Below are 57,671 nucleotides of genomic sequence, written 5' to 3'. Positions count from 1 at the left end.
CCTCGAAACGGATATTTCGCTTGCGAGTAATCCCGTGATCGGCTTTGGCCTGAAGCCGCAGGGAGAGATCAAGGTCGCTGTCACGGATAGTGAAAAAGATCATTGGGAAAAGAGTTTTGCGGCGTCCCATCTCAGCAACTGAATCGGCGGCGCGCTGCGTTGCGACGGTCGCGCTCGCACTGTTGCTGACCGGAGCCGCCGACAGCCCCGGTCATGTGCCGGAGCCTGACGGTCTTTGGCAGGGCGTTATGCGCGGCTATACGCCAAACAGCGTCAAGGGCGCGCGCGTTCTCGACACCGCTGAGGCCGTCAGGCTGATCGAGGAGAAAACCCCGGTGTTGCTGGATGTCGGCCCCGCCGATAAAAGGCCGGCCTCGATGTCGCAGACGACGCCCTGGATGCCGGCGCATCGATCGATTCCGGGAGCGGTGTGGATGCCGGGCGGCGGCAGCGGCACGCCGGACGCGCAATTTTCCGAATCGTTCCGCAGCCGCGTCGCGGCCCTGACGGGCGGCGACGTCGAGCGGCCGATCATCACCTTTTGTCACCCGGAATGCTGGGGCAGCTGGAACGCCGCCAAGCGTCTTGTCGGGTTCGGCTACAAAGAGGTCTATTGGTACCCCGACGGGCTGGAGGGGTGGCAGACAGAACGCGAACCCGTGACCGTTACGCCGGATCCGGTGTGGGCGTTGGCGGCCCCGGCCGACCAGCCGAAATGACCCAGGTTCGGGCCGGCGCCGATGTCGTCGAAGGAATGATATGATGATCGCCCGACGATCCCTGCTGGGAGGCGCCCTCGCCTTGGCCGGCGCGTTCTATGCCGGGGTCGCGCTCACGGGCTCAGCGCGCGCTGGAGGACCGCCGGCGCCGTTCGACGCGCAGAGCTTCGAAGCCGCGCAGAAAGCCGACAAGCCGATTCTCGTTGAGATCACGGCGCCCTGGTGTCCCGCCTGCGCCGCGCAAAGGCCGATCATCGAACGGCTGCGCGCCCTGCCGCGCTTCGACGAACTGCAAATTTTCACCATCGATTTCGATACGCAAAAAGAGCTTATGCGCCGTTTTGGCGCCACCTTGCAGAGCACGCTCATCGGCTTCAAGGGTCCGCAGGAGATCGGGCGCTCGATCGGAGAAACACAGAGCGAATGGATCGAATCCTTGCTCGACAAGACGCTCTGATTTTCTTGGCGCCTCGATCAGCTGATCTTGACGCCTTTCCAGAAGGCGATCCTGTCCTTGATCTCGGCCGCGGCCGGCTTCGGATCCGGATAATACCAGGCGGCGTCGGCATTTTCGGCGCCGCCGGCGACGATCGTGTAGTAATGCGCGACGCCTTTCCAGGGGCACATGGTCGTGGTCGCGCTCGGCTTCAAAAATTGCGCCGGGACATCCTCTTTGGGGAAATAATGATTGCCTTCGACGATGACGACATCATCGGATTTGGCGATCGTCACGCCGTTCCAGATCGCTTGCGGCATTTCAAACCTCCCCCGTCTCAACGTGTGACGCCCTAAGTGGCGCCCGCAGGGCGGCCGCGCAAGCGTCACAGCGTCTTGAGATATTCCAGCAACGCCTTTTTGTCGTTCTCGTCCAGATTGACGCCATAGACATGACCGCAGCGGCTTTCGCCCGAGTGGAGATCGCTGCAATCCGTCGTCTGCAATGTCGAGGCGCCCGCCGGCTGCTCGGCGGCAAGGCCGACCGCCTCAACATCATAGGCCGGGCCGACCTTGAAGCTCGCCTTGCGCTTGTCCGGCGTTTCGAGCAAATCCTTCAGCGTCGCGACCGAGCCATTGTGCAGATAGGGCGCGGCGGCCCAGATTCCCTGTAGCACGCGCGCCTCATATCCTGGCGTCGCATCGGCCAGATTCTTGCTTAGATTGCGAATATTCTGAAGCGACTGGAACAAGCCGTCGAGCCCCGCGAGCGAGGGCCGGAGCTTCAGAAGCTCCACCCATTGGCCGAAGCCCGCCACAGGATTGGCGGGGAATTTGACGTAATTTTGCGCGATCGAGCCAAGCACTGCGACGGCGAGAACGTCCACCGCATAGGCGTCCAATTTGAGCGGCTTCACGAGCCCGGGAATCTCAGCTCCCGTCAACACGCCGGGGTCGACCGTGCGGCGCAAAATGTCCCATTCGCGCCGATCGGAGCCAGCATCTTGCAGTGTCGTGCGCCAGGTGGGCTCGTTCGGGAATTGCACCTGCCCGTCGCGTTTGCCGTGGCACTTCGCGCAGTTCGCTTCGAACAGGACTGCGCCCTGGCTGACAAGAGCCTGATCAACTTTCCAGGGCCAGCGCGGCGGCTCGATCGTCTTCATATAAGTTTCGAGCGCGGTCAGGCCGTCAAAATTCGCGGAGTTATTCGCGACATAATCATATTTGAGGAATCGCGGCGCATTCGGCTGCGGATGAAAGATGGCGAACACGCCGAACACTTCGCCAAGATTGCGCGGCAGGCCAAGAAGATCGCTGCCATTGTCGGAAAATCCCGGCCATTGCGTCTTGTCCTGTTTCGCCGCGTTCCACAGGAAGGGATAGCGCACCGGCGCATCGGCCTTCTTGATGTTGTCTTCGATCACATAGTGTGGCGAAGCCCCGAGATCGAGGCCGGTCAGGCGGTTGAAGATCATCGAGACAGCGTCGAGCCGCCCGAAGCCCCAGTTCACATCCTTCAACGCGATCGATATCAGTGTATGATATGGATAATACCAATCGGCAACTTGCGCGCGCAAGGCGGTGATCGCCTCCGGCCTTGCGCCTGAGCCGAGCGTCGCGGCGGCAAACTCGGCGAAGGCCGGTTCGCTCGCAAGGACGGCGCCGACCGCCGCGTCAAGGTCGCTCAGAAAACTCTGAAAATCGACGATCGCCGGTCCGCCGTCGATGCGGTAATCCTTCTCCGCGACGGAGATCTGCCGCGTGTGGCACGCGGCGCAGGTCATCCCGACATATTCGACGCGATCGAAAGAAGCGGTGTGGAATCCAACCGGCAGACCATTGCTGTTTTCAGGATTGGGCAAATAACCATAGCGCGTCAGGCCATCCCCCAGAAAAAGGCTGCCGTCGCCGCGCTTCAGCGCCTTGAGCCAGGCGAGCGCGATGATCCGCGAGCCCTGATCCTGGCTGTAGAAAGCGGTTCTGGCCTGCTCCCAATCCTTGCCCTGGTCGAGCCAGACGAGGGGGCGGTCCTTCGCCTGCGCCGCACAGGGGCCGCCAAGACAGGCTGAAATCGCCGCAGCGAAGCGAAGGATGCGGATTGGCGCCGAAATGCGCGTTGACAGGCTCATGGCGATCCCTTGAAAATTTGCGCGCCTGCCCGGTCGCTCCCGTTTAATCGCCCCGCTCGCTCAGGTGGCAGATTTCCCGGAAGACGCGACAGTGAAAGCGCCGGTTGATTCAAAATGGATTCGATGGTGAAATACATGCAGCGTTTTTACGCTTTTGCGTTGCTATGACCTAACCATTGTCGATCTCTTTTTTTCAACTGGCAAGCCCATGCCGAACCATCCCTATGTTCCTTACAGCGACAGCGTCGAGGTTGTCGCCGGTGACGAAGACGCCGTGATCCGGCAGATTCTCGAGAAGGCGGCCGCTGCCGGCAAAGCGACCTTCGAGAGCTATCGCCACGCAGTCCGGCAGGCGCACGCCAAAAGCCATGGCGTGCTGAAGGGCGAGCTGAAAATCTATGACGGCCTGCCGCAACATCTGCGGCAGGGACTCTTCGCGGAACCGAAAACCTATCCGGTCATCGTGCGCTTTTCGACCGCCCCCGGCAAAATTCACAGCGATCGCGCGCCATCCAATTGCGGCATGGCGATCAAGATTTTGGGAGTCGAGGGGCCGAAGCTCGACGCGGCGGATGTGTCACGCAATCAGGATATTCTGCTCGTCAACAGCACGACCTATTTCGGCACGCCAGCGAAATATCGCAGCGTGCAAGGCTTGATCGAGAAGGCGGACAATTCCCCGGATGAGCTTTTGCGGGTCTCCAATGAGATCGGACGCATGCTGAAAGCCGCATGGACGACGATTGCCGGGCCGCCGCCAACTCTTTTGAAGGCGATGGCGGCGCCGCCGAACCACATTCTGGGCGAAACCTTCCACTCTATGGCGGCGCTCCGTTTCGGCGGCTATATCGCCAAGCTGAGAGCCGCCCCTTTGTCGGAGTCTGTACGCGCGCTGACCGGCGTTCGCGCCGATGAAGCCGACACAACCCTTCGCGACCGCGTCGTCGAGTTCTTCAAGACGCAAACCGCCGAATATGAGCTGCAAGCGCAGCTTTGCGTCGACCTTGCGCAGATGCCGGTCGAGGACGCCTCGGTCGAATGGTCCGATGCGCTTTCGCCGCCCGTGGGGGTCGCAAAGATCACGCTTGGACCCCAGGACGCCTATAGCGCCGACCGCCAGGTTTACGCCGACGATACGCTCTCCTTCACGCCCTGGCGCGGACTTGCGGCGCACCGGCCGCTCGGCGCCATCATGCGGCTTCGCCTCAAGGTTTATGAGGACTCGAGCCGTTTCCGACACGAGAAGAATGCGCGTCCGCGTGTCGAACCGGCAGATTTGGCGGAATTGCCGGATTAGGCGGCCCGCGCCGCGTTTCCGCCTCGTAGTTTTCAAGCAGGCTGGCGCGCAGCGGATGGCGTTCGTCGAACATGCCGGCAAGGCGATTGACGATCGTCTCGCCCCTCGCCTTCAGCGCCGCCGCCGCGCTGGCGTTCCCGGTCGTCTGATGAAAGGCGGCGAACGCCAGAAAGAGACGCCAGGCGGCGAGCGGCGCCTCCCCGGCTTCGACGATCTCGACGCCCTTGGCGAAATGCGCGGCCGCCTCCTCCGGCGCGTTTTCGAGCGCGGCGATTTCGCCGAGAATGCTGTGCGACAGCGCCAGATAGGTCTGCTCCCGCTGCGGCGTGGCATAGGCGTTGAGCCTTAGCGCCTCTTCCCTTGCGCGCGGAAGATCGCCAATTTCCAGCCAGTATCGGCAGACGCAGAAATAATGATGTGGATAGAACGAGGTATCCATCGAGACGCCCTCGATGTCGATCTTGCGCCGGATCGCATCGAGCTGGGCCTTCGCCTCGTCATAATCGCGCAGGCCAATGGCAGCCTTGAACAACAGATTGCGGCCGAGAAAGAAATTGAAGGGGTTCTTTTCAATATCGGCGTCGATGATCGCCTCGCCACGCCGCCTTGCGCCAGCAAAGTCAAGCGCCTCCGCGTGCAGCCAGGCGATCGAAAATTCGCCCAGCGCCGCCGCCTGTCTATTGGCGTTCCTCTGGCTCATCGCCACCGCCGCGCTGGCGCTCTGCAGCAGCTGGCGCCATTCGCCAAGGTGCAAATAGGCGAAAGCCTCGAGCATATTGTAAATGGCGAAGAGATAGACGTCGCCGATCGCCTGGGCCATCGCCTGCGCGACTCCGGTCCTCTCGCAGCAGGCCCGGTATTGCGAGGTAAGGTATTGAAGCACCATATCAATCGAGCAGCGCCGCAGGACGATGCGCGGATCCCTTGAGTCTGCCGTGATCCGCATCGCCTCAAAGCAGATCTCGGCCTGCTCGGCGCTCCAGCCCTCCAGCAGGAGATTGAGGTTGGAGCTGTTGCCGCGGATCAGCGCCTTCAGGACCTCGTCGTCCAGCAACTCGCTCTTGACGACCGCCTGTCGCGCCAGTTCGAGGCAGCGGCTGCGTTCGACATAAAGGCCAAACCGGCTGAGATCCATCAGTCCGGCGACCTCGATGGCGGGCTGGCCCGCTTCCGCGGCGCAGACGACCATGACCGAAATATCGGCGAGCGAGCCCGGCAGATCTCCCGCCGAACGACGCGCCCAGCCGCGCTTGTTAAGAAGCTCGAGGCGGGCCGAAAGCCGGTTCTCGCCGGCGGGCAGACGCTCGACAAGACCCAGCGCGCGCGTCAAATAGGTCGCCGCCTCCTGATTGCTGAAGCGCCGGGTCGAGCCGTCGGCGGCTTCGGCGAGATAGCGCACCGTACGCGCGAAATCGCGGCCTTCCTCGAAATGCAGGGCGAGCACGGCGGCGATTTCCGATGTCCGCGCGCCATATCCGCGTTCGAGAGTCGCCCCCAATTGCCGGTGCAGCATGACGCGGCGCGCCGGCGAAAGCCGGTCGTAAAGAACCTCCTGGTAAAGGGCGTGCAAAAAGGCGTAGCGGCCGGCGACCGTGCCATCAGGCCATTCGGAGATCCCGTCCGCGCTCAGCACCTGCCCCTTGCGCGCGAGCTCCTCGAAGGCGAGTTCGACCTCTTCGGGCGCCTTGCCCATGCCGCCGGCGACTGCGGCGGCGGAAAACTCCGCGCCGATCGCGCTCGCCGCCTCGAGCAGTCGCTGCTCGTCGGCGGGCAGACGGTCGATCTGTCGCGCGATCATTTCATGCAGGTCGCGCGGCATGCCCTCCTGCGAGACGGTCTTGCCCGGCGCAAGCCGCCAGCCCCCCTCCGCCGTGATGAGTTCGCCCTGATCGATGAAATAATCGACAAGCGACACGACGAACAGCGGATGGCCGCCGGTGCGCCGCAGGACCATCGGCGCCAGCGAAAGCGCGAGCTCGGCGTCGCCAAGCCGCAGGGCAAGATAACGCTCGACCTCGGCGTGCGACAATTTGTTGAGGGCGATCTCCGAGCAGCGGCCGTGGATCTGCAATTCCTGATGGACGGCGCGCATCGGATGACCGCCGACGGCGACGTCGATCGGCCTATAGGTGGCGACGACCATGACCGCCGCCTCCTGATCGCGCTGGGCAAAGCGCGACAGCACGTCGAGCGTCGCGTAGTCGCTCCAGTGCAGATCCTCAAGAATGATGAGCCAGGGCCGATCCTTGCTCAGCTCTTCCATCAGTTCGCAGAATTCGCGCAGCATGCGCTCGCGCGAGGCGCCGAAGGTCTCGCTTTTCAAGGCGGCGGGATCGCGGCCTTCGATCTGCCCGGGCAATTGGGCGAGCCAGGTCGGCGCATGATCGCGCAGCGTTTGCAGCAATAAACCGCCGTCCGGTCCGGCGCAGCCGTCGGAAAGCGCCTCGTTTAGCGGCAGAAACGCTTCATCCGTGCCGAAATGCTCGATGCAGCGGCCAATGAGAACGCCGACATCCCGATTGGCGAGCCGGTCGACCAGCATTTCGGCGAAAGTCGTCTTGCCGATTCCGGCTTCGCCGGTAATAAAAACGGTCTGGCGCCGGCTCCAGACGGCCTGTTCGAACCATTGCTCCATGGTTGCGAGCGCGCTTTCGCGGCCCACCCACCAATGCGGGCGCGGCGGCCTTATCGGGGCGGCGGCTCTTACGCGCGGCGCCTCCTGCGGCTCGGCCGAGGTCTCGATGGAAACTGGCGCGATGAAGCGATAGCCCCGCCGCGTCACCGTCTCGACATAGCGCGGCGCCTTGCTGTCGTCGCCAAGAGCGAGGCGCAAGGCGTTGATAGATACGCTCAAACTTGATTCAGTGACGTGAAGATTGTTCCAGACGGCGTCCAGAAGCTCGTCCTTGGTGACGAGTTCGCCCGCGTGTTCAACCAGATAGCAAAGCACGCCGAAAGGCTTCGGAGCCAGGGCGACACGCTCCTGCCCGCGCCATAAAAGTGCGTTGGCGGCGTCGAGAACAAACCCATCGAAGGACAGCCGCGCCACCTTCTCCCCTTTCTGACGCCTTTCGATGCGCACCTACGTCCCGCCTCCAACTTAAGAATAACGTAAGGACGTCCTAAGGACGCAATGGCGGCCGTCGGATAATGATCTGATTTGTCGCCGCCAAGCGAGGCTTGCGGGGCGGCGAATGGCCTGCTGGTCCCCGATTAACAGAAACAATGACACGCCTCTCTGCATACGCAAGCGAGGCGTGAACAGCAAGGGTTGCGCTCGCTGGGGTTCTGTTGATCTCCGATAGCCTTGTCCCGCGAGAGCGCCCGGTCTCGCGAGGTGAGATTTAGCACAAAGGCTTCGACGTCGAGGGGTCATAAGAGTGAGAGAAGATCGCCAGGCTGCTTCAAGGTCGTGACGCCGCCCAAGTCGTCTGTCGGTTCTCTTGATCTTAAATGCTGATTGGCGTCGGCGCAGGCTATTACTGGCCTTTTTGATCGCGAGTGCTGGAACAAAAATGCTCGCAAATCTCTTTTAATACGTCCTTATGTTCTCGTTCCTGCGCATTTCCCAGCAGATGCGCAGGAATTTTTTATCGTTTTATTGAATAAGCCCATGCTTGTTTTGAATTTATTCGGGTGACCTAAAAATAGCCGACTCCTATGGTTGGTTAAGACGGCTTGTGGAGTGCAAAGCATGAACCAGCGCGCACAAATGATCGGAGGGCCTTCATTTGCCAGCATTCTGTGCTGGCGCGAAGCATGCGGCTGGCTGGCCGCCTTCGGGGCCGTCGTCGTCATCATGAGCGGCCTTCTTTACGCCGGCGCAGGCATTCAACACAGGAAATTTGGGGAAAGCGCCAGGGCAGACATTTCTCTGCCACGCTAACCGGGAACGATACCGGAGCAAATTCCGATGAAAGCGTCCATTCGTTTCCAACGACAGCGCCAACCGCTGGACAAGACAAGGAACCGCGCGCAGGCGCAGTTCGCTTCGAGCGCCCGCTCGCTGAGCGCAAGCTCCTTGAACCCCGGATCCTCAAATTTTCGCTTTGATCCATCGGCGATCGCCAATCGCCGCAGCTTTTCGATGGATTTAGCGACCAGCGCCGTCCTGACGGGCGCAAAGCCTCCGGCTGCTTTCGTCGAGCGCCCGCCGCTTCTCCCGATTCCAACAGATCGAGGCGGGGTGTCCCCCGGCGCGCTCACCCTCCGCTGGCTGGTCAAGGCCCCGGCGCGTTCCGCGTCCGATGCGCGGAAGTAGCTCCGGTCCGGCGCGGTTCGTCAAAATGCATTCTGGCTGCGGATTTCCCGCAGGACGGTCATGACGACGATTTTGAGATCGAACAACACCGACCAATTGTCGATATAGAAAAGATCGCATCGCACGCGATTTTCGACCTGCTCCACGGTCGTCGTCTCGCCACGCCAGCCATTGACCTGCGCCCAGCCCGTAATGCCCGGCTTGACCCGATGCCGCAGGGCGTATTTCTGCACCACTTCTGCGAAGAGCCGGTCGGCCGCCTTGGTGTTCGGCGCATGGGGCCGAGGTCCGACAAGGGACATGGTGCCATTCAACACATTGAGCAGCTGCGGCAACTCATCGAAACTGAGCTTGCGCATCCATCGCCCGACGCGGGTGATGCGCGGATCGTCGCGGGTCGTCTGCTTGTCCGCCATGACATCCGTCATATCCGCATACATTGTTCTGAATTTGTAGCAGACGAACATGCGGTTGTTGAAGCCAAGACGCGGCTGCCGAAACAGGATCGGCCCGCGGCTGTCCAGCTTGACGGCAAGAGCAAGAACGGCAAGCAGCGGCGATAAAATGACGAGCGCAATAATCCCGGCCGCATAGTCGAAGCACATCTTCTTGGCGGCGCTCCAATCCTTCATCGGATTTTCTCCGATGGCGATCACCGGATTGGCGCCGACCGCGCCGAATTGATGTCCGTGGTAGGCAAGGCCGGCGAGATCAGCCGTCAGACAGACATCCGCGACCGTGCTGCTCAACTGCTCCAGGACATCGGCGATCCGCCCCGCGGCGCCAAGGGGCAAAGCTACGGCGATCACATCGATTCGCTCGGCCCGGCTGTCGCGGACGAGATCAGCGACCGAACCGCGCACGACCACATTGGCGTGAACGCCCGGCACGCGGCCGGAGCGCAGACGATCGTCATAGACGCCGACAATTTCAAAATCATCGGGCTCCGCCCGCAGACGCTCGATGAACTCGCGGCTGAACTCGCTGACCGCGACGACGGCGATCCGCCGCCGGAAACGGCCGGCGCGGGTCCAACGCGTCATCAGCATGTCGAGACCGACGCGACTCCCGGCGAGCAACAGCAGCGCGGCGAAGGCGAAAACAAAAGGGAAGGCGCGCGGCGCCTGCGTCCCGGCGCCGACGAAAAAGAGGCCGATGATCGCCGCCGCACCCGCCAGGGTTGCCGCCTTTACAATCGGCCAGAGCTGCGATCTGAGAGAGCGCAGGCGCTCGATCGCGTAGCCGCCCCCGGACGCGAGCACCATGCAGCCTGCGCCGGCGCCGATGATGGCCGCCTGCGCCAGAGGCCCCTGCAATTGCGTCTCGAAGACGCCGCCAAGCCAGGCGCCGGCGATCGCCGCGGCGGCAAGGAAAAGCAACACGTCAAACGCCCGCACAAGCCCGGTGAAGACCGGCGTGGAAATTGTCGGGGCGTCCTGTGTCTGCGGGATATGCGAGGCGAGACTGGCCATGAATTGATCGGTTCCAGACGTGAGGCTGACGCTTGACGCGTGGTTTAAATTGAGAGGCTGCTTCCGCCAAAGGGCCGGGCGGCGCGCAGGGATCACGCCAAAATCATATCCTCCTCGATGGTGATTTCCGGATGACGCCCGGGATCAACCAGAAAGGGCTTGCCGCGTTCCAAATGAAGCTCCCCGATCTCGACAGAGAAACGGCGGAGTTCCGCGCGCTGCGCACCCATCGCCGCCCCGTAAGGCGGATCGCCGCCGCGTTTGGCGCGCACATGCTGGCGCGAATGCCTGGCGTCGACGGCGGGGCCGTCTGAGGCCCCGAAGGCGGCCAGCGCGATCCAGCGGTCGGCGTGCAGGCGGTGAAACTGCATGACGGGCAAGGACCAGATCTCATCCATATCGAGACTGGTTTCGAACCAGCGCTCATAGGCTTCCGGCCTCCAGTTCTTGAGGGTTTCCTTGCCCAGCTCATAGAGAGAACGACCGCCGGCCTCGGCGCCGGCGGGCAACTGGTCAAAGACGTTTGCGAAGACGACAGCGACAGCGGCCCATTCGGTGATGTCTTCGTACCAGCCGTCTACCGTCCGCATCGACCGTGGCAGCGCCTTCTGGCGACGTGGCGACAGCCTGTAGCCGCTCCGCGCGGCGGTGCGAAACCACAGGACGCCCGGCGCGATCTCATAAGTCTCGATGACCGCCCCCCGTGGGGAAGAGAGCGGAGCCGGCGCCGGCCGCCGCAGCAATCTGTCCCACAGCGAGGGTTGCGGCTCCGCCTTCGCGCCGCGCATATCCGGAAGGCTTCGCGCCGGAGCGGCAAACAGATCGGCCGGAATCAAAGTGATATGAGTCATCCCAAATCTCCGCGGCGCCGTTCAGGCGGCGCCCAACGCGCCCGCGCCCAATTTGCGCGCTCAGAAATGGCGGCCTCGCCTGGTCGGTCGAAACGCGCTCATGCTTAATTTCAGCCGAAGCATAGATCGACCCCGGCTAAGCGCGGCTTTCCCACTTCCCTCGATTTTGATGCGATTGCGCGGCGCGGACGCGTTCAGGTAGGCAGGGGCGACGCGCCCCGGAGCGCTTTTCGACCGAATGCTCGTTCGATCGACAAAAATTTATTCAAATTCAAAAACTTAACGACAGGCCGCGGCAAGCGTGAGATCGATCGGCGGGCCGCCGTCTTTTGGCGTGACGTGGCTCAAGGCGATTTTAAGCGATCTCGCGCCGGCCCCGGCCTTGAGCGGGACAATCATAACATTCGACCAAACTTGCGGCGGCCCATCCGCTTTGGCGAAGCCTTCGATGCTGGCCTCGCCCGAGACAATAGCGCGGTCAAAAGCGATCAGCGCCGCCCCGGCCTCCGTCGGCGCCAGCTCGCACAGCAACGGCGCGAGCGCGCCCGTCCCTCGCGCAGGCTCCGCAAAGGGCGGAAGGCGCATGTCGCGCTTGCCATCCTTGACGTCATCGGCGGGGCGAAGAAAGGCGTCGGTCGCCATCATAGGCCGGTCTGGCTCGCGCGGCGGCAAAACGCCCTCAACCGCATAGGTTCGCCAGATTTTTGCAGCGCGCTCGCTAGGCAGCCAGATAAAGGGGCGATCGCCCGAGTAATCCGCGCGCGGCGCTATCACAACATTGACCATGCGCTCATCGTCGCCCCATGGCAAGCTCGCCGTGTTGGTTGCGACGTCATAGGCGCCGAGCCAGCCCGAATGGCCACGCCAGTTCGGCGCAAACGCGGGCGCGGCGAGCGGCGGCTCCAACGGCAGGCGCGCTTTCAAAACCTCCTCGAGCCAGACCCTCATGAAGCCGTAGTCGACCCTGTTGCGATAGCGATAGCGCGCGCCGCCATGAAAATGGCCGGGCTCATTGACGACGGTGATCGGCGCCCCGCCGGCCGCGCGTTTGCGCACATAGGCGTCGTGCGAAATCGGCGGATTTGACGATTCGACCGGGGTCAGGAGTCCGCCGAATTGATCGCCTGCATCGGACAAAAGCAATTGCGGCGTCGACATCGGCGCCTCATAGGCCCCCCCGTCGATCTCGTTGAGATTGATCACCGCCAGAACGCGCTGCGGTGGTTTGTCCGGATCCGGATTGGACAAAAGCGGACTTGAGGCCGCGCGCGCGGCGCCGGCCGAACCCGCCGAAAAGCCAAACAGCACGACGCCGAGATTCTTAATCTCGGGATGGTCGACGAAGAGACGCGATCCGGCCGCGAGCGTATCGAGGATTCTTTGCGCGCCGGCGTCGGGCTTCGTGTAATCGATCGGAAGCGACAGGACGAGGGCATTGAATTGCGCCGCGAGGGCGAGCCAGTCGGAGTCCTCGTTCGTCATCGCCGCCGGCGTCGTATTGATGATGAAAGCCGCGCGCAAGGGCTTGTCGAGGTCGGGAATATAGGCTGGCGCGCCATAGAGCGCGCCCCGCCACGGTCTCGGCGCGGAAGCTGCGGCGGCCGCGAAAGCCGCCGCCGCGATGAAAAAAAACAAGATGAGGGAGCGAAGCAGCGTCATGAGGTGCGGCGGCTCCCCTAACGGCAAGCGTGATTGTCGCATTGGACCACACATGCGCGCGCGCCGAAAGCGCATGACGCAGCGCGACAACCATTTCTGTCCAGCGCGGCCCGGGCGCCGTAACGGCGTCCTCAATGGCCCCGCCGCCGCTTGGTTTGCGCCAAAGGCGCGTGCGGCGTAAAACGTCCTCACGCAAGGCGAAGACGGGCCGCTCTCCTCGGCCGCGCCCATGGAGGATTTCGCATGAAAGACGCGCGGGCATGGATGTGGTCCGACGCGGTCGATGTTCTCACCCGGGCCGACCGCCTGCATCGCCAGCTGTTTCAGCTGGCTTCCAGCCAAAGCCGCCGGCCGAATTGGGAGCCGCCGGTCGATCTCGTCGAGACAGATCGCGAAGTGTTTGCGCTCGCGGCCCTCCCCGGCGTCGATCCGAAGGACATAAGGGTGACGATCGAGAATGGCGCGTTGGTGATCGCCGGCGAGCGTCTGCTGCCGCCGGAATTTCGCACGGCCGAAATTCACCGGCTGGAACTGCCGCAAGGGCGTTTCGAACGAACGGTGCCGCTGCCGCCCGGGCGCTATGAAGTCAGGCAGCCCTCGATGCAGAACGGCTGCCTCGCCATCGTGTTGCGCAAAATCATTTGATAGAGGATTGGATGGAAAGCTTCGCGCCGACGCGCATTGGGCGCGCCGTTTTTGCCGCCGACGCCGCCGCCACGGCCGCCCCCGACTCAGCCGACGTGGGAGAGACTCTCGATCCGGCCAAGGACGCGCTGATCCTTGTGCCAGTTCGCGGCTTCGTGCTGTTTCCCGGCATCGTCATGCCCGTCGTCTTGAACGGCCCGACCGCGATCGCCGCGGCGCAAGAGGCCGTGCGGCAGCAGCGGTCGGTCGGAATTCTGATGCAGCGCGAGCCCGGCGCAGACGAAGCAAGTCCGCTCAACATGCATCGTTTCGGCGTTGTCGCCAATGTCCTGCGCTATATCACGGCGCAGGATGGCGGCCATCATCTGATCTGCCAGGGCGAGCAGCGCTTCCATGTCGAAGAGTTTTTACGCGAGCGCCCCTTCCTCGCCGCGCGCGTAAAACTCATCGAGGAGCCGGACGAGCGTTCGCCCGACATCGAAGCGCGCTTCGTTCATCTACAGGGGCAGGCGTCGGAGGCGCTGCAGCTGTTGCCGCAGACGCCGCCGGAATTGATCGCCGCCGTCAACAGCGCGCCGTCGCCCGGCGCTTTGACCGACCTCATCGCCGCCTATATGGACGCGAGCCCGGCGCAAAAGCAGGACATTCTCGAGACCGTCGACCTCCGGGCCCGCATGGATATGGTGGCCAAGCTGCTCGCCCAGCGCATCGAGGTGCTGCGCCTGTCGCAGGAGATCGGCCGCCAGACCAAGGTGAGCCTCGATGAACGCCAGCGCGAGATGCTGCTGCGCGAACAGATGGCCTCGATCCAGCGCCAGCTCGGCGAAGGCGACGGCAAGGCGCAGGAAATCGCTGAACTCACCGAAGCAATCGCGCGGGCGAAGATGCCGGCGGAGGTTGACGAAGCCGCGCGCAAAGAATTGCGCCGGCTGGAGCGCATGCCGGACGCCTCGGCCGAATATGGCATGATCCGCACCTATATCGACTGGCTGATCGAACTTCCCTGGAGCCTGCCGGAGGAAGCCCCAATCGACATCGGCGAGGCGCGCCGCATTCTTGACGCCGATCATTTCGGGCTCGACAGGATCAAGCAGCGCATCGTCGAATATCTTGCCGTGCGTAAGCTCGCACCGCAGGGCAAGGCGCCGATCCTCTGCTTCGTCGGGCCGCCCGGCGTCGGCAAGACCTCGCTCGGCCAGTCGATCGCGCGCGCGATGGGCCGCAAATTCGTGCGGGTCAGCCTCGGCGGCGTCCATGACGAGGCCGAGATCCGCGGCCATCGCCGCACCTATGTCGGCGCGCTTCCCGGCAATATCATTCAGGCGATCCGCAAGGCCGGCGCGCGCAATTGCGTCATGATGCTCGACGAGATCGACAAGATGGGCGCGAGCGCCCATGGCGATCCCGGCTCGGCGATGCTTGAAGTCCTCGATCCCGAGCAGAATTCGACCTTTCGCGACAATTATCTCGCCGTCCCCTTCGACCTCTCCCGCGTAGTGTTCATCGCCACCGCCAACATGCTCGACACGGTGCCGGGGCCGCTGCGCGACCGCATGGAGATCATTTCCCTCACCGGCTATACGGACCGCGAAAAGCTCGAGATCGCGCGCCGCTATCTCGTGCGCCGCCAGCTTGAGGCCAATGGCCTTCAGCCCGACCAGGCCGAAATCGACGACGACGCGCTGATCGAAATCATCCGCGGCTATACGCGGGAGGCCGGCGTGCGCAATCTCGAGCGCGAGATCGGCCGCGTGCTGCGCCATGTCGCCGTTCGCATCGCCGACGGCTCGGCGACCCATGTGCATATCTCCCGCGCGGAGCTGACAGAGCTGTTGGGGCAGCAGCGCTTCGAGGACGAGGTCGCGATGCGACTCAGCGTGCCAGGCGTTGCGACCGGCCTTGCCTGGACTCCCGTCGGCGGCGACATTCTGTTCATCGAGGCGACGAGGGCGCCGGGACATGGCAAGCTGATCCTCACCGGCCAGCTCGGCGAGGTGATGCGCGAGAGCGTGCAGGCGGCCTTGAGCCTTATCAAGAGCCGCGCCGGGGAGCTCGGCGTCGATCCCGATTCCTTCGACAAGACCGACATTCATGTGCATGTGCCGGCCGGCGCGACGCCAAAGGACGGGCCGAGCGCGGGCGTCGCCATGTTCGTGGCGCTGGTTTCGATTTTGACCGGAAAACTCGTGCGCAACGATACGGCGATGACGGGCGAGATCAGCCTGCGCGGCCTCGTGCTGCCGGTCGGAGGCATCAAGGAGAAGGTTGTCGCCGCCGCCCGCGCGGGCTTGACGCGCGTGCTGCTGCCGGCGCGCAACCGGCGCGACTACGACGAAATCCCGCAGGACACGCGCGAAAAACTCGAATTCGTCTGGCTGGAAAAAGTCGACGACGCGATGGCGGCGGCGTTCGAGCGGACGGCGGCTGCCGAAGAGCCGAACTGACCGCCGACTTCCATTACAGCAGCGGATCGAGCGTGCGGGCGAATCCCTCGATCGCGTCTCGAAAGGCCGAGACCGGCGGGACGCCTTTTTGCGTCTCGTCGCGCAAGCTTTCGATCCAGATCGCGACCGCCGCCACTTCCGCCTGGCTGTAGACGACGGCGTTCGCCTCGAAATTCAAAAACAGGCTGCGCGGATCGATATTGACCGAGCCGACCATGGCGAGCCCGTCGTCGACGACCAGAATCTTGGCGTGCACCATGCCGCCGACAAAGCGGATGACGTTGACGCCGGCCGCCGCCGCGTCGCGCAGCGGCTGGCCGCGCGCGAGATCCGCGATGAAATGGTTTGACGGGTCCGGCACATAGATCCGCACGTCGACGCCCCGATGGGCGGCGAGCGCGAGGGCCCCGGCAAGGCCGTCCGGCGGGATGAAATAGGGCGTGACGATCCACAGCCTCCATCGCGCGGAGAAAGCGGCGGAGACGATCGCCGCATAGACGGGATCGCCCGGCACGTCGGGACCCGAGGCCGCGATCTGCACCACCGCCTCGCCCGCGGCGGCGGCGGGATGGGGCGGCGGATCGACGGCGCAGCCGGTGACGAAGCGCCAGTCGGCGGCGAAAATCGACGCATAGTCGCGCACGGCCGGCCCCTCGATCAGAAAGGAGAGATCGCGCCAGCGCTTCGGGTCCGGCTCCGGCCCCATATAGTCCGTCGCCACATTGGCGCCTCCCGCGATGGCCCGCGAATCGTCGGCGATGAGCATCTTGCGATGATTGCGCAGATTGGTGCGGGTGAAGGTCTTCAGCCCGACGGGAAGAAAAAACGCCGCCTCGCCACCAGCGCGCAGCAGCGGATCCAGCGCCCGCTTCGAGGTCGAGAAGGAGCCGAACCCGTCGAGCAGCAGCTTCACCTCGACGCCGCAGCGCGCGCGCTGCGCCAGCGCCTCGATGATGGGTGTCCCGACCTTATCGGTGTGGAGGATGAAACTCGCCATATGGATGCGCCGGTTGGCGCTCTCGATCACGGCGATGAAATCACGATAAATTTCGACGCCGTCGGCGCAGAGCGCGAATTTGTTGCCGCCCCGCGCCGGCGGCAGTCCGTAGCTCTGCAACAGAAGGTCCGCCCCGGCGTCGCCCGGCGGAAGCTTGACCGTCGGCGCGGCGTTCGCGAGCGGCGGCTTCAGCATCAGATCGGCGCCGAGTTTGCGGCCCCCGAACAGCAGATAGGCCGGAATGCCGACCCAGGGAATCAGCAGGACGGCCATCAGCCAGGCGGTGGTGCTCGCCGCCGAGCGCCGCTGACGCGCCAGCTTCGGCACGATGACGATGGTCATGACGACCCCGACGATCATCGCCAGATGCGACGCGATTACTGAACCAAGCATGCGACCCGCCAAACCCGAACTTTGCGCCTTTGACCACGGACGCCCGCTGGCCCGCAAGGGCGCCGATCGCGGCCTCTTCGCGATGCGTGCGGATTGTCGATGGTTTCAGGTCCGCGCGGAAGGGCGCGGGGCGCGAATTCGCTGTTTTTTCGCGGTCGCCGGTCGGCGCTGCGAGATCGTCTCAGGTCAGCCCGTTATAGAACGATTAACCACGGAGCGATTAGGTTTCGTGGGTTTGCAGCCCCTGATTGTCCGCATTGCCGCCGCAAAGATGAACCAAGTTTTCGGTTGGCAGCGCAGCGGCGCGGATGGAAAAGCGGCGGGTTATCGGATGCAATCGCGCCTCGGAGTAAAGATCCTTGCGGCTTTGAGCGCGCCGGCGCTCGGCGCCCTGCCCACCCCTATTTGGGTCTTGCTCCTATTGGTGGCGTCGCTTTTGGCCGCCCCGCCCGCCGGCGCGTCCCCAAAGAGCGAACAGCCCATTCCGGCCGCGACCCTGACGCTGATGCAGTCCCGCGACACGGCGCCGGACGCGCCAATCCTGATGCGGGCCTTCAAGAAAGAATCGGAGATCGAGGTCTGGAAGCGCAATCACAGCGGGCGCTATGTGCTTTTGAAGAGCTTTCCGATCTGCCGCTGGTCCGGCAAGCTTGGCCCGAAGGTCGCCCAGGGCGACCGCCAGTCGCCCGAAGGGTTTTATTCGGTCGGGCCACGGCAAATGAATCCCAATTCCGCCTATTATCTGTCCTTCGACACGGGCTTTCCCAACGCCTATGACAAGGCGCATGGCGCCTCGGGATCGGCGCTGATGGTGCATGGCACCTGCTCTTCGGCCGGCTGCTACGCCATGACCGACAAGGGCGTCGCCGAAATCTTCGCCCTCGCGCGCGAGGCGCTCCGCGGCGGCCAGAACGCCTTCCAGTTCCAAGCCTATCCCTTCAAGATGACGGCGCAGAATATGGCGCGCTACCGCGCCGATTCCAACATCGGCTTCTGGCGGCAGTTGAAGGAAGGTTTTGACCGTTTCGAGGCGACGGGCGAAGAGCTCGGCGTCGGCGTCGTCAACGGGCGCTATGTCTTCGCGCCCTCGAGCGATCCGGCGAATGAGGCGCTCGCCGTCGCCCGCCGCACGCGCGAACAGGAGCGGGTCGCCTCCTTCATCGGCCTCGGCAGCGCGGCGGTGCGCACCGTCTATTCGGACGGCGGCCAGAATCCCTATTTCACGGCCCTGCTGCGCAAGGGCGCCGATCTTGGCATGGTCAGCCGTCCGGAAACGCTGGCCTATGCTGGAATCGACGAGGTTTTGACGCCCGCGCGCGGCGTTTGCGCCCGCAAGGGCGGCTGCCCGGATATCGTGCTGCGCGGCCCCGACGCGTCAAAAGCGGCGGACGCGCAAAAGCCGGCAAATCCGCCGGCGCCTCGCGTCGTTTTCTCGGCAGGACGCGTCATCGCCATCCGCACGACGGAGCCCGTCACGTTGATGCCCATTCTTCTTTGCTACAAGCTGTCGCTGCCGACGCCGCCGCAAACCATCATCGCTGGAGCAATGCCAATTTTGCCTGATGCATGGTTTTAGAGTGGGAACAGAATAAGCGGCGCTCCGTTTCCCTCGCCTTAATCAACGCGGCGCAAGAAAAGCAGTCTTTCCGTGCTAAATTCCGGCATCTATTTTATTGACTTGCCGCTATGTTGGTCGTTGCTTGAATGTTTCTCGCTCCCGGAAAGAAGACTTTAAGCTGCTTCTCCGTAAAAGCGAGTTCATATCGATGCGCCTCGTCCTCGACAACGAGGCTGAATGAGCCCCAGCCAGTGATGAAGTCGTCCGGCGACAGCCCCAGGGGCCAATTAAACTTGGCAATCAACATGATCCGGGCGCCGGGAGGTACGGACAGGCCCGCCGCGCCTGGCGGAACAGAAATCAGCCGCGACGCGGCTGACGCCGCACGGCCGCCGCCGGCCCGTCGCGCCTCAATGTCGACGGAGAGAGAGGTTTCGGTGATCGCCGATGTGATGATCGCGCTTCTGATCTGCGCATTTTTTGCCGATGCGTTGACGCCATAGAATGTCAAGGTCCGCACACGCCCCCCGCCGTCCGCATTCATGGTCAGCTTGTGGGGGAAAAGCGTGAGCGATTTGTCATCGCTTACGCGGATCATACCGCTTCGCCAGTAGTATAAGCACACGCCGAAGCCGATCGCTCCGGCCGCAATCACAAGATAAGTCAAGCCGCGCCAATCTTCCGAGAATAATAAAAACAAGATTTGCACGGCAATGGACCCCCTGTAAAGATTGGCGCGCCGCTTAGAGTAACGCGCGCAAGGGTGAATGCATTGCTTTGGGTCGTACCGGCGTTCTTTCCTTCGAGCGAAACGCCGCCGCGTGTCGCGGCTCAGCGATAGGAACGGACTTAAGTTGCAAATCAAATCGCAAGCGACGCTCCCAGCTCCATCCAGCTTCACGCACAGACTAGTCGATATAACGACCGATCGGTAGTTTTTTGCGCAATTAATATATAACGCTTAGCTGGTATCGGCAATAATTTCCTGCCATAGGCGAAAATATCAACCTCCTGTAGCATAGACATTCAGGACGCACTCTTTGCGCGGCGCTCTGATTTGGCAGGGAAGCTTCGCCCGCGCCAATTCGCGCACAAGCCCTTTCCGCCATGCATTTTCCGATCCAGATCGAATCGAACGAAAGCCCGCGCGGCGAAGCTCAGCCGTCTGCGCGCGGCAGGGACCTGCCCCTCACCGATCGAGACGCGCGAAGCATCTGTGAGTCCCTACTCCAGCTGCATCAACCGAGTAGGTGAAGATTTCTTCTAACTATTGAATGTCCATATTCATCAATATCGTAGCAGACGAATGTGTATATATTTTCCTGTTGCTTATTTTAGAAGTTTGAGTAACTATAGAAAAGTCAAGACACGAACATATATTAATGCGGGAGATTTTCAACCTCCTCGCGGAGGATGATTATTGAAGAGGCTTGCGACGATGACTGTTCCGTCATTTATCTTGAAGAAGCTTCTCACAAAGATGGATCGACTACAGTTTCTTTATGATGCAGGGCTGATCGCGCCAGGATCAGCCGAGTGTCTCGACTTGTTTGCTCTCAAGGAATTGCAAACGCAGCTTCTGGAGACTGCGGACTTCGTCAAGTCATGGAACTCCGGGACGTTTCTTCAGGCAAATGGAACGCAGCATTAGAGCATGTCCGTTCAGATGGGATCATCGGACGGGACATGCTCCAACTTATTGATGTCGAGCGATTTTTTATCGCCCACATGTCTCCATGTGATCGAAAGCGTTCTAGCCGGATCGCGTCGCCGGAGGCGGCTTGAACCCGTGCGCCCCGACAAGCAGCCGAACCGCGTCGGAGCGGCAAATTGCGCGCCGCCGCCACGTCCGCGTTGACCTAGGTTTTAGCGGTTGGAGTCTCAGCCCGCCCCGGCATGGGGCGCGTCCTCTTCGGTTCGGATGGCGTCTGTCGTTCGCGGGCCGGTTTCCATCACTCCGTCGGTCCTCTCGATCCAGATTTTGATTGGGCCGGGCTCAATCAGCCCGAACGGTGTCGTGAAGGCGACTTCGGCTGCGTCGCGGCCGACGCCGATCCGCACGAGGCCGTCTAGCGCCGCCTGCCTTGTCCCGTCGAACAGCCACCAGTGGCCGTCGAGATAGGCCTCGAACACGGCATGAAAATCAGACGGGGAGAGACCGTAAGCGTAACAGGTCACGTAGCGCGCGGGAATCCCGAGCGCGCGGCAAAACGAGATGCCAAGATGGGCAAAATCCCGGCAGACGCCAGCGCGCTGGATAAGCACTTCGGTCGCCGTCGTCTTGGCGTCGCTGCTGCCGCGCCGATATTCGATGTTGTTGTAAATCCAGCCGCAGATCATCTCGACGCGGAGGTGGCCATGGGGAAAGGCGCCAAACTCGCGCATCGCAAAAGTCGCGAGTTCATCGGACGGCACAAAGCGGCTTGGCAGCAGATAGGGCAGAATATCGAGAGGCAGATTCTTGACCGGCATTTCATGCACGCTCGCGGGATCGACGCGGCAGATATCGAGCTCAACCTCGGCGGTATAGGACAAGTGAAGATCGCCGACGGGGGCGACGATCTGCGTGTAGCGGTTCCTCAGATCTGGAACTTGATAGGTCCGGTATGGCAGAGGCGGGTTGAACAGCAGCTGATCTTTGAGGTTCAGATGCCGCTGCAGGAAAGCGACCTCGACGTTGAAGATAAACACCGTTTCCGCGAGGACCTTGTAGGCCAGCTCGCATCCGAGCCTCAGCTTCATTCCACTCTCCCCTTCCCGGCTCGCAATCGCAGGGCCGCGGGCGCGAACGCCAAACCGAAATGGCAACGCCTACGGTCGTATTTCGATGCAAAAATTTTTGGAAAGGATGAAGCCTGAGACCGCCGATGCGCGCGAGGCGGGCCTCACGGCCGGCGCTGGCTCAGCAGATAGGCGACGATGTCGGCGATTTCGTCCGTCGTCAGGCTCATATTCGGCATCCTTGGATGCGGATCGGTCAGGAAGGCCTTGAGCGAGGCCGCCGAAGTCGTTCGCGCCGCGATCGAGGCGAAGCTTGGCGCCTCTGTATTTGCCGTCGTCTGGTCAGGCGCGGTCACATGGCAGGCCGCGCACCAGCGCTTGGCGATGATCTCGCCCTTCGCCGCATCGGCGGCCGCAAAGGCCGGGTGAAGCGGCGCGCCGCAAATCGCCATCAGAATGGCAAAGCCGGCGACGGCGCCGCGCCCAGAGCGCCCGGGCGGCAGAGTATCGAACATTGAGATTTCCTCCACAAAAGGCTTTGAGATTCACGGCAAAGGACAATAGGCGGCCCGGATCGGCGTAAGCTTGAGCGCGATCAAGGCAATCGCGGTTCAAGCTGTGGCCAGCCTTGCGCCGGGTGAAAACGCGCCTCCGGCCGCGCGACGCCAAAGGACGCCGCGACGCCCCCGCTTATATCCTAACTTTTCGAGGAGGCCATTGCGCGGCCCGGCGTCGCGTCAGCGTTCGCTCACTCCGGATCACGCGGCATGGCGAGCCCCGGGCTGACGATTCCGCGCACAATGCGCTTGTCCTTGCCACATCGGAACGAACGGGCGTGTTCGTCGGCGATTTCGCGCGCCAGCTGATTCGCGTCCGGATTGGCGCGCGCGTCGACATAGCCAATGTGACAAACCCCTCCTGGTCCCAGACGGGTGACGACGAGGACGCGGCCCGTCGCCTTGGCCGGTCCCGTCGCGCCCTCGACGTCGCTCGCAGTCATGACATTCCATCGCAAAATGGTTGCGAGCGGGCGGCGCTTGCCTGCTGCGATCTTCTCCAGTCTCCATTCAACAGCGCCTTTATAGACATCGTTGAAACCTGGAAATGTTTGCGACGCGGCGAAATCGCCGCCCGACCCTTGGCCGTAGCTGACATACATGCGCTGATCGCCCGCGCTCAACAGCACTGGCGACCCCTTGTAACCGGGGCAGCGCCAGACGCCGTAACCCTCCGGTTCGACGCCTGCCTTGTGACGGCACTTGTCGGCGTCGAAATTGGTATAGACGCTTGTGATCGCATCGGCCGCCGACGACGATCGCCCGGAGGTCAGGGCGCCGGCCAGCAATACCGCGCCGAAAACCCTGGCGCTCGCCTGAACCATGGCCTGACGCTCCGATCTCATGACGATCGACCCGCTCCGGAAACGACGCAGCAGCCGAGTCACGGGCCGGAGGATTCTTGACGGAAAATTTTGGCGTTGCATCTGAAAATTCAAATCCGTCTCTATCGATAAATTTGCGACCGATGTTATGCGAAAACCGCCGAGCGAAGGCGCCGCCTCATGCTCCGGAGGATCCAGCGTATCTATTGACGCATAATGGGGCGTTCGATAGGTTTTTTCGGTGAAGATCCTGTCAGCGCGCCCGTCGCAACGATCTCCCGCTTCGCTTTTAGCGGATCGCCGCAGCTTTTTGGGAGGGCTGGCCTGCGTCAGCGCGTGCGCCTCGGCGGCCCTGGCCGCCAGCTCCGTCGGCCTCGTTGAAACCTCGATCGGCGAAGCCCATGCCCAGATTCGCGGCGCGACCCGTCCGCTCGCCGCCGGCGCCGATATTTTCGTCGGGGACCTTGTCAGCACCAGCGCGACGGCGCGCCTCGTCATGCTTCTTGGCGGCGCGACGCGCGTGCGGCTTGGCGCGAATACGCGGCTGCGCGTCGATAAATTTCTTTCCAGCGCAGGCGGCGAACTGACCTTTGATTCCGGGGCGGTGGTCGTCGATCACGAGGAAAAAGCGGGGCCTATCGACTTGCGCCTGCGCTCGCCGTTCGGCCTCATCGCCGTGCGCGGCACCCGGTTTTTCGCGGGGCCGAGCAACGGAACGTTCGGCGTCTTCGTCGAACGCGGGATCGTCGATTTTACCGCGGGCGGCGTGACGCTGCGGCTGACCGCCGGCGAAGGAACCGAGGTCAAACGGCCGGGCGACAAGCCGACAGCGGTGCGGCGCTGGCCTTTCGAACGCGCCAACGACGCCATGCTCAGCACTTATTAGGCTCAGGCTCAAACACCTCGATCTCCTCGCTGCGGCCGCGAATCTTCAGACGCCCGACCGAGCGCGCGGTTCCGGGCGCAAGCCGCGCGGCGGCGATCGGACCGATGCAGATCGTCGTCCCGAGCTCCTTATTCGCCGCTTCGAGCCGGGCCGCCGTGTTGATCGCCATTCCATGCGCCGTATAGTCGAGTTTGCGCTTGCCGCCGACGTCGCCGATGATCACCGGGCCGGTCTCAAGTCCGATCCGCGTGCGGCCAAGACCGAGCGCTCGCGCCTCCGGGCGGCTCCGAAACGCCGCGCAGGCTTTGCTGAGCGCGACCGCGCATGCGACGGCCCGCTGCGGATGATCGGGCAGATCGAGCGGGGCGTTGAAAAGCGCGTGAATCGCATCGCCGACGATTTTGTCGACCATGCCGCCATGTTCGACGATGATGTCGGCGAGCATCTGGAAATAGGCGTCGAGAAGGGCGATCAGATCGCGCGGCGCCGCCCGCTCCGACATGGCGGTAAAGCCCTCGATGTCGGTGAATATCGCCGTCACTTCGCGCGTTTCGCCCTCAAGGCGCAAGGCGTCGGGGCTGGCGAGGATGCGCGCGACGATGGCGGGAGCGAGATGCTGCTCGAAGCGGCCGCGCAGGCGACGCTCGCGGCGCTCCGTTCGGATGGCCCCAGCCAGTGCGGAGACTGTAAAGAGGAGCGCCGCCAGGGCCGGCGGACCCGCCGGATCCAGCGACAGATTGCCCCAGCGCAGGAACGCTGCCGCGAGGCCGATCCAGCATGCGAGCAAGCCGGCGACGACGAGGAGGCCGCGCATCGGCCGAAGCCAGGATCCGGCGGCGATGGCAAACAGGCCGAGCAGCGCCGCGCCTGCTGTCTCGATCGGCGCGAGAATGGCGGGTCGCGTCGCAATTGCTCCCGACATCAGGGTTGTGATTGCGTCGGCCTCGATCTGCACGGCGGGCGCGGCTTCGGCCGCGGCGGTGCGCCGAAGAATGCCGACTTCCGGGGCGCTGCTGCCGACAAGAACGATCGCATTTCTGATCCGGCCCGCATCAAAGCCCCCGTCCAGAATGTCCGCGGCCGACAGCGTGCGTCGGTTCCAGGCGTCCGGCGGCGACGCGCGAAAACGCAAGCTGGCGTTCGGCCCCAGCGCGACGGCGCGATCGCCGATCTGCAGGCGCATCGGCGCATCTTCGATGATCAATGTCGAAGCCTCGCGCGCGACGCGCAGCGCCTCGACGGCGAAGCCGGGCGCAAGGACGCCGCCGGCGAACGCGAGCAATGGCGTGCGGCGCGCGACGCCGTCCGGATCATTTTCGAAGACGATGAGCCCGATGCCGGCGGCGGCGCCCGCCAGCGCCGGGAACGGGCCGATCACCGCCGCGGCGCGCCAGATATCAGGCAGGCGCAGCGCGCCGCGCGCAAGAATGGGCGCAGCGTTTCGGTAGGGCGACGTCGGCTCCTGCGATAAGACGGCGCCCAGCACGGAGGGCGTAAGCGCAAGCGCCCGCTCGAGTTCGGCGTCGCCGTCGGCAAGCTCGCGCGCGATGGCGGCAAGATCGGCGCGGCCGGTCTCGGCAGCGAGGCGCCGGGCGACAGACGCCGGCGACAGCCTGTCGTCTCCATCGAGCAGCATGTCGAGGCCGATGACGATCGGGCCGGCGCCGGACAGTGCGTCGACAAGGCGAGCCAGCAGCGCGCGGCTCCATGGCCAGGGGCCGTGGCGGCGCAGCGCGTCGCTGTCAATGTCGACGACCACAAGAGGCTGAGCCGCCGCCGCATCCGAATAGGGCAGCTCCAGGTCGAGCGCGTTTTCGCGCAGGACGCCGCGGACGCCGCCGGCGTCAATCGACCACAGCGTCCCAACGGCGAGAAGGAAGATGGCGCCGACAATCTGCGCGGCAGAGGCGAACGAGATGCGCGTCATGTCAGCTAAATAGCATTGCCGATCGGCGTCGGCGGGAAATTTATGAGGCGCGGCCGGCAAGCGAACTCAAAGCAAACAGGCAACGCGCGGCGATCGGCTCGATTTCAGCCGCGCGAGCAAGTCAGAATCACGGATTTGCACAACTGTTCCCCGGGTAACAGCGGCGCGGGCAAGGGCGCCGGATGATCAGGGCCTCGATACCCCAACAGTGGAGACCTGAGATGAAAACCCTTGGATTTGCCGCCGCCGCGGCGCTTGCATTGCTAACTCCTGCCGTCGCCGCTCCGGCGTCGCAGACAATCACCTTCACGATGGCGCCCTCGCCGGGGGCCGCGACCTGCCTGAAAAATGCGCGCGCCACCGTCATCGACCACAGCTTTGGCGATTTCGAAAATCTTGAAGTTCTCGTTCGCGGCCTGCCGCCGAACACGGATTTCGACCTGTTCACGATTCAGGTCCCGAACGCGCCCTTCGGATTAGCCTGGTATGTCGGCGACATCGTCACCGACGACAAGGGCATTGGCGTCGGCAATTTCGTCGGCCGCTTCAATGTCGAGACCTTCATTGTCTCGCCCGGCGCCGTCACGCCGCCGCCGCAGGTGCATTTGACGCCTCCCTTCCCCGACGCAACGGTGGGGGTCAAGACCGCGCCGATCCACACCTATCATCTCGGCCTGTGGTTCAATTCGCCGGAAGACGCCAAAAAGGCCAATTGTTCCGACGCCATCACTCCGTTCAACGGCGTCCACAAGGCCGGGATTCAGGTTCTGAACACGGACGCCTTCCCGGCGGCCAAGGGCCCCTTGTTCCAACTCAAATAATCACGGCGGCCGCGGCCGGGCGATCTTTGCGTCCGGCCGCTCGCCATTGTCCGAACACGCAGTTGACGCCCAGAGCTTCCGCATGATGCAGAAGCACTGGCGTGTGATGAAGGTTTTGCTATAATTTCCGCGTTCCACCGTCCTGCCCTCCGCGCGACGGCAAGGGTCGAGGCGCTGTCTCAGCTTGAGAGCCATCATGGTTGCGCCGCTTTCCCCCGACACGGTGCGTTTTCCCTTGTTCGGTCTGCTCGACGCCGCCGACAGCGCCGCGCTCGCGCCCCTGCTGCGCCGACGGCGCTTTGACGCCGGACGGCTCATTTTTCAACGCAACGACCCCGCCGACGAAGTGCTGCTGGTGACCGCCGGCCAGCTGCGCATTTCGGTTTGTTCGGTCGAAGGGCGCGAACTTGCTTTCCGGATCGCCGTCCCCGGCGACACGATCGGCGAGATCGGCGTCCTCGACAATCGCCGCCGCAGCGCCGACGTCACCGCTCTTTGCATCTCGGAAGCGTTCGCGCTTGGCCGCGCCGACTTGAACCGATTGTTGATAAGCCGGCCCCAGATGGCGATGGGCGTTATCCAGTTTCTGTGCGGGCGCCTGCGCGACACAAGCGAGCAATTGGAGACGCTGGCCTTGCAGCGGATCGAGGCGCGGCTGGCGCGGCTCCTCTTGCGCCTCCTCAGCGCCGGCGGACCGGTTTGCGCCGAAATGCAGCTGACGCTGCAGATCACGCAGTCCGAGATCGGCGGATTGATTGGCGCGAGCCGGCCTAAAGTCAACGTCGCCTTCAGCGTTCTCGAGGAGCATGGCGCGATCCGGCGGCGCGGCAAAACACTCCTCTGCCGTCTTCCAATTTTAGGCAAAATCGCGGAGACGGCCGAGGCCTGAAACCCGGAGCCGTCCGATCGCGCGCAAAGGCTCGGCGGCCGGCCCGGTTGATCGGGCGGCCTCATGGTCTAAAATGGAGGCCGGCCTGCCGATTTCTGGATCTGATCATGGAGCCCGCACAGCGACGCAAGATCATCCATATCGACATGGACGCCTTTTTCGCATCGGTCGAACAGCGCGACAATCCGGAGCTTCGCGGCAAGCCGGTCGCCGTCGGCGGTTCGAGCCAGCGCGGCGTCGTCGCCGCGGCGAGCTATGAGGCGCGCGCATTCGGCGTGCGTTCGGCGATGCCCTCGGTCACGGCGCGACGGAAATGTCCGGAGCTGATTTTCGTCAAACCGCGTTTTGACGTCTACCGTGCGGTCTCGGAAGAAATGCGCGCGATCTTCGCCGAATATACGCCAATCATCGAACCGCTATCGCTCGACGAAGCCTATCTCGATGTCAGCGAGACTCTGCATGGGGCGGTCTCGGCGACCGAGATCGCGCAGCAGATCCGCGCGAAAATCCGCGAACGGACGAATCTCACAGCTTCCGCCGGCGTCTCCTACAACAAATTTCTGGCCAAGCTCGCCTCGGACCATCGCAAACCCGATGGATTATTTGTGATCACGCCGAAGATGGGAGCGGCCTTTGTCGAGGCGTTGCCGGTACAAAAATTTCATGGCGTCGGCCCGGCGACGGCAGCCAAGATGAAGCGGCTCGGCATTGAGACGGGCCTCGACCTGAAGGCGCAGTCGATGGCCTTCATGCAACAGCAATTTGGCAAAGCCGGACCCTATTATTATGGCGTCGCGCGCGGCGTCGACGAAAGGCCGGTTCGCGCCCACCGCATTCGCAAATCCATGGGCGCCGAAAATACATTCTTCGTTGATCTTTTCACCTTTGAAGCGGCGCGCGAAGCGATGGAGCCGATTGTCGACAAGGTCTGGCGCCATAGCGAGAACGCGGGCGCGCATGGCCGGACTCTGACCCTCAAAGTCAAATATGCCGATTTTCAGCAAATCACCCGGAGCCGGACCGGCATGACGCCGTTTGCAACACGCGCCGAGCTCATGCGCCAAAGCCTTGACCTCCTCACCCCGCTGTTTCCCTGCGACAAGGGCGTCCGGCTTCTCGGCGTGTCATTGTCCTCGCTGGATTTCGCACAGGAGAGCGAGACGCTCCAGTTGTGTCTTGGCTTGTAGGCGGCCCGATCGGTCGGCGTCGCGCTCACACATATTGATTGCGCAACACGCCGACGCCGTCGATCGCGACCTCGATCATGGTTCCGGATTTCATCGGCAACACGCCAAGCGACGTGCCGCAGGCGATGATGTCTCCGGCCTCCAGCGTCATATCGTGCGAGATGCGGCTGACCAGCTCCGCCGGCCCAAAGATCGCATCATTCAATCCATAGTTCTGCCGCTCGCGTCCATTGACCAGCGTGCGGACCCTCAAGGCCGTCGGATCGAGCCCGGTCGCCACCACGGGACCAAACACCCCAAACGTGTCGAAATTCTTGGCGCGGGTCCATTGCGGAAAGGAGGGGTCGCGCTGCAGCAGCTCCAGCGCAGTGACGTCGTTGACGCCGGTGTAGCCAAAAATATACTCGCTGGCGGACTCAACAGGGACAGCCTTGCAGGTCTTGCCGATGACAACGCCGAGTTCGCCCTCGTAGAAGACGCGGCCGTCATAGGAGCCGGGCGCCCGGATCGGCTGGCCGTGGGCGTTGAAGGAGTTGGGCGTCTTGATGAAATACAGCGGTTCGGCCGGAATCGCCCAACCGTTCTTTTCCGCCGCGGCGTGAAAATTGTTCCATAGCGCCACCATTTTGGTCGGCGTCGTCGGCGTCAGCCAGTGCGCCTCGGCCACGGGGGCGATCTCGCCGGTCCTTGCGCCGCTGTCGAAAAGGCCGCCACCCTCATGGAGAAAGATCGTGTCCCCCTCGACGACGCCGACTCGGGCTCGTCCGCCATAGTCTATCCGGGCCCAAAGCGTCATTCGCGCCTCCCTGTAAAATTTTCGCGTGGGGAGATCACCGATAGTGACGAAATCCGCCGCTGTCACGTCACGGTTCCGCTTGGGCCGAAGAGCGGCGCGTCAACTATCGGAAAAGCCGAAGGGCGCGCTGGCGCGCCGGTAATCGTCGGGGAGCACCTGACGGCCGATCAGCGGCGCCGATCGCGCGGTGCAATTGGTGCGGTGGCAGAGGCGGCAGGTGACGCCGATCGGCGTCGCCGCAACCGCGCTGAAGTCAGGCTGGTCCTGCGTATAGATCAGCTGGCCGGCGTGTTCGGCGGCGCAGCCGAGCGCGATGGCGCGCTCGACGCGCTGCGCGCCATAGGCCCCGCCCCCGGCCGTCACCGTGCGGGCGATCGAGAAGAAGCGCTGGCCGTCGGGCAATTCCAGCCATTGGGTGACAATCTGGCGCGGCGTGCGGAACACATTGTGGATCGACCAGAGCGGGCAGGCGCCGCCGTGACGGGCAAAGGGAAAGCCGGCGCCGTCCAGCCGCTTCGACACATTGCCGGCGGGATCGACCCGAATGAAAAAGAAAGGCACCCGCTCCTGCCCCGGCTTCTGCAAGGTGGTCAGCCGATGCGCCGTCTGCTCGAAGCTGGCGCCGAACTGGCGCGCCAGCGCCTCGACGTCATAGCGCCGCGCTTCGACCGCCCTGGCGAAGGCAGAATAGGGCATGATCAAAGCGGCGGCGGCGTAGCTTGCCAGCGCCCGTCGCGTCAGGCGCTCGCCGCTCTGCGTGGCGAAGCTGCCTTCCCTCAGCACGGCGTCGATCTCATCCGCCATTTCGAGATAGATCAGCTGAAGCGCCAGCTGGAAGGTCTGGCTCGCCGCGTCCAGCGAATCGTCGAGGAGGATCTCGTCGCGATGGCGGTCGAGCCGCCGCGTCGAACCGACCATGACCTCGGAGGGCAGACGCCGGACGCCCAGATGGTGCCGGGCGCGCAAATGGCCGATGACGCCGGAGCGCCCGCTCACCGTTTGGGCGAGGCGCTCGGCGGCGTTGTCGAGGCCCGGAAAACTGTTGCGGCGGGCGGCGAGAAAGCGCCTGGCTTCAGCGACAGGGTCCGGCGCGTCCGCGCCGCGGTCGCCGCCGCTGCGCCCCTCCGCGCCGCGATCGGCCAGCGCCATCTGTTCTTCCTTATAGGCAAGATAGAGCCGCAGCAGCGCTTCCGTGACGCCGGGATAGCTGGTGGCGACGTCCTCGGTTTCGAGCGGCGGCATGTCGATGTCCGAGAACATCGGATCTTTCAAGACGGCTTGAAGGCGGCCCGTATATTCGGCGGGGCTGTCTCCGGCGAGGTCACTCATGTCGATTTTGTAGGTGCGAGCGAGGCGCAGCAGCATGTCGGCGGTCAAGGGGCGCTGATTGCGCTCCAGCAGAGCCACGTAAGAGGCTGAAATATCGAGGTCTGTGGCCATATTGGCCTGGGTGAGGCCAAGATCGCGGCGCAGCCGGCGCAGGCGTGGGCCCATGAAGACGGGGCGAACATTGGACATTTTCGAAGGCTCCGCGCAATTTCGAAGGCTCCGCGTTTGCGGGCCTGGCGCCGTGTGTACAATCTTTACAGCATTACAATCATTTTTTGTAAAGTATGACATCTTTGCTTCGCTCCCTCTGCACAGACAGGGATTTGCTGTGGTAGGGGTGCCTCACAAATGTCTTCGACTGAACAAGGCAGACGCAAATGACCTATCAAGGCCCGATCAAGACGGCGCAACCGGGTGATTATCAAAAAAATATCACAGAGGTGAAGCAGCTCATCGAGAGCTATAAGGGAACCTGGGACGGCATCGACCCCGAAGCTGTGGCCCGCATGCGACTGCAGAATAGATTCCAGACCGGCCTCGACATCGCCAGATACACGGCCGCGATCATGCGCAAAGACATGGCCGCTTATGATGCCGATTCAGCCCTTTACACCCAGTCGCTCGGCGTCTGGCATGGGTTTATCGCCCAGCAGAAGATGATTTCGATCAAGAAGCACTTCGGCACGACGGACCGCCGCTATCTCTATCTGTCCGGCTGGATGGTCGCCGCGCTGCGGTCGGAATTCGGCCCCCTGCCCGACCAGTCGATGCATGAAAAGACCTCGGTTCCGGCCCTGATCGAAGAGCTTTACACCTTCCTGCGTCAGGCCGACGCCCGCGAACTCGGCGGCATTTTCCGCGCCCTCGACGCCGCCCGCAAGGCTGGCGACAACGCCAAGGCGCAGGAGCTGTTGGCGGCTGCGGAAAACCATCAGACGCATGTCGTGCCGATCATCGCCGACATCGACGCCGGCTTCGGCAATGCGGAAGCGACCTATCTGCTCGCCAAGAAGATGATCGAGGCGGGCGCCTGCGCGCTTCAGATCGAAAATCAGGTCTCGGACGAAAAGCAGTGCGGCCATCAGGACGGCAAGGTCACCGTGCCGCATGAGGTCTTCCTCGCCAAGGTGCGCGCCTGCCGCTACGCTTTCCTCGAGCTCGGCGTCGAAGACGGCATCATCGTCACCCGCACCGATTCGCTGGGCGCCGGCCTCACCCAGCAGATCGCCGTCAGCCACGCGCCGGGCGATCTCGGCGACCAGTACAATGCCTTCCTCGACTGCGAGGAAGTCGCGCCCGGCGACGCCCATAATGGCGACGTCATCATCAACCGCAACGGCAAGCTGCTGCGGCCGAAGCGCCTCGCCAGCAACCTCTACCAGTTCCGTTCCGGCACCGGCGCGGATCGTTGCGTGCTCGACTGCATCACCTCGCTGCAGAACGGCGCCGACCTTCTGTGGATCGAGACCGAAAAGCCCCATGTCGAGCAGATCGCCAGCATGGTCGACCGCATCCGCGCGGTCATCCCCAACGCCAAGCTCGTGTACAATAATTCGCCGTCCTTCAACTGGACGCTGAATTTCCGCTGGCAGGTCTATGACGCATGGAAGGCCGAGGGCAAGGACGTGTCCGCCTACGATCGCGCCGCTCTGATGAGCGTCGATTACGACGGCACGCCCCTGGCGATCGAAGCCGATGAGCGCATCCGCACCTTCCAGGCGGACGGCGCGAAGCGGGCCGGCATTTTCCACCACCTCATCACGCTGCCGACCTATCACACCGCCGCGCTCTCGACCGACAATCTGGCGAAGGAGTACTTTGGCGCGCAGGGCATGCTTGGCTATGTCCTCGGTGTTCAGCGTCAGGAGATCCGTCAGGGCATCGCCTGCGTCAAGCACCAGAACATGGCGGGCTCGGACCTCGGCGACGATCACAAGGAATATTTCGCCGGCGAGGCGGCTTTGAAGGCCGGCGGCGCCCACAACACGATGAACCAGTTCGGCTAACAAGCCGGCTTTTTAAATCTAGGCGAAAGATTTGCGGCCCGGAGTTTCACACTCCGGGCCGCATTGCTGTGGCCAACGCCTCAAGCTACCGCTCGCGCGCGCATCGGCAGCCGGGCGTCGCGCAGGGTGAGCACGAAAGCCGAGGCGATGAGGCAGAGCGCGCCGGCGACAAAGAACGCCGGCAGATAGCTCGCATAGGCGGTGCGGCTGAAACCCGCGCCATAGGCGGCGGAGGCCGCGCCGAGCTGATGGCCGGCGAAGATCCAGCCGAAGACGAGGTTGGCCTTGTCGCCGAAGCGATCCGCCGCGAGTTTGATCGTCGGCGGCACCGTCGCGACCCAGTCAAGGCCATAGAACACGGCAAACAGCGAGAGGCCGTAAAAGGTGAAATCGGTAAAAGGCAGATACAGCAGAGAAAGACCGCGCAGCCCATAATACCAGAACAACAGCCAGCGGCTGTCGTAGCGGTCGGACAGCCAGCCCGAGCCGACAGTGCCGGCGAAATCGAATACGCCGATCATCGCGAGCACGCTCGCCGCCGTCACCGCCGCCATGCCATAGTCGCCGCAGAGCGAGATAAAATGCGTCTGGACGAGGCCGTTGGTGCTGGCGCCGCAGACGAAGAAAGCGCCGAACAACACCCAGAATGTGTGCGAGCGCGCGGCTTCCCTGAGCACGAGCAGGGGCGAGGCTAGCATGGCGCCAAGACTTGCCGGCTCGGCGGGCGGTGGGACGATAGCGGTCGCCCCGAAGGGAGCGAGGCCGACGTCGGCCGGCCAGTCGCGCAGCAGCGTCAGCGCGGCGAGCGCCGCGAGCAGCAGCGCCGCAAGGACGAAGACGAGCGCGCCGCGCCAGCCGATCGTTTCCGTGAGCTCGGCAAGCAGCGGCAGGAACGCCAATTGCCCGGTCGCGGCGCTGGCGGTGAGCAATCCGAGCACAAGCCCGCGGCGCGCCGAAAACCAGCGGGTCGCCACGGTCGCGGCGAACACCATGGCGGTGAGGCCTGTGCCAAAGCCCACCATCACGCCCCAAAACAAAAGAAGATGCCAAAGCTTCGTCATCATGAAAGAGCCGAGAACGCCAAGAGCAATCAGCGTCAGCGCGGCCGCGGCGACCCGGCGCAGCCCAAAACGGTTCATGAAGGCGGCGGCGAAGGGACCCATAAGCCCGAACAGCATGAGCCGGACGGCGAGCGCCGTGGAAATATCGGCGGTCGCCCAGCCGAACTCCTTTTGCAGCGGTCCGATCAATACGCCCGGCGCGCCGACGGCGCCCGCGGTCACCAGCATCGTCAGGAAGGTCGCGGCGGCGACGACCCAGCCATAGTGGACGCCGCGCCGGGCGAGCGCCGCCGCCAGGGGCGATGTTGGCGCGGGCGGCGGAGCAAGCGTTTCATTTGCAAGCGTCATTCTTTAGCCTCCATCCGCGGGCAGATACCCGTAATACGATAAAAATTAGAGATGGTTCAGGACAGACCGCAGGTCGCGCGCCGCGCCGTCGCCGATACGATCCTCGAGTGTCCGCTGCACGCAGGCCCATAGCGGAGCGCCCTCCTCCAACACCTGGCGGCCACGCTGCGTTATCGAGACGCTCGCCTCGCGCAGATCCTCGCCGCGCCCTAGTGTCATCAGCCCCATTCGCTCCAGCACGCGCACGTTGCGACCGATCGTCGAGCGGTCGAGCTCCGTGCGCCGCCCCAGCTCGGTCAAATCGACTGGCTCACTGCGGGCGACGGCGCGCAGAAGCGCGAATTGAGCGATGTTCACGCCGACCGGCTCGAGCGCCGCATCATAAAGGGCGGCGACCCTTCGGGTAGCACGGCGAAGAGAGGTGCAATAACATTCTGAAACCATGATACGGGTATATACCCTTTATAGCGCCTGTGCAAGTCGAACCTATTTCGATCTGACCCGTTAGAGCAGCATAACCTTGAGAAGAAATCGGGAGAACCCAGGTGAGACCAATTTCAACGCTGGCGGCGGTTATCGTTTTCGTCGCAGGAGGAACAAGCCTTGCTCAGGAGGCGGCGACAGGCGCCGCGCCGTCCCCAGCTCCAGAAATCGACGCCTGCCGCGCGAGCGGCCTCATCGCCCTCAAGGAAAGGTCGGCTCTGGTGAAAGACGTAAGCCTCGATTTGGACAGCATCAGGTTGATCAAGGTTAATTCCAAGATTGAAGATATTGAGGTTAAGGCGATCGTGATCGGCGACGCCAGCATCGAGAAGAAGACAGGCGGGCGGGCGCAGAATTTTTTGTGCGTCGTCGGCGCCAAAGGCAAAGTGCTTTTGACGATTTTTAGCGATCAGTGAGTTCCGGCGCTCGTCCCGAAGTTTCGTTCAATATTTGGCCACGACGGCTGCGGGCGGGAGCGATGGCCATTTGTAGCTGAAGCCGACCTGAAGCTGGTTCTACGCCAAGCTATGACTGTGGAATATCGTCGGATAGGTAATCGGCCCATTCCTGAAGAAGCCGAATTTCGTGTAGCGGTACTCTGCCTTCACGGACCAATTGTCGCTGACGGCCTATTCAACGCCGCCCCCGCAGGTCGAAGCGTGGCGCGCCATCAATTGCGCGCAGGCGAACTTGTTGATCCCTGGGCGGCGCCTTCGATCTAGGGAACGCAGCCGAGTTCGGCGATCAGCTGTCTTATTTCGAATGGGCTGAAGGGCTTCTCGATCACCGGACGTCCGCAATCGGCCAGAAACCGCCCTGCGGCCTCACCCAAAGTGTCACCTGTGACGAATGCCGTCCGCGCGCAAAGATGTTGTTTGTGTTCCTTCATCCAGGCAAAGAATCCCGGCCCGTCGATGCCGGGCATGCGGATATCACAAACGATCAGGTCATAATCGCCAACGCGTAGCCGATCCTGAGCTTCCACGCCGTTAAGCGCGATATCGCACTCAAATCCTTCAGCGGCCAAAATCTGCGAAAGAAGCGATCCGATCTCGGGCTCATCGTCTACGATCAGCGCGCTGCGCATCGGCCGCTTCAGACCTTTTTGCGTCGCTGGCCGAGCCCCGGTGGCAGCCTTCGAGCCGACATCCAATGCGATCGGAAGCCGAACGAGGAACCGTGCTCCGTGGTTTTCCGGATCCGACTCGGCGAGGCTCAAGGAGCCGCCATGCGCCTCCACGATGCCTCGAGACACTGACAGCCCGATGCCCGTGCCCGCGCCCACGGGCTTGGTCGTAAAGAAAGGATCGAAGATGCGTGAGCGGAGCGCCTGCGGTATGCCAGGTCCGTTGTCGGAAATACTTATCTCGATTGCGTCGGCGGCTGCGACGGCCTCAATGCGCACCAGACGTGGGGGGGCCTGTCCCTCGAGCGCCTGGCGCGCGTTGACCAAGAGGTTGGTCAGGACCTGACTGATCTGGCTGGCGTCGCACAATGTAGACGGCAGCCCGTCCGGAATAGCACGTTCGATCTTGACGCCGCTGGAATGAAGACCATAGCTCAAGAGCTGCAATGCGTCGTCGACGATGGTTTCGACGCTGGTCAATGAGGGAAGCGTCTTGTGCTGACGCGCCATCGCCAGAAAACTGTGCGTGATGCGCCCACATCGATCGGCCGCAGCCTGGATCAGATTCGCGCGCACGGCCAGCTCGGGCGAGCATTCCTCCGCCTCCTCGGCCAACATCAGAGCATTGCCAATGACGATCGACAACGGATTGTTGAGCTCATGCGCAACGCCGGCGAGCAGTGAACCAAAGGCCGCCATCTTCTCGCTTTGATAGAGAGCTTCGCGCTGCGCCGCGATCTGCTGTTGGGCTTCGCGCGCAGCAGAGAGGTCCCGCAGATAGGCTGTGAACAGACGCCGGCCGGGAAGCCGCACTTCGCAGATGGCAAGCTCGATGGGGAAGGTCGAGCCGTCGGCCCGCATGGCCTCGATCTCGAGTCGCTGACCCAGCATTGTCGTGGCGCCCGTCTGCAGATAGCGAGCGAGCCCGTCGCTATGCCGTTTGCGCAAGGCGTGCGGTACGATCAGTTCGCCGATCGATCGGCCGATGGCGTCTTCCCGGCGATAGCCAAAGGTCCGCTCCGCGGCGGGATTGAATTCCACGACCAGACCCACTTCGTTGATCGCCACAATGCAGTCGAGAGCAGATGCAGTGATGGCGGCGTTGCGCGCCTCGCTTGCCTGCAGGGCCTCAAGCTGCTCCGCCAACCGCGCCTCACTCTGTTTCAGATGGGTCAGGTCGCGCGCGAAATCAAAATATCCCTCGATTGATCCATGGGCGTCGCGGCAGGGGGAATAGATCCTCTGTTCGTAGCGCTGTCCATCCGCATATGTCCGCCAGCATGTCGTATTTACGCTGGCGCCTGCCAATATCCGCTCCACAATAGATTGATCGACGCCATCGGCGGACTCATCGTCCTTAGCAGCGACGCCGGCCACCGAGCTTGCCAGGCGTCCGACGATATCGGCGAGAGGCCGGCCAACAAAGGCGCAGTAGGCTTGATTGGCAAAACGGTAGCGGCCGCCAAGGTCGATCAGCGCAATCCGCGCGGGGATGCTATCGAGCGCCTGCCAGAGCTGCGCCTCGATCAATCGTCGATCCGGCTCGACTGGTGTCGTCATGTGCGCCCGCGAACAAAAATATAGCCAACCCCGTGAACAGTCTTGATGATCGAGGGCTTTGCCGGGTCGACTTCAATCTTGCGCCGCAACCGCGTGACGCGGATATCGATGCTGCGGTCGAATGCCTCATAGTTGCGATTATGCGCCAGATCGAGCAACCGGTCACGCGACAACACGCGGTTGGGATTTGTGGCGAACGCGCGCAGCAGATCAAACTCCATCGCAGTCAGGCCTGCAGGCGTTCCATCCTCATGAGTAAGCTTACGGGCCAGAAGATCGAGCGTCCACACGCCAAATTGCACAAATCTGTCTGGCTCGGGCGAAGGCTCCGGGGCAGACGAAGCGGCGCGGCGCAGGATGCTTCTTATTCGCGCGCGCAGCTCGCGCAGGTCAAAGGGTTTTGTAATGTAGTCGTCCGCGCCGATCTCAAGTCCTACGACGCGGTCAATCACCTCACTTGCGGCGGTGACCATCAAAATCGGCGTGTCGCCGGCGGCGCGGACCCGGCGGGCGATGGAGAAACCGTCTTCGCCGGGCATATTGACGTCGAGCGCAATGAGATCGCACGGTCCTTCCGCCAGCAGGGCGTCAAGATCAGCGCCGCCTGCCGCCGTGCGAGGGGCAAACCCGTGTCGTCCAAGATACTCAGCGATCATGTCCCGAATTTCCTGCTCGTCGTCCACTATTATGATGGCGGGGAGCCGGTCCATGCTTGTCGGAACTCCTGAAAACTCGTTTATCGCTCAATTCACGAAACCGGCAGGCTCCCGGCGGATCGCAAAACATTTTGTAGGCGCGCAATTTGTCATAGACAACGGCAATTTTAACCTACGATCAGAGATCTGACCAGTCAACAATGTAGGCATGGACCGGCGTCGGGATATTCTTCACCTCCCGTTCGCCGATGTCGCGAAACGCCACCGATACTTTGTTGACGACCGCGTCATGCACCCATCGCGAAATGCAGATGCCGCCGGGGTCCGCCAAACCTTCCAGTCTCGCGGCCAGATTGACGCCGTCGCCAAGAAGATCCCCCTCATGCTCGACAACGTCAGCGACAGTGATGCCAATGCGAAATTGTAAACAACGCCCTGGTAGATGAGCAAGATTGCGTGAGCGCAGCGCCTCCTGAATGTCGACTGCGGCGCGCATGGCGTCAACGGCGGAACCGAACTCCGTCATAACGGAATCCCCCGCAGTATTGAAGATCCGCCCGCCGTGACGATCGATCAGTTCGTCAAAAATCTTGCGGCTCGTCGCCAGGATGCTCAGTGTTTCCTCTTCGTTTTCGGCGATGTGCCGCGAGTAGGCAAAGACGTCGGCAGCCATGATCGCCGCGATCTTTCGCGTCATCGGACGTTGCCGGGAGCGGCCGCCCGGATCGTCCGGCTGCGCGCCGCTGTTGTTCTTGCGCCGCAACACTGTGTGGATACGCGCTACAAGTTCGCGCAGGTTGAAAGGCTTCGACATATAGTCGTCGGCGCCGACTTCCAGTCCGACGATCCTGTCTACCGGGTCGGCGATCCCGGTCAGCATGATGATTCCGACATCGCTTGTGGCGCGCAACTGGCGCATGAGGGTCAATCCGTCTTCGCCGGGCATGTTCAGATCGAGAATGACAAGGTCGACGGCCCGCGCAGAAATGCCGCGACGCATGGCGTCGCCGCCCTCGGCCAAAGCCACGCTGAACCCATGCCGCGCAAGATATTCCGCAATCATATCGCGGACCCCTGCCTCGTCATCGACGATGAGAATATGCGCCCTAGACTTGTCGCTCATGTCTTCACATCACCCGCACGTCGCCTTACGTCATCGCGCGGACCGATGCGGCAATCACCAAGTTCGAGAACGGAAAATACCTATAAAGCAAAAGCGAAAGGTTGGAAACGCCAAGCTTAGGCGGAGCTGACCGGATTTACGCCCCAAATGTTCCGACATATTCGGTCCATTGCTCAGGGCTTGTCTGTCGGCGACGCTCCAGGATGGGCGGATGATCCGGGAGCGCCGCGATCTCATATGCAATCTGCTCCCTCTCAATAATGGTCGATCTTGCCGGAGACCGGGAATTCGCCGGAGTCGTCGCCGCCCCCGAAAGTTGCGAACGTGCCGGTGAAAAGGCCGGTGCCGGTGAAGACGCCATCGAATACTTGATTTGTGACGGTGTTCTTCGGATCGTTGCGAAGAAAGCTGAGTTGCGCGTTGAAAGGGCAATAGGATCCCGTCACCTTGTCATCATTATATTGATTGGCGCCCACGGTCGGATACAAAAACCCGGCGATGCGAACGCAGCCGGTGGCGTCGTCCAGCGCATGAATTTGAAGAATCAACGACGAATTATTGGCGCGAATCTTTACATAGGTCCAATATTTGGTGGAAACGGGCCATACGTCGGCTGCAGCCGGCCCAATGTTGAACGACGCGATGGAGATCAGTCCGACCGCGGAGACGAGATAACGTGCGATTTTATTCATGAGAAAGGCCTTGCTGCTTGTGAAGGGTGAAATGACGTTTTGGTGTTAATTTGCGTCGTGCGAAAAAATGTCCAAGTCTATTTTTCGACCGAGAAGGGCCATTCGACAAATGCGGCCTGCTGTCCATAGTTCACGAAACGCCCTGTAAGAAGCGTGGTCATATTCCCCGAACTCTGGCCAAGATTTCCCCGGAATGACTGGAAAACATGTCCCGCGCCATCCTTGCGAAGAAGGACAATCCGTCCGCTTCCGGGGCAATAGAATCCAGTGAGCGTTCCGGTTGTCTTGTAGGTATTGTCGGTCAACGCGCCAAAGACGATAGGGCATTTGCCAGTCGGCTTCTGGGTAATGAGCGTGAATACAACGTCGCTTGTATTGGCGTAGCCGTGCCACACGCCGACGACAGACGTCGGCCAGGTCGCCGCCGATGCATTGACTGAAACGAGAGCGATTGCCGAAGCGAAGGCAAGAGCGATGGCATTTCTCATTGGGTGGTTCCCCCCTTTTGCATATAACTGATCAATCGTCGGCTTAGCTTCCGCGCAAACTTTTATTGCGCGCGCCCTGCCGAACTCCCCGACGGCGAGCATGCGCAATGTGGTGGCAAGTTGTTTCAAGGCGATGTCGGCGCCGCACGAGATTCGTTTCAATTGTTTCAACGGGCTGATCGCGCGGCCGGCGTCTCAGTTTTAGCTGCCGCGCCGCTATTGGAGCAGTACTAAATCCGATTCCCAAAGGCTTCCAGGCGAAGGGGGAGGGTATCGCGCTGATAGGAAAATCCATGCGCCGCCGATAAGATCGCGGAGCGCGAAGGAGCGCTTCCGCAGAAAAGCCCGCAAGGCGGCAGGCTATTTGTATGGCAGGGGTTTGCCGGCGCGGTGACTGCGGCAACTCGAGGAAGAGAACGCCTAGCTGAAGCGGATCCTCTCTCAAAAAGCCGCTAAGCCTGCTCGCAAGCGGGAGCTCGTCGACGCAGTTCGATCGGATTGGAAGGCGCCGATCAGGCGGGCCCGTTCGGCGCTACGCGTTTGATCAGGCGCTTTACGTCTAAATGCGAAGTGGGGCGGCCACGCCGACCTGACGCAGCCAATCAAGAAGACCGCCGAAACGCTGCCATAAAGACAAACATATTTTCTATACTGACAGGTTGTACGCTGGCCGAGGAGGCAGTCTCAGGCGAACCTGTCTCATCTCGGCTTTCTTGATAACAGTACAGCCCGGCTACGGCGATCCCGACCTCGTATTCCTGCAGGATCGCAATGACCCACACTTTGCTGATTCGGTTGCGCTTCACTCTCTGGTCCTCAATCGGGGCCAGAGCTGACTTCAAACTGGAGACGCCTCAGCGGACAAGGTCGGTTCCATTGTCAATTCCAACCTTCAGCATTTGCGAGATCGGCGCTAGGAAAGCGGGCCTCGATTTGCTGGAGCAGCAAGTCGGAAATTTCAGACGGCGTGTCCGCGACAATGACGCCTGCTGCTTCAAGCGCTTTTCGCTTCGAGGGATAACTCCCGGCGTCGCCAAGGACGATAGCGCCCGCGTGCCCCATTTTCTTGCCAGGCGGCGAGGCTCGCCCCGCAATAAAGGAAACGACAGGCTTCGCCATGCTCGCCGCATATTCCGCCGCCGCTTCTTCCATGGCTCCCCCGATCTCGCCGACCAAGACGACCGCGTCCGTTCCCGCATCTTTGTCAAGTGCGATGAGCGCATCGCGTGTCGTCGTGCCGATCATCGGATCGCCGCCGATGCCAAGAAACGCCGACTGTCCGATGCCGGCTCGCGTCAGATTGAGGCAGACCAAGGTCCCGAGACTGCCGCTGCGCGAAATGACCCCGACTGTTCCGGGCTGAAAAATATTCTGGTTATGCCCGGGCATGATGCCGACGAAACCTTCGCCGGGCGTCACGACGCCCGCGGTATTCGGGCCAATGATCTGCACCGAATTCTCGCGCGCCGCATGATGAATCGCCATGACGTCGCGAGCCGGAATGTGCTCGGTAAGTATGACGACCGTCTTCGCGCCAGCTTCGATCGCGTCGAGCGCCGCGTCCCTGGCGGCCGACGGCGGAATAAACATCACAGCGATATCGAAGGGCGTTTCAGCCATTGCCTCTTTGGCGGTGGCGTATACGGGAACGCCGATGTGTGTTTGACCCGCGCGCTTCGGGTTGACGCCGGCGACCACCTGCGTTCCGCAGGATATCATTTTCTCAGTCCAGAATGTGCCTTGTTTGCCGGTGATCCCTTGGACCAGGACCCGGCCGTGCCGCCGATAAATAATCATTGCGCCGCTCCCACCGCGGCCTTCACCGCGTCTTCCATGAAATCGAAAGGTTCGATGCCCAAACCTTCGCGAACGATACGGACGGCGTCATCCTCCCCGGTTCCATGAATCGAAAAGAAGACCGGCACCGAGGGCTTAAGTTTTCGCCAGGCCGCAACCACGCCCTCCGCCATTACATCCGTGCGCGCGAACGCGCCGCAGAAGTTAACAACAAGACTCTTCACGCCGGGGTTGGCGAGCACGAGGCGCAACGCCGTCTCCGACTTTGTGTAGGCTTCGCCGCCAATCTCGAGGAAGTTCGCCGGACGGCCGCCAAAGTGGCTGATGACGTCCATCGTCGTCATGGTGAGGCCGGCGCCATTGGCCAAAACGCCGACATTGCCGTCGAGCTGAATGAATTTCAATCCGCTATCGTAGCCGTCCTGCTCAAGGACCGACATTGTTTCGGGCGCCGCCGCAGCCGATAGATCGCCCTGGCGGAAGGCGGCCGAATCATCGAGCGTCAGCTTGCAATCGAGCGCCACGACGCGTCCGTCGGTCAACAGGGCCAGGGGATTGATTTCAATCAGCTCGGCGTCGAGGGCGCTGCTGATCTGATAAAGCGCCGCCAGAATCTGCGCGATTTGGTCATCTGCGCCGGAAAGATCGAGACCCTCGGTCATCGCGCGCGCTTCTGCGACGCCAAAACCCTGGGCGAGATCGACAGACCAATGCTTTAGCGCGTCGGGCCGCGTCGCCGCCGCTTCTTCGATGTCCATTCCTCCCTCGGTCGAAAACAACACAAGAGGACTTTTGCTTTTTGCATCGTTCAGGACAACGGCGTAAAACTCCCGGGCGATCCCGGCGCGTTCTTCGAGCAGCACTGAGCCGACGAGATGTCCGTCAATCGTCATTCCGAGGATGGCTGCGGCAAGGTCATGAGCCTCTTTAGCCGAAAAGGCCGGTTTGATGCCTCCAGCCTTGCCCCGCTTGCCGGTTGGCGCCTGGGCTTTGACCATGCATGGCCCGAGCTTTTCGAATGCTTCCGCAGCGGCTTCCGGCGTCTTGCAGAGAATCCCGCGAGGAACGGGGACGCCTGCGGGCGCCAAGGCGCGCTCCTTTGCGACATGCTCAACGAAATTCATTGCGCGGCCTCCCTATATCCAATCTTGTCCCAATGCGGTCCAAAGAGCTCGCGCTCGCTGGGCTTGTCCTCAGGGATCACGGTGACTAGATGCGTCACGTTGATGAAGTGCCTGTAGCTGAGATTTTCCGAGATGCTGTTCTTTTGCCATGAACCGCAGCCCATGCTGAGCGTGAATCCGAGTCCGGAGTTGAAGCCGCCGCCATTGCCGAACGTATGCGCAAAATTGACAAGCACGCGCACGACGTCGAGGTCTTCCGCCAGCTCCCGCGCGCGACTCATGTCGGTGGTGTGGATTCCGAGCGAATGCCCCTTCCCCTGGAAGTCCAGTATCTCGCGAAGGCGCTTCTTTGCGGCTGCAAAGTCAGATGCGCGATAAACCGTCAGGATGAGACTGAGCTTTTCTCCCGAGAACGGGTAAGCTCGTCCGGCGCCGGTCTCTTCGACCATAAAGAACTTGGCGTCTTGCGCGATGCTTGGAAGTTCGAACGCTTCGGCGAGCACCTTGGCGTCCCGCGCGATCAGGTCGCGGTTCAGCTTGCCATTGACCCAGAATTTGTCGGCGATTTTCTGCTTTTGGCGTTCGTCGCACAAATAGCCTCCGGCTACCCGGAGCGCCGCGATCGCCGCATCATACACGCTATCGATAATGATGACTGAGTTCTCGGAGGAACAGGAGGTCGAGTTGTCGAAGATTTTTGATTCGCAGATTTTTTGCGCCGCATCGCGAAGGTCGGCGGTCTCGTCGATCAACACCGGCACGTTGCCCGCGCCGACGCCGATCGCGGGCGTGCCGCTCGAATAGGCGCGCCGTACATTGTCCTGGGATCCGGTCACGACCACCAAATCACAGGCCTTCATCAGCGCCTCCGTCGACTCCTTCGTGATCGGGAGTGGCAGGATCTGCACGAGGTCCATCGGCAGGTTAATTTTCGCCAATTCCTGCCGCATCAGCTCGACGACAAGCGCCGTGGTTCGATAGCCGAGCGGCGACGGCGCAATGACGATCGCATTGCGGCCCTTGATCGCCATCATGGCCTTGTTGACCGGCGTCGCGCCAGGGTTGGTCGATGGCGTCACCGCACAGATAACGCCCATTGGCTTGGCGTATTTGACAATGCCGCGCGACTCATCGCGCTCAATGATTCCGACCGAACGTCCACGCAGGAGATCCCTCAACGTGCCGAAAGTCTTCCTTTGCTTCTTGCGGATTTTATCGGGGACGTTGCCGAGGCCTGTATCCTCGACCGCAAGCTCGGCGAGCGCCTTGGCGTTTTCCGGCTTGTACAGCGACCAAGCCAGCGCCCGGACGGCGTCGTCGGCGCGCTCCTGACTGACGTCGGCGAAAAGCCTTTGAGCAGCGCGCGCGCGCTGCGCCGTCGTGTAGACTGGATCTGAGTCCAAACTGTCTGCTGGCCTGCTCGAGTGGAAGCGATCAAGTTTTCCGATCGGCTCGGCGACGGAAGTGGTCATCCATAATCTCCGATTGATAGCGCGAGACGAACGCGACGCCGCCTGGCGAGGGAAAAGCAACATAATTCAGGAAGGGGATTGCACGGGCATGGGCCTGGCGCCACGATCGCGCGTAGGTTCGATCTCGTCGAGAAAGGGCTGGTCCGGCCGCATGAACAGCGCAAGCACGGCGCCAAGCAGCAGCAACCCAAGCGAGGCGACAAACGGCAGAGTCCAGCTTCCCGTCGCGTCGATCACGGCGCCGAACACGACGGGCGAGATCATGCCGGCGAGACCGAAGCCAAAATTCATGAAGCCGCTCGCCGTGCCCGCGTATTGCGGCGCAATGTCCATGGGCACAGCCCAGATCGGCGCGACAATCAATTCGGCGAAGAAGAAAGCGCCGCTTAGGCAAAGCGTCACAATCATGAGATCACTGGAGAAAACGACAGGCAACATGAACACGAAGGCGCCAAGAAAGCCCACCACAATGACCGACACGCGCGCTTTCGACACGCTGCCGGTTCGGCGCAAAATTCCGTCGCTCACAATGCCGCCGACCGTGTCGCCGAGGACGCCGGCCAGGAAAACCCCCGCCGCGAAAATCGCCGACTTTTTAATGTCGAGATGAAACTGGTGAAGGAAAAAGGAAGGGATCCAGTTGAGAAACAACCAGAGGGTCCAACCGTAGCAGAAGTCCGTGAGAGTGACGGGCAGGATTCGCGTGAACAAGCGCCGCCAGGGGACGACCTTTCGCACCGCAGTAAGCTTCTGCGGAGGCAAGACCGCGAGTTCTTCCGCGGTCACGCCCTTGTGGTCGCGCGGATCGTCACGGAAATAGAACCACCACAGCGCGACCCATGCGAAGCTGATCGCGCCTACGATGAAGAAGGATGCGCGCCACGACAGAGCCACGATGAGAAAGGCGATCAGCGGCGGCGTCAGCGCGTTGCCAAAACGTGCTGACGCATGAGTGACGCCCTGGGCGAAGGCGCGCCGATCCGCGGGCAACCAATTTGACAAGGCGCGTGTGGCGGTCGGGAACGCCGAACCTTCGCCAATTCCCAGTATGAAGCGCGCCGCCACAAGGGATATGGCTCCTTCCACGAAGCCCATCGCGAGCGTCGCCGCGGACCATATTGTGCCGCAGATCAACAGCGTGAGGCGCGGCCCCAAGCGATCTCCAAGCCACCCGCCGGCGATCTGAAAAAACGCGTATGGATAGGCGAAAGCGGAGAACGCAAGACCAAGCTGTATATTCGTAAGACCCAGCTCCTTTTGCATTGCGGGAGCGGCGGTCGCGATGTTTACCCGATCGATGTAAGTGACGAGATACATCAGGCAAATGACGATCAGGACGATATCTGTGCTTTTGATGCGGGTGCGGCTGAAGCGAAACATTCTGCCCCTCACTTGAAGAGTCGCCGGCTGCTTCTCGAATCCGGCGCGCGAAAGTCCGCGCGCAGGAAAGAAGGTCCCCGACGTCTATTGAGCGTTCCTCGTCCTTTGGGGCCGACAGGTCTTCCGCCTGCGATGTTCGGCTTGTCCAAGGTCGAATTAATCTAATGATTGCCAGCGCTCACGAAAAATCTATTGTTTGCATCTGGCTCATTCAAAAAATTGATAAACATGATTCCGGATCTTGAGATACCGCTGCTTCGAACGTTCGTGGCCGTGAATGAAACGGGGAGCGTGACGCTGGCGGGCCGTCAGGTCGGACGGACCCAGCCGGCAATCACCCACCAGATGCAGCGTCTCGAAAAGGCGGTCGGCAAGCGCCTTTTCGAGAGGGATCGTCGGCAACGCAATGGGCATGTCGCGCTGACTCGCGATGGCGAAATGCTGCTCTCCTACGCGCGCTCACTGCTTCAGCTCAATGACGAAATCCGCGACCGTTTCCAAGCGTTCAACATAGCTGGTCACGTCCGCCTCGGCGTGCCGGACCTCTATGCGGCGTATCTTTTGCCTCTCGTGCTCAGCGGCTTTGCACGGGCTTATCCCCAGGTCGAGATCGAATTGCGCTGCTCCCGCAGCGTTCATCTGCACGCCGCCCTCATGCGAGAGGAAATCGATATCGCCATCATGACGCGCCAGCCGGATTTCGGCGGCGGGGTGACGATTCGGGAAGAGCCGCTGATCTGGGTCGCGGCCCGCGACTACGTCGCCGGCATTGACGAGCCGCTGCCCCTCGCGCTTCTGCCGACCGGCAGCATTTACCGCCAGCGCGCCCTCGACGCCCTTGGCCAAACCGGCCGTCCATGGAGGATCGCTGCGGTTTGTGATAGCATAGCCGGATTGCAAGCCGCCGTTTACGCGGGATTCGCCGTATCGATCTTTCCGCTTTGCGCGCTGACCCCCGATGTACGCCAGCTTGGCAGCAAGGAGGGTCTGCCCGCGCTGCCGGGAATGGAGATCGTGCTCAAGCGCAAGCCGAGCGGAGTCGAGTCGGCGGCCGAACATCTGGCTCAATATATTTGCAAGGAATTGAATAATTTGCCCGACTACGATGTTGCTTTGCAGCACGATCAATAGGTTTTGTTGCAGTGCACAACAAAGACTGATATGGCGTTGGGCGTCTCGATGCTGGTCGAACCCATGTACGAAGCCAATCTTTTCCGCGTGATGCTTTTTGGCGCCTTTGCGATGTCGATGACGGCGAGCACCGTTCAGCTTCACGCCACGCAGAATTTCGCGCTCACGAGCAGCCACATCCCGATGGAGAGGCTGGCGCGCGCAGTCAAATGGCATATGTTGCAGGTGGCTTCGAACGAACGCGCCGAAAGCTTCAGCTTCCAAAGCGGCAATCCGTAGGCTCCGGGCGTCCGCTCCGTCGAGCTCCGTTAAATCGGCGCGCTTGCTTCAAGATTTCTCCGCCTGTTCCCTCCTGATCGCTGCCCTACGCACGCTTGAGCAAGCCCCGCCCTGCGAAGCGGGCATTCAGGAAATTGATGACGAGCGGCGTTGACAATGGATCGGCCATTTAATTTAATGGAACAAATTGTGCCGGATTTCGAGACAATAAGTTAAAATACGCCGTCTCAAAAAGCCGGCGAAGGGGAGAGGACGATGGGCGGGACCGGCAAAGGGCTGGAACGCGCTGACTTTGACTATATCATCGTCGGCGGCGGGACGGCTGGATGCGTCCTCGCCAATCGGCTTTCCACGAGCGGCCAGCGCAAGATCCTGCTGCTCGAAGCCGGCCCCAGAGATCGCTCGATCTGGATCCATCTTCCCATCGGCTACGGGAAGACGATGTTCCACAAAACCCTGAACTGGGGCTTCTACACCGAGCCCGAGCCGGCGATGAACGGCCGGCGCATTTACTGGCCGCGCGGACGCACGCTCGGTGGCTCGAGCTCCATCAACGGCCTGATCTTCATCCGCGGTCAGGCTGCTGACTACGACCGCTGGGCGCAGGCTGGAAATGACGGCTGGTCGTGGAAGGACGTGCTCCCCTACTTTATCCGGTCGGAGCACAACACAAAGGGGGCGAGTTCCGTTCACGGCGCCGACGGGCCGCTCTGGTGCTCCGACATCGAGGATAAGCACGAGCTTCTCGAGGCCATTTTCGAGGGCGCGCAGGAGCTTGGCGTGCCGCGAATTTACGATTTCAATGCGGGCGGCTCGGAGGGCGTCGGCTATTATCAGCTGTTCACGCGCCATGGCTGGCGCTGCAGCGCCGCGGTCGCCTATCTACGCCCGGCAGAATCCCGCGAAAATCTCCGCGTCGAGGTCGAGGCGCAGGCTACGGGGCTTATTCTCGACGGCGCGCGCGCGGTCGGCGTGCGCTACCGTCAGTACGGAAAAATGCGCGAGGCCTACGCCGGTCGCGAGATTGTACTCGCCACAGGCGCGCTGCAAAGCCCGCAACTGCTGCAGTTGTCGGGCATCGGGCCAGGCGACGTCCTCAAGGCGCATGGCGTCAATGTCGTACATCATCTTCCGGGCGTCGGCGCGAATTTGCAGGATCATTTGCAAGTCCGCCTGATGTACAAGGTCGCCAAGCCGATCACGACCAACGATGATCTCGCCTCGCTTGGAGGCAAGGCGCGCATCGGCCTGCAATGGCTGTTGCGGCGACGCGGGCCTCTTGCGGTCGGCATCAATCAGGGCGGCCTTTTTACCCGCGTACTTCCAGATTCTGCGACGCCCGACGTTCAGTTTCATTTCGCGACGCTGTCGGCGGACATGGCCGGCGCGAAGCCGCACGACTGGTCCGGCTGCACCTTTTCGGTGTGCCAGTTGCGCCCGGAGTCGCGCGGCTCGGTGATGATCCGCGGCCGCGACCCGTTCGAGCCGCCCGTCATACGCGCGAATTATCTCGCTAGCGAAACCGACCGCCGCTGCACGGTCGAAGGCATTAAATTCGCCCGCCGCCTCGCCGCCACGCGCAGTCTCGCGCCGCTTCTCACGGAGGAATACCGCCCGGGCCGCGGCGTCGAAGGCGACGAAGCGCTGCTCGAATTCGCGCGGGGGGCCGGCGCGACGATCTTTCACCCCTCCGGAACCTGCAAAATGGGATCCGACCCAAGCGCCGTAACCGACGCGCGCCTGCGCGTTCATGGGATCGCCGGGCTTCGCGTTGTCGATTGCTCGATCATGCCGACGCTCATTTCTGGCAACACCAACGCGCCTGTCGTCATGATCGCCGAAAAAGCCTCCGACATGATTCTCCAGGATGAACGCGGCGCTGCGCCTGCGCCACGGAAGGCGGCCACGGCGAGCATCTGAGAAAATCTTCAGCCGGTTCCGGGCGAGGCGCGTAAGGATATCGTCCTTGGGGCGCCTTCGACCTTCGGCGCCTTATGTCGCCGTCTCTCGCGCCCTGGCCGAGAGAATCAAACAAAAATCTCGTTTTTTTGCTTTTATTGAAACAAAAAACGGAATATATGTGGATCACGCTGATGGATGATGCACCGGACTCCTCGCCTGCCCTCAAGGCTTTCAGTCTGCTCAAGACGATCGCAGAGATGGATCACGCGCCAACGCTCGCCGAGCTGACGGAGATCGTCGATCTCCCGAAGCCCACGCTTCACAGGTGGCTGACAATGCTCGAAGGAGCAGAACTCCTGCAACGACTGCCGGACGGCCGGCGCTATGAGCTGGCGGCGCAGGCCAGCGCATTGGCGTTGTCTATCCTGTCGAATAATCCCGGCTCGATGCAACGCCACCAGATCCTCGAGCGCGTCGCGCGCGACCTCGGCGAATCCTGCAATCTGACTGTTCTGCAGGGTAGCGAAGTTATGTATCTCGATCGCGTCGAGGCGATGCTGCCGCTTCGCGTCGCCTTCCAGAAAGGTTCGCACGTTCCGGTCCACTGCTCGGCGAGCGGCAAGATGTTCCTCGCGATGATGCCGCCGGCAAGGCGGGAGCGGCTCCTCGACACGTTATCGTTGCGCCGCTTCACGCCGAACACTTTGACGACCCGCGCGGCGCTCGACGTCGAGTTCGCCGCCGTCCGCCGCCAGGGTTTTGCCTTCGACGACGAGGAGTTCCTTCCCGGCCTGTTCTGCATCGCCGTGCCGATTTTCGGCGCCGGCAAGCGCGAATGCCTCGCGGGCCTCGCGCTCCAGGCGCCGATCGTGCGCCTGTCGCGAGAGAATGCGATGGAGCGTTTGCCTGCCTTACAAGCCGCCGCCGCGGCGCTCGCCGCAACCATGGCCTGACAAAATCGCCGATCAGCCGCTGCGCCAGCTTAAAAGCGGCGATTGCGCAATGGTTGGCTCATTCAAAAAACTAGGGAGCGAAAAAACATGAAAATGACGACGGAAGAAGCATTCATCAAAGTGTTGCAACTGCACGGAATCGAGCACGCATTCGGCATCATAGGTTCGGCTTTCATGCCGATTTCGAATCTGTTTCCTCAGGCTGGCATTACCTTCTGGGACGTCGCACATGAGACCAACGGCGGCCTCATCTGCGACGGCTATACCCGCGCGACCGGCAAGATCGGCATGGCCATCGCGCAGAATGGCCCGGGCGTCACCGGCTTTGTGACTGCGATCAAGACCGCCTACTGGAACCATACGCCGATGCTGTTGGTGACGCCTCAGGCCGCGAACAAGACGATCGGTCAGGGCGGCTTTCAGGAAGTCGAACAAATGGCGCTGTTCCGCGACATGGTTTGCTACCAGGAAGAGGTCCGCGACGCGTCGCGCGTTGTTGAAGTGTTGAACCGCGTCATCCTTAAAGCCAAGCGGCTTTCGGCGCCCGCTCAGATCAACATTCCGCGTGACTATTGGACGCAACACATTGACGTCAATATGCCTTCAATTGTCGAGCTGGAGCGCGCTTCCGGAGGCGCCCAGGCCATCGCCGAAGCCGCCAAGCTGCTTTCAAGTGCGGCCTTTCCAGTCATTTTGTCCGGGGCCGGCGTGGTGATCGGCAACGCGGTCGCCGATTGCGTCGCCTTGGCGGAAAGGCTCGACGCTCCGGTGTGCTGTGGATATCAACACAATGACAGTTTTCCCGGAAGCCACCGCCTGGCTTGCGGCCCGCTTGGATATAACGGATCGAAGGCGGCCATGGAGCTGATTTCCAGGGCCGACGTCGTGCTAGCGCTCGGCACGCGGTTAAACCCGTTCTCGACGCTGCCCGGCTATGGCGTGGATTACTGGCCAAAGAACGCAAAAATCATCCAGGTCGACATAAACCCGGATCGTATCGGCCTCGCAAAACCCGTCACTGTCGGCATCTGCGGCGACGCCAAGCTGGTTGCGCGCCAAATTCTGGAGCAGCTTTCTCCCGACGCAGGAAGCATCGGAAATGAGGAGCGCAAAGCGCTCATCCACAAGACGAAATCCGCGTGGCTGCAAGAGCTGTCCAGCATGGATCATGAAGACGACGATCAGGGCACAAGCTGGAACGAGCGGGCGCGTAGCCGGGAGCCTGATCGCATGTCGCCGCGGCAGGCCTGGCGGGCGATCCAGGCGGCTCTGCCGAAGGATGCAATCATTTCCAGCGACATTGGAAATAATTGCGCCATCGGCAATGCCTATCCGACCTTCGAGAAGAGCCGGAAATATCTCGCGCCCGGACTCTTTGGCCCGTGCGGCTACGGGTTTCCCGCAATCATCGGCGCCAAGATCGGCTGCCCGGATGTTCCTGTGGTGGGTTTCGCCGGCGATGGCGCCTTCGGCATCTCGATGAGCGAAATGAGTTCGATCGGACGCGAAGAATGGCCAGCGATCACCATGGTCATCTTCCGAAACTATCAGTGGGGCGCAGAAAAGCGCAACACAACGCTATGGTATGACGACAATTTTGTTGGAACCGAACTCGATCCGCATTTGAGTTACGCGCGCGTCGCGGAGGCCTGCGGGCTGAAGGGCGTCGCCGTGCGCACGCAATCGGAGCTGACAACGGCGCTGACCGATGCATGCGCCGCGCAGGAAAAAGGCGTCACCACCTTCATCGAAGTCATTCTGAACCAGGAACTTGGCGAGCCGTTCAGGCGCGATGCGATGAAGAAGCCGGTCGTCGTGGCTGGCGTCGATCGTGCGGATATGCGCCCGCAAGCCGTTGCTTAGGCGGCACGAGCGTCTGGCGTCGCTGTAGTCTCCCGCCTGCGCGGTCGGCGGCTTTGTCGCCGACCGCGTCTTTTTCCTGCGCCGCGGGCTGGCGCGTTCGTCTTCAAGGCGCCGCGCGTTATGCGCGATCGAAGGACAATCGATGAAATATCCTCATCTCGATCAACTCATCAAGACGGCGGAGGATATCGGACCCGCGCAGGTCGCAGTCGCCTTCCCTTGCAGCGTGATAGCCCTTGAATCAGCGATTACGGCAAAAGCCCGCGGATTGATCGAACCAGTTCTTATCGGACCGCTCCATCGGATAAGGGCCATAGCCGACGCAAATCGCATTGATCTAACGAACGTGAAATTGATGGAAAGCGGGGATGATCCGCTTGAGGCGGCGAGCGCCGCCGTCTTGCTTTGTCATGAGAAAGCCGTCACTCTGATCATGAAGGGCAGTCTACACACAGATGAGCTGCTTTCCGCCGTCGTGAATAAATCAGGCGGACTGCGCACAAGCCGTCGCATCAGCCATACATTTCTATTCGACATGCCGAGCTATCCGAAGCCGCTCCTGATTGCCGATTGCGTCGTCAACATCAATCCGACGCTATCTGACAAACGCGACATCATTCAAAATACAATCGATCTTGCATTTAATCTCGGCGTTCACCGCCCACATGTCGGCGTTCTGTCTGCCGTCGAGACCGTCAACATGGCCATTCAAAGCACGCTCGACGCCGCGGCGTTAAGCAAAATGTCCGACCGTGGCCAGATCACCGGCGCTGTGGTCGACGGACCGCTCGCCTTCGACGTTGCAATCTCCAGCGACGCGGCCGAGACCAAGGGCGTTTCCTCGCCCGTATCCGGCAACGCGGACATTCTGCTTATGCCGAATCTGGAAGCAGGGAACATGCTCTATAAACAACTCATTTACCTGACCAGCGCGCAATGCGCCGGCATCGTGATCGGCACACGGGCTCCGATCATCCTGACGAGCCGCGCCGACTCGGCGCTGACCCGAGTGGCCTCCTGTGCGCTCGCGGTCATTCACGCCCATCGAGAGCGTGAAAAGGGAACGATGTTCCATTAGTCTCGGTCGCTCCAACTGCGTAATATCTTCCGAAGCAAAGGGGTCGCGAGGACGAAATTTGAAAATTCTGCAAAGCGGGCGCGCAGGCGAACCGTGACGCTGGAACGGCGCGCTCAATCGGCCATCGGCATGCGTCGGGTGATAACAGGGAATTGACGAGAGCTTTCACCGCGTCGAGCGTCGGTTTTCGTACCGAAAATGTTAAACGAGCGATGTCCGCCGCCAGGCAGCCGGCTTGAGAGGCCCGAGGATCACATGTACTCCGATGTTCTCCTGCACATTGCAGGCAAATGGCGACCTGCCGAGAATCAGCGCTGCCTGCCGGTGACGAACCCCGCGACAGCAGAGAAGATCGGCGCCGTCGCCTGCGCTTCTCAAAACGATCTCGACGAGGCGCTCGCCGCCAGCGCGCGCGGTTTCGCCATATGGCGCGCGACATCGGCATTTGATCGCGCCAAAATCATGCGCAAGGCGGCCGATATCCTTCGGAGCCGGGTAGAAGACATCGCCAGGCTCATGACGCTCGAAGAAGGAAAGCCGCTCGCGGAGTCGCGGATTGAAACGCTAGCCGCTGCTGATATCGTCGACTGGTTTGCGGAAGAGGGCCGGCGGGCCTATGGCCGTGTGATTCCGGCTCGTTCAGCAGGCGTCTATCAACTCGTCATCAAGGAGCCGGTCGGCCCAGTCGCCGCCTTCACCCCCTGGAATTTCCCGATAAACCAGATTGTCCGCAAACTATCCGCCGCGTTGGCGGCGGGATGTTCGATTATCGTAAAAGCGCCGGAAGAGACTCCGGCATCGCCCGCAGAGTTGATCCGCGCTTTCGTTGACGCTGGCCTTCCCTGCGGCGTAGTCGGCCTGGTCTTTGGCGTCCCGTCCCAAATAAGCGAATATCTCATTCCCCATCCCATCATCCGCAAGGTGACATTTACCGGATCGACGCTCGTGGGCAAGAAGCTCGCCGCGTTGGCGGGGGCCCATATGAAGCGCGTGACAATGGAGCTCGGCGGCCATGCGCCGGTGATCGTGTTCGACGACGCCGACGTTGAGGTTGCGGCCAAGCAGATCTCCGGCGCAAAATTCAGGAACGCCGGGCAGGTCTGCGTCGCGCCGACCCGCTTCCTCGTGCAGAAAAATGTCTATGAGCGTTTCGTCGAACGATTTGTGCATGCCGTGAAGGAAATCCGCGTCGGCAATGGCCTTGACGATGGGGTCAACATGGGACCGTTAGCCAACGAACGCCGTGTGACAGCGATGGAATCGCTGGTCGCCGATGCGGTCCAAAAGGGCGCAAAAATTCGGACGGGCGGAGTCCGGATCGGCAACAAGGGTAATTTCTTTCAGCCGACCGTAATCACCAGCGTGGATCGCACGATGCGGATGATGATGGAGGAGCCCTTTGGTCCGTTGGCGATGGTCCTCCCGTTCGGCGATTTCGATGAAGCGATCGCAGAGGCCAACCGATTGGAATACGGCCTTGCTGCTTATGCCTACACACGGTCGGCAAAGACCGCCAACGCTGTCGCCGCATGCGTCGAGACCGGCATGATAACCATCAATCATCTTGGCCTTGCTTTGCCCGAGGCGCCTTTTGGAGGCGTCAAGGATAGCGGATATGGCTCGGAAGGCGGGGTCGAAGGCTTGGATGCGTATCTTACGCCGAAATTCGTGTCGCAGGCGGGCATTTGAGCGGTTTGGTCAAGCGACTCGATCTTCTTTGGCGAACAAAGCATCTTCATTGAAACGACCGACACGCCAGAAACCGAACCGCACGATCATCGGGGCATTGGCCCTGTGCACGGCGATCGTCGCGGTTCAGCCAGTGGAATAGAGATGCAACGCTCACTGTGATTGGATCTACAATGGCGGGGCGTCGCCTTAGTGTGAGACCGCCTCGAGGATTTTTCCCTTTGTCTCGACGCCCAGAACGAGCACCATCAGCGCGGCTATGACGAAGCCGCCGGCGCCGACCTCGAAAGCGGCTGCCGGGCCGTAATTCTTGACGAGAACGGGGACGATCATTGGACCCAGAATGGCGCCGATCCGTCCGAACGCCGAAGCGAAGCCTGCTCCCGTCGAGCGCGCGCGCGTCGGGTAAAGTTCCGGCGTATAGGCGTAGAGGCAGCTCCACATGCCGAACATGAAAAATTGCATCACAAAGCCGGTGAGAAAGAGCGTCGTCAGGTCCGCCGCATTGCCATAAAGGTAAGCCGCCGCGGCCGCGAATAAAAGGAAGCCGGCCGTCGTCGGTTTGCGGCCTATTTTCTCCAGAAGAATCGCCGCGGTGAAGAAGCCCGGGATGCCGCCGATCGTGATCAGCGTCACGAAACCGACCGATCCGATGATCGAAAAGCCTCGCTCTTTGAGCAGCACGGCTATCCAAGAGTTGAGGCCAAAAAATCCAATGAGGGCGAAGAACCACATCCCAAAAGCCATCAGCGTACGCAGACGATATTCGGGAGAAAACAGCGTCGCAATGGAGCCTTGGACGCGAGAGGCCTCGGCGCGCGCCGGCGCTTGATCGGCGGCGAGAGGGGGCGTCACGGGAAGCGGCTTCCCGGTGTGTTTCATGACCTCCGCCTCCATGTGGGACATCACGGCTTCGGCTTCTTCATAGCGTCCATGCTCCACGAGCCAGCGCGGCGATTCAGGCATCGAACGGCGGACCAGGAACACGACAAGAGACAGCATGCCGACGAATGCAAAGGCCCAGCGCCACCCAAGATAAGGCAGGATAAAGAAGCTGATCGCTCCAGATAGAACGTAGCCGATGGCCCAAAAGCCTTCCATGAAAGCTATATATTTGCCGCGCACATTGGCGGGCACGATTTCCGAGACCATCGCCTGAGCCACCGGCGCTTCGCCGCCGACGCCAACGCCAATGAGAAAACGGAAGACCATAAGAGCCGCAAGGCTCCAGGCCGCCGCCGCGGCGAGGCTGGCCAGCCCCCACACCACCATCGTGACCTGAAAAACCATGCGCCGTCCGAACCGATCGGACGCCGTCCCGGCGAGCACATTTCCAACGAGCTGGCCTGCGAAGGTCATCGCGGCGAGTTGCCCCGCCTGGGTCGGCGTCAGATTGAAAGCGACGACGATTGAGCCCAAAAGAAAGGTGAGCAGGGCGACATCGACTTGATCGACGAGCCAGGCCGAGGCGATAATCGCAAAGATCTTGCGTTGATATGCCGTCATCGGCAGCCGTTCCAGCCGGCCCACGATATTCGAGGGGCCTGGGACTGCAGCGGCTCCAAAGGCGTTAGGATCTGATACGACGCCCATAGTTTCCCCCTTCGATGATCGTCCGCTCCCTATGCGTCCGCAGGCAAGCCTGCAGCGACGGAAGTCTTCGTGCTTCGTGAGCCATTTAGAGCTGATTTTTCGATCGGTCGACTTTGTCGACGCGGCATAGGTCGCCTTTTCCGAGGACTGGTTTTGCGCGTCAGAACAGAAGATTTGTCTTGTCGATGGATTGCTTTGGCTCCGTCGAGCGTCGAGATAAGAATCGAGACCAACTTGAGCGGAACCTCGGATATTGCAGCCGGTGAAGAGATCATTTTACATTTGGATGGCAGAGTTCTGCGCGCCTGCGCCATTCCACGCTAATTGATTCTTTGCTTATGTTGATAGCCGCGACTTATGTTTGGCGCTCCGACCTCTCGCCGCGGCGATCCGTGAGTGGTTCACGGCCGGAATAGATCCGGGGCTGGGTCGTCTCTCCTAAACGGGCGGATTTTACGGGAGAATCTCGATTTTGAAATATATCCTATCACCCTGCTTGACGCCGACGCATTGCCGCCGATTGCTTTAAGCTGCGCCTATGCAGAAAATTCGGTGAAGGCGGGGCAAAACCGCGGAAGGTTTGGCGCGCGGTGCATGACGCTCCGAGCCTTCGCCGCGACACAGCGGCAAGTCCGCCTGCAACGGTCCTGCGTGGCGAGGCCTGCGGCCACGGCGGCCTCTCTCCGTCAGGAAAGCATTCCTTGATCTTATAACCTTATTCGAAAAATAGATTAGTCGAATGCTTCGTCCGGCGGATAGTTTTGGTTGGACGGAGTGGGAAAGAGGAACATCTGCGTTGCGGCATATCGATCCGGCGAAGATATTGACCGGCAAAAAGACGCTGTTCGGTGGTTTTGGCGGTCTTGCGCCGGGCGTGGCGCTGTGCGTCGCCGTCACTTTGCTGTCGATAGGCGTTCAAAGCGTCGAGGAGCGCGTCTTTTCTCACCCCTATGTCGAGGCGCTGGTCATCGCGATCCTGCTCGGCATGGCGATCCGCACGGTTTGGGAGCCGGGCGCGCGTTGGAAGCGGGGCATCGCCTTCAGCGCGAAGCAGCTTCTCGAAGTTGCGG

Annotated in this window: 47 protein-coding genes and 2 pseudogenes (1 of these 49 running past the window's edge); 22 read left to right on the top strand and 27 right to left on the bottom strand. The window is 61.9% G+C overall.

From position 1 onward, the window contains the following. The 3 genes in view from CR492_RS00255 to CR492_RS00245 are tightly spaced (at most 40 nt apart) and all read left to right on the top strand, a layout consistent with a single transcriptional unit that may run on beyond the window. Positions 1-142: the end of a quinoprotein dehydrogenase-associated SoxYZ-like carrier gene (locus CR492_RS00255; protein ID WP_102842285.1), read on the top strand. 689 nt of this gene lie to the left of the window's left edge; 142 of the gene's 831 nt are visible here — the last part of the coding sequence; its start codon lies beyond the left edge, outside the window; its stop codon occupies positions 140-142. Beyond that, positions 117-719 (top strand): rhodanese-like domain-containing protein, encoded by a 603-nt coding sequence (locus CR492_RS00250; protein WP_102841728.1) that lies wholly within the window; start codon positions 117-119, stop codon positions 717-719. The genes CR492_RS00255 and CR492_RS00250 overlap by 26 nt, the downstream gene beginning before the upstream one ends. A 40-nt stretch (positions 720-759) precedes the next feature. After that, positions 760-1,176, top strand: a complete 417-nt coding sequence (locus CR492_RS00245) for a thioredoxin family protein (RefSeq protein WP_102841727.1) — start codon at positions 760-762, stop codon at positions 1,174-1,176. A gap of 17 nt (positions 1,177-1,193) precedes the next feature. Here CR492_RS00245 and CR492_RS00240 read toward each other — a convergent pair whose 3' ends face one another. Next, complete coding sequence (locus CR492_RS00240; RefSeq protein WP_102841726.1) at positions 1,194-1,475, bottom strand: DUF427 domain-containing protein; 282 nt, start codon at positions 1,473-1,475, stop codon at positions 1,194-1,196. Between the two features lie 65 nt (positions 1,476-1,540). Further along, positions 1,541-3,283 (bottom strand): di-heme-cytochrome C peroxidase, encoded by a 1,743-nt coding sequence (locus CR492_RS00235; RefSeq protein WP_102841725.1) that lies wholly within the window; start codon positions 3,281-3,283, stop codon positions 1,541-1,543. Positions 3,284-3,491: 208 nt separating this feature from the next. Between CR492_RS00235 and CR492_RS00230 the strand changes: the two genes are divergently transcribed. After that, positions 3,492-4,580, top strand: a complete 1,089-nt coding sequence (locus tag CR492_RS00230; protein ID WP_102842284.1) for a catalase family protein — start codon at positions 3,492-3,494, stop codon at positions 4,578-4,580. Here CR492_RS00230 and CR492_RS00225 read toward each other — a convergent pair. Continuing rightward, positions 4,489-7,662 carry an ATP-binding protein gene (locus tag CR492_RS00225; protein WP_102841724.1) on the bottom strand — a complete coding sequence of 1,058 codons (3,174 nt, stop codon included), beginning with the start codon at positions 7,660-7,662 and terminating at the stop codon, positions 4,489-4,491. The genes CR492_RS00230 and CR492_RS00225 overlap by 92 nt on opposite strands. Positions 7,663-8,274: 612 nt before the next feature. On the opposite strand from CR492_RS00225, the gene CR492_RS20325 reads away from it, so the two are divergent. Next, positions 8,275-8,466: a hypothetical protein gene (locus CR492_RS20325; RefSeq protein ID WP_146030120.1), complete on the top strand. Its 192-nt coding sequence runs from the start codon at positions 8,275-8,277 to the stop codon at positions 8,464-8,466. Positions 8,467-8,861: 395 nt separating this feature from the next. Here CR492_RS20325 and CR492_RS00215 read toward each other — a convergent pair whose 3' ends face one another. From CR492_RS00215 to CR492_RS00205, 3 genes are all read right to left on the bottom strand, one after another. Then, positions 8,862-10,313, bottom strand: coding sequence for an undecaprenyl-phosphate glucose phosphotransferase (locus tag CR492_RS00215; protein WP_102841722.1), 1,452 nt, complete (start codon positions 10,311-10,313; stop codon positions 8,862-8,864). Positions 10,314-10,405: 92 nt separating this feature from the next. After that, the gene (locus CR492_RS00210) at positions 10,406-11,164 is read right to left on the bottom strand and encodes a DUF7007 domain-containing protein (RefSeq protein WP_102841721.1); all 759 of its coding nucleotides are present in this window, start codon (positions 11,162-11,164) and stop codon (positions 10,406-10,408) included. 279 nt (positions 11,165-11,443) lie between these two features. Continuing rightward, positions 11,444-12,823 carry a hypothetical protein gene (locus CR492_RS00205; RefSeq protein ID WP_102841720.1) on the bottom strand — a complete coding sequence of 460 codons (1,380 nt, stop codon included), beginning with the start codon at positions 12,821-12,823 and terminating at the stop codon, positions 11,444-11,446. Between the two features lie 243 nt (positions 12,824-13,066). Here CR492_RS00205 and CR492_RS00200 point away from each other — a divergent pair, with 243 nt between their 5' ends. Together CR492_RS00200 and lon are read left to right on the top strand one after the other, a co-directional pair. Beyond that, a complete protein-coding gene (locus CR492_RS00200; RefSeq protein WP_102841719.1) occupies positions 13,067-13,468 on the top strand; it encodes an Hsp20/alpha crystallin family protein in 402 nt (133 codons plus the stop codon). Between the two features lie 11 nt (positions 13,469-13,479). Then, entirely contained in the window at positions 13,480-15,912 is a 2,433-nt protein-coding gene (gene lon, locus CR492_RS00195) for an endopeptidase La (RefSeq protein WP_102841718.1), read from the top strand. A 13-nt stretch (positions 15,913-15,925) separates the two neighbouring features. On the opposite strand, the gene CR492_RS00190 is transcribed toward lon, so the two are convergent. Beyond that, positions 15,926-17,302 (bottom strand): phospholipase D-like domain-containing protein, encoded by a 1,377-nt coding sequence (locus CR492_RS00190; RefSeq protein ID WP_102841717.1) that lies wholly within the window; start codon positions 17,300-17,302, stop codon positions 15,926-15,928. 331 nt (positions 17,303-17,633) lie between these two features. Between CR492_RS00190 and CR492_RS00185 the strand changes: the two genes are divergently transcribed. Beyond that, positions 17,634-18,878, top strand: coding sequence for a L,D-transpeptidase family protein (locus CR492_RS00185; RefSeq protein WP_102842283.1), 1,245 nt, complete (start codon positions 17,634-17,636; stop codon positions 18,876-18,878). Positions 18,879-18,972: 94 nt separating this feature from the next. Here the strand turns inward: CR492_RS00185 and CR492_RS00180 are convergent, their stop codons facing one another. From CR492_RS00180 to CR492_RS00160, 4 genes are all read right to left on the bottom strand, one after another. Next, a complete protein-coding gene (locus tag CR492_RS00180; protein WP_146030119.1) occupies positions 18,973-19,527 on the bottom strand; it encodes a hypothetical protein in 555 nt (184 codons plus the stop codon). A gap of 1,214 nt (positions 19,528-20,741) precedes the next feature. Beyond that, positions 20,742-21,602, bottom strand: coding sequence for a transglutaminase-like domain-containing protein (locus CR492_RS00170; protein WP_102841714.1), 861 nt, complete (start codon positions 21,600-21,602; stop codon positions 20,742-20,744). Positions 21,603-21,745: 143 nt separating this feature from the next. Beyond that, the gene (locus tag CR492_RS00165; RefSeq protein WP_102841713.1) at positions 21,746-22,096 is read right to left on the bottom strand and encodes a c-type cytochrome; all 351 of its coding nucleotides are present in this window, start codon (positions 22,094-22,096) and stop codon (positions 21,746-21,748) included. Positions 22,097-22,329: 233 nt separating this feature from the next. Beyond that, positions 22,330-22,962 carry a hypothetical protein gene (locus CR492_RS00160; RefSeq protein ID WP_245411909.1) on the bottom strand — a complete coding sequence of 211 codons (633 nt, stop codon included), beginning with the start codon at positions 22,960-22,962 and terminating at the stop codon, positions 22,330-22,332. A 310-nt stretch (positions 22,963-23,272) separates the two neighbouring features. Here CR492_RS00160 and CR492_RS00155 point away from each other — a divergent pair, with 310 nt between their 5' ends. Beyond that, a complete protein-coding gene (locus CR492_RS00155) occupies positions 23,273-23,848 on the top strand; it encodes a FecR family protein (protein WP_102841712.1) in 576 nt (191 codons plus the stop codon). Here the strand turns inward: CR492_RS00155 and CR492_RS00150 are convergent. Continuing rightward, entirely contained in the window at positions 23,835-25,775 is a 1,941-nt protein-coding gene (locus tag CR492_RS00150; protein WP_146030118.1) for a CHASE2 domain-containing protein, read from the bottom strand. The genes CR492_RS00155 and CR492_RS00150 overlap by 14 nt on opposite strands. A gap of 221 nt (positions 25,776-25,996) precedes the next feature. On the opposite strand from CR492_RS00150, the gene CR492_RS00145 reads away from it, so the two are divergent. The 3 genes from CR492_RS00145 to dinB all read left to right on the top strand — a co-directional run bounded on the left by CR492_RS00145 (position 25,997) and on the right by dinB (position 28,672). Beyond that, positions 25,997-26,596 carry a hypothetical protein gene (locus CR492_RS00145; protein ID WP_102841710.1) on the top strand — a complete coding sequence of 200 codons (600 nt, stop codon included), beginning with the start codon at positions 25,997-25,999 and terminating at the stop codon, positions 26,594-26,596. Positions 26,597-26,792: 196 nt separating this feature from the next. Continuing rightward, complete coding sequence (locus tag CR492_RS00135; protein ID WP_102841708.1) at positions 26,793-27,485, top strand: Crp/Fnr family transcriptional regulator; 693 nt, start codon at positions 26,793-26,795, stop codon at positions 27,483-27,485. 107 nt (positions 27,486-27,592) lie between these two features. Further along, positions 27,593-28,672, top strand: coding sequence for a DNA polymerase IV (gene dinB, locus CR492_RS00130; protein WP_102842281.1), 1,080 nt, complete (start codon positions 27,593-27,595; stop codon positions 28,670-28,672). Positions 28,673-28,697: 25 nt separating this feature from the next. Here the strand turns inward: dinB and CR492_RS00125 are convergent, their stop codons facing one another. Together CR492_RS00125 and CR492_RS00120 are read right to left on the bottom strand one after the other, a co-directional pair. Beyond that, positions 28,698-29,468 carry a fumarylacetoacetate hydrolase family protein gene (locus CR492_RS00125; RefSeq protein ID WP_102841707.1) on the bottom strand — a complete coding sequence of 257 codons (771 nt, stop codon included), beginning with the start codon at positions 29,466-29,468 and terminating at the stop codon, positions 28,698-28,700. A 99-nt stretch (positions 29,469-29,567) separates the two neighbouring features. Continuing rightward, on the bottom strand, positions 29,568-30,986 hold the full coding sequence (locus tag CR492_RS00120) for a helix-turn-helix domain-containing protein (RefSeq protein WP_102841706.1): 1,419 nt from the start codon (positions 30,984-30,986) through the stop codon (positions 29,568-29,570). A 188-nt stretch (positions 30,987-31,174) separates the two neighbouring features. Between CR492_RS00120 and CR492_RS00115 the strand changes: the two genes are divergently transcribed. Beyond that, positions 31,175-32,803 (top strand): isocitrate lyase, encoded by a 1,629-nt coding sequence (locus tag CR492_RS00115; protein ID WP_210200223.1) that lies wholly within the window; start codon positions 31,175-31,177, stop codon positions 32,801-32,803. A gap of 80 nt (positions 32,804-32,883) precedes the next feature. Here CR492_RS00115 and CR492_RS00110 read toward each other — a convergent pair whose 3' ends face one another. Further along, the gene (locus CR492_RS00110; protein ID WP_245411908.1) at positions 32,884-34,212 is read right to left on the bottom strand and encodes an MFS transporter; all 1,329 of its coding nucleotides are present in this window, start codon (positions 34,210-34,212) and stop codon (positions 32,884-32,886) included. Between the two features lie 45 nt (positions 34,213-34,257). Continuing rightward, on the bottom strand, positions 34,258-34,656 hold the full coding sequence (locus tag CR492_RS00105; RefSeq protein ID WP_102841705.1) for a MarR family winged helix-turn-helix transcriptional regulator: 399 nt from the start codon (positions 34,654-34,656) through the stop codon (positions 34,258-34,260). 101 nt (positions 34,657-34,757) lie between these two features. On the opposite strand from CR492_RS00105, the gene CR492_RS00100 reads away from it, so the two are divergent. Next, entirely contained in the window at positions 34,758-35,111 is a 354-nt protein-coding gene (locus CR492_RS00100; protein ID WP_102841704.1) for a hypothetical protein, read from the top strand. Between the two features lie 302 nt (positions 35,112-35,413). On the opposite strand, the gene CR492_RS00095 is transcribed toward CR492_RS00100, so the two are convergent. The 10 genes and pseudogenes from CR492_RS00095 to CR492_RS00050 all read right to left on the bottom strand — a co-directional run bounded on the left by CR492_RS00095 (position 35,414) and on the right by CR492_RS00050 (position 46,113). Continuing rightward, positions 35,414-37,381 carry a hybrid sensor histidine kinase/response regulator gene (locus CR492_RS00095; RefSeq protein WP_102841703.1) on the bottom strand — a complete coding sequence of 656 codons (1,968 nt, stop codon included), beginning with the start codon at positions 37,379-37,381 and terminating at the stop codon, positions 35,414-35,416. After that, a complete protein-coding gene (locus CR492_RS00090; protein WP_102841702.1) occupies positions 37,378-38,091 on the bottom strand; it encodes a response regulator in 714 nt (237 codons plus the stop codon). Before CR492_RS00090 ends, CR492_RS00095 begins: the two co-directional genes overlap by 4 nt. Positions 38,092-38,233: 142 nt before the next feature. Next, a pseudogene (locus tag CR492_RS00085) lies at positions 38,234-38,734 on the bottom strand (adenylate/guanylate cyclase domain-containing protein); the annotation flags it as partial. A gap of 87 nt (positions 38,735-38,821) precedes the next feature. After that, positions 38,822-39,160: pseudogene (locus CR492_RS21010) on the bottom strand (response regulator); the annotation flags it as partial. Between the two features lie 254 nt (positions 39,161-39,414). Then, positions 39,415-39,852: a hypothetical protein gene (locus CR492_RS00075; protein WP_102841701.1), complete on the bottom strand. Its 438-nt coding sequence runs from the start codon at positions 39,850-39,852 to the stop codon at positions 39,415-39,417. A 77-nt stretch (positions 39,853-39,929) separates the two neighbouring features. Beyond that, entirely contained in the window at positions 39,930-40,511 is a 582-nt protein-coding gene (locus CR492_RS00070) for a hypothetical protein (protein ID WP_146030117.1), read from the bottom strand. A 708-nt stretch (positions 40,512-41,219) separates the two neighbouring features. Then, positions 41,220-42,137 (bottom strand): succinate--CoA ligase subunit alpha, encoded by a 918-nt coding sequence (locus CR492_RS00065; protein WP_180982374.1) that lies wholly within the window; start codon positions 42,135-42,137, stop codon positions 41,220-41,222. Beyond that, the gene (locus CR492_RS00060; RefSeq protein ID WP_102841699.1) at positions 42,134-43,261 is read right to left on the bottom strand and encodes a succinate--CoA ligase subunit beta; all 1,128 of its coding nucleotides are present in this window, start codon (positions 43,259-43,261) and stop codon (positions 42,134-42,136) included. Before CR492_RS00060 ends, CR492_RS00065 begins: the two co-directional genes overlap by 4 nt. Next, positions 43,258-44,733, bottom strand: coding sequence for an acylating sulfoacetaldehyde dehydrogenase (gene sauS / locus CR492_RS00055; protein ID WP_102841698.1), 1,476 nt, complete (start codon positions 44,731-44,733; stop codon positions 43,258-43,260). Before sauS ends, CR492_RS00060 begins: the two co-directional genes overlap by 4 nt. 66 nt (positions 44,734-44,799) lie before the next feature. Further along, positions 44,800-46,113, bottom strand: a complete 1,314-nt coding sequence (locus CR492_RS00050) for an MFS transporter (RefSeq protein ID WP_102841697.1) — start codon at positions 46,111-46,113, stop codon at positions 44,800-44,802. Between the two features lie 267 nt (positions 46,114-46,380). On the opposite strand from CR492_RS00050, the gene CR492_RS00045 reads away from it, so the two are divergent. The 7 genes from CR492_RS00045 (at position 46,381) to CR492_RS00015 (ending at position 55,008) form a co-directional block, all read left to right on the top strand. Then, positions 46,381-47,244 carry a LysR substrate-binding domain-containing protein gene (locus CR492_RS00045; RefSeq protein WP_245411907.1) on the top strand — a complete coding sequence of 288 codons (864 nt, stop codon included), beginning with the start codon at positions 46,381-46,383 and terminating at the stop codon, positions 47,242-47,244. A 48-nt stretch (positions 47,245-47,292) separates the two neighbouring features. Further along, positions 47,293-47,523 (top strand): hypothetical protein, encoded by a 231-nt coding sequence (locus CR492_RS00040; RefSeq protein WP_146030116.1) that lies wholly within the window; start codon positions 47,293-47,295, stop codon positions 47,521-47,523. A 255-nt stretch (positions 47,524-47,778) separates the two neighbouring features. Next, entirely contained in the window at positions 47,779-49,443 is a 1,665-nt protein-coding gene (locus tag CR492_RS00035; RefSeq protein WP_102841695.1) for a GMC family oxidoreductase, read from the top strand. 173 nt (positions 49,444-49,616) lie between these two features. Further along, positions 49,617-50,378, top strand: coding sequence for an IclR family transcriptional regulator (locus CR492_RS00030; RefSeq protein WP_102842275.1), 762 nt, complete (start codon positions 49,617-49,619; stop codon positions 50,376-50,378). Positions 50,379-50,465: 87 nt separating this feature from the next. Then, a complete protein-coding gene (gene xsc, locus CR492_RS00025; protein WP_102841694.1) occupies positions 50,466-52,241 on the top strand; it encodes a sulfoacetaldehyde acetyltransferase in 1,776 nt (591 codons plus the stop codon). A gap of 142 nt (positions 52,242-52,383) precedes the next feature. Then, positions 52,384-53,319, top strand: coding sequence for a bifunctional enoyl-CoA hydratase/phosphate acetyltransferase (locus tag CR492_RS00020; RefSeq protein ID WP_102841693.1), 936 nt, complete (start codon positions 52,384-52,386; stop codon positions 53,317-53,319). Between the two features lie 255 nt (positions 53,320-53,574). Then, positions 53,575-55,008, top strand: a complete 1,434-nt coding sequence (locus CR492_RS00015; protein WP_102841692.1) for an NAD-dependent succinate-semialdehyde dehydrogenase — start codon at positions 53,575-53,577, stop codon at positions 55,006-55,008. 189 nt (positions 55,009-55,197) lie between these two features. Here CR492_RS00015 and CR492_RS00010 read toward each other — a convergent pair whose 3' ends face one another. Then, positions 55,198-56,514 carry an MFS transporter gene (locus CR492_RS00010; protein WP_245411906.1) on the bottom strand — a complete coding sequence of 439 codons (1,317 nt, stop codon included), beginning with the start codon at positions 56,512-56,514 and terminating at the stop codon, positions 55,198-55,200. A gap of 892 nt (positions 56,515-57,406) precedes the next feature. Here CR492_RS00010 and CR492_RS00005 point away from each other — a divergent pair. Then, positions 57,407-57,671, top strand: a 265-nt coding sequence (locus tag CR492_RS00005; RefSeq protein WP_245411938.1) for a putative sulfate exporter family transporter, incomplete at its 3' end; no start/stop codon positions are given.

Origin of the sequence: Methylocella silvestris (genome assembly GCF_002891535.1) — a bacterium.
GTDB classification, from domain to species: Bacteria; Pseudomonadota; Alphaproteobacteria; order Rhizobiales; family Beijerinckiaceae; genus Methylocapsa; species Methylocapsa silvestris_A.
Note: the sequence above shows the minus strand (reverse complement) of the source record. Positions and strands in the feature narration are given on the sequence as shown.

Excerpts from the sequence above, each read along its gene's own strand:
- CR492_RS00245 (WP_102841727.1), top strand. The coding sequence starts at position 760 with ATGATGATCGCCCGACGATCCCTGCTGGGAGGCGCCCTCGCCTTGGCC.
- CR492_RS00240 (WP_102841726.1), bottom strand. The coding sequence starts at position 1,475 with ATGCCGCAAGCGATCTGGAACGGCGTGACGATCGCCAAATCCGATGAT.
- CR492_RS00235 (WP_102841725.1), bottom strand. The coding sequence starts at position 3,283 with ATGAGCCTGTCAACGCGCATTTCGGCGCCAATCCGCATCCTTCGCTTC.
- CR492_RS00230 (WP_102842284.1), top strand. The coding sequence starts at position 3,492 with ATGCCGAACCATCCCTATGTTCCTTACAGCGACAGCGTCGAGGTTGTC.
- CR492_RS20325 (WP_146030120.1), top strand. The coding sequence starts at position 8,275 with ATGAACCAGCGCGCACAAATGATCGGAGGGCCTTCATTTGCCAGCATT.
- CR492_RS00215 (WP_102841722.1), bottom strand. The coding sequence starts at position 10,313 with ATGGCCAGTCTCGCCTCGCATATCCCGCAGACACAGGACGCCCCGACA.
- CR492_RS00210 (WP_102841721.1), bottom strand. The coding sequence starts at position 11,164 with ATGACTCATATCACTTTGATTCCGGCCGATCTGTTTGCCGCTCCGGCG.
- CR492_RS00205 (WP_102841720.1), bottom strand. The coding sequence starts at position 12,823 with ATGACGCTGCTTCGCTCCCTCATCTTGTTTTTTTTCATCGCGGCGGCG.
- CR492_RS00200 (WP_102841719.1), top strand. The coding sequence starts at position 13,067 with ATGAAAGACGCGCGGGCATGGATGTGGTCCGACGCGGTCGATGTTCTC.
- lon (WP_102841718.1), top strand. The coding sequence starts at position 13,480 with ATGGAAAGCTTCGCGCCGACGCGCATTGGGCGCGCCGTTTTTGCCGCC.
- CR492_RS00190 (WP_102841717.1), bottom strand. The coding sequence starts at position 17,302 with ATGCTTGGTTCAGTAATCGCGTCGCATCTGGCGATGATCGTCGGGGTC.
- CR492_RS00185 (WP_102842283.1), top strand. The coding sequence starts at position 17,634 with ATGCAATCGCGCCTCGGAGTAAAGATCCTTGCGGCTTTGAGCGCGCCG.
- CR492_RS00170 (WP_102841714.1), bottom strand. The coding sequence starts at position 21,602 with ATGAAGCTGAGGCTCGGATGCGAGCTGGCCTACAAGGTCCTCGCGGAA.
- CR492_RS00165 (WP_102841713.1), bottom strand. The coding sequence starts at position 22,096 with ATGTTCGATACTCTGCCGCCCGGGCGCTCTGGGCGCGGCGCCGTCGCC.
- CR492_RS00160 (WP_245411909.1), bottom strand. The coding sequence starts at position 22,962 with ATGGTTCAGGCGAGCGCCAGGGTTTTCGGCGCGGTATTGCTGGCCGGC.
- CR492_RS00150 (WP_146030118.1), bottom strand. The coding sequence starts at position 25,775 with ATGACGCGCATCTCGTTCGCCTCTGCCGCGCAGATTGTCGGCGCCATC.
- CR492_RS00145 (WP_102841710.1), top strand. The coding sequence starts at position 25,997 with ATGAAAACCCTTGGATTTGCCGCCGCCGCGGCGCTTGCATTGCTAACT.
- CR492_RS00135 (WP_102841708.1), top strand. The coding sequence starts at position 26,793 with ATGGTTGCGCCGCTTTCCCCCGACACGGTGCGTTTTCCCTTGTTCGGT.
- dinB (WP_102842281.1), top strand. The coding sequence starts at position 27,593 with ATGGAGCCCGCACAGCGACGCAAGATCATCCATATCGACATGGACGCC.
- CR492_RS00125 (WP_102841707.1), bottom strand. The coding sequence starts at position 29,468 with ATGACGCTTTGGGCCCGGATAGACTATGGCGGACGAGCCCGAGTCGGC.
- CR492_RS00120 (WP_102841706.1), bottom strand. The coding sequence starts at position 30,986 with ATGTCCAATGTTCGCCCCGTCTTCATGGGCCCACGCCTGCGCCGGCTG.
- CR492_RS00115 (WP_210200223.1), top strand. The coding sequence starts at position 31,175 with ATGACCTATCAAGGCCCGATCAAGACGGCGCAACCGGGTGATTATCAA.
- CR492_RS00110 (WP_245411908.1), bottom strand. The coding sequence starts at position 34,212 with ATGACGCTTGCAAATGAAACGCTTGCTCCGCCGCCCGCGCCAACATCG.
- CR492_RS00105 (WP_102841705.1), bottom strand. The coding sequence starts at position 34,656 with ATGGTTTCAGAATGTTATTGCACCTCTCTTCGCCGTGCTACCCGAAGG.
- CR492_RS00095 (WP_102841703.1), bottom strand. The coding sequence starts at position 37,381 with ATGACGACACCAGTCGAGCCGGATCGACGATTGATCGAGGCGCAGCTC.
- CR492_RS00090 (WP_102841702.1), bottom strand. The coding sequence starts at position 38,091 with ATGGACCGGCTCCCCGCCATCATAATAGTGGACGACGAGCAGGAAATT.
- CR492_RS00075 (WP_102841701.1), bottom strand. The coding sequence starts at position 39,852 with ATGAATAAAATCGCACGTTATCTCGTCTCCGCGGTCGGACTGATCTCC.
- CR492_RS00065 (WP_180982374.1), bottom strand. The coding sequence starts at position 42,137 with ATGATTATTTATCGGCGGCACGGCCGGGTCCTGGTCCAAGGGATCACC.
- CR492_RS00060 (WP_102841699.1), bottom strand. The coding sequence starts at position 43,261 with ATGAATTTCGTTGAGCATGTCGCAAAGGAGCGCGCCTTGGCGCCCGCA.
- sauS (WP_102841698.1), bottom strand. The coding sequence starts at position 44,733 with ATGACCACTTCCGTCGCCGAGCCGATCGGAAAACTTGATCGCTTCCAC.
- CR492_RS00050 (WP_102841697.1), bottom strand. The coding sequence starts at position 46,113 with ATGTTTCGCTTCAGCCGCACCCGCATCAAAAGCACAGATATCGTCCTG.
- CR492_RS00040 (WP_146030116.1), top strand. The coding sequence starts at position 47,293 with ATGCTGGTCGAACCCATGTACGAAGCCAATCTTTTCCGCGTGATGCTT.
- CR492_RS00035 (WP_102841695.1), top strand. The coding sequence starts at position 47,779 with ATGGGCGGGACCGGCAAAGGGCTGGAACGCGCTGACTTTGACTATATC.
- CR492_RS00030 (WP_102842275.1), top strand. The coding sequence starts at position 49,617 with ATGGATGATGCACCGGACTCCTCGCCTGCCCTCAAGGCTTTCAGTCTG.
- xsc (WP_102841694.1), top strand. The coding sequence starts at position 50,466 with ATGAAAATGACGACGGAAGAAGCATTCATCAAAGTGTTGCAACTGCAC.
- CR492_RS00020 (WP_102841693.1), top strand. The coding sequence starts at position 52,384 with ATGAAATATCCTCATCTCGATCAACTCATCAAGACGGCGGAGGATATC.
- CR492_RS00015 (WP_102841692.1), top strand. The coding sequence starts at position 53,575 with ATGTACTCCGATGTTCTCCTGCACATTGCAGGCAAATGGCGACCTGCC.
- CR492_RS00010 (WP_245411906.1), bottom strand. The coding sequence starts at position 56,514 with ATGACGGCATATCAACGCAAGATCTTTGCGATTATCGCCTCGGCCTGG.